Raw genomic sequence first — 55775 nt, 5'->3', positions numbered from 1 at the left:
GCCGAGGTCCGCCTCCGCCGCTGTACCGAAACCGCGCCAAGAGCCGTTGTCGACGGACAGGATGCTTGGCGCGAACAGTTGGACAAGATGAAAGACATCCCCGAGGCCAAGCCCGAAGATATGGAATGGGCCGATGGCTATTTCATCTCTGTCCCGACGCGCTTTGGCGTCGCCGCCAGCCAGTTCCGCGCCTTTATCGATACGCTGGGGCCGCAGTGGCAGTCAGGCGCGCTGGCCAATAAGGCAGTCACCGCGACCACCTCTGCGCAGAACCCACATGGGGGGCAGGAAACCACGATCCAGTCGATCTATGTCACCGCCATGCACTGGGGCGCGATCATCGTGCCGCCGGGCTATGCCGATGGGGTGAAGTTTGAAGACGGCGGCAACCCCTACGGCTATTCCTGCGAACCCGGCCCGCTGGATGAAACCGGCAAGAAATCCGTCGCCTTCCAAGCCAAACGTCTGGTCGAATTCGCAGGCAAGATCAGCGGCTAAGCGCGTCTTGCAATGCCGGGAGGAACCGCTGCTCATAGTCGCTGCCGACCAGCGGCCCGGCAAAGCGGAACAGCACCGTGCCGTCCCCGCCAACGATGAATGTCTCTGGCGGGGCGGTGACACCCCAATCAATCGCCACCCGCCCTTGGGGGTCGAACCCAACCCCGGCAAAGGGGCTTTTTTCGTCTTCCAGATAGGCGCTGGCGTTCTTCTCGGTATCTTTGAAGTTCACGCCGATGATGTTCATCCCCTCGGCCTGCAATTCCAGCAGCTTGGGGTGTTCGGCTCGGCAAGGCGGGCACCAGCTTGCCCAAAAGTTCACAAGGCTCACCTCCCCCCCGCGCAGCATGTTGTCGGTGGCCTGCGGATAGCCCGGCAGCGCGGCCTCGGGCATCGCGGGCGCTTGTTGCCCGACCAACGTAGAGGGCAACCCCTCGGGGTCAGCGCGGTACATGCCGACCGCCGCCAGCGCCACAAAGGCCGCGAAGATCAGCGGCGGGGCGATCATCATGGGAGAGAGTTTAGCCACGGCGTCCGGCCTCCGCTTCGACCTCTTCTAAAGCGCGGCGTGCCGCCCGGCCCCGCAGCAGGGTCAGCCCCACCAATGCGGCCAACAGCAGCAGCGACACACCATAGGCCGAGAGCACCTCGGCCGCATATTTTCCAAGTTCCGGCATCACGCCCCCCTGTTCATCCGCGCTCGCAGCGCCGCCGTACGGCGCAGGCGAATTTCGGTGCCCGTGCGGTAGACCACCAGTGCCAGAAACAGCAGGCCGAAGCCGATCATCGCCAGCAACAAAGGATAGAAAAACACATCCGCCACGCTGCGGTTGCCCGTGGCCACGGGGATCGACGTGCCTTGATGCAGCCCTTGGTTCCAAAACTGCACCGCATAGCGCGATAGCACCGCGAAGACCGAGCCAACGAGGCAGAGGACCGATGTCAGATCGGCAGCGGTGTCTGGGTCTTCGACCGCCTGCCACAGCGCGATATAGCCAAGGTAGAACAAAAACAGGATCAGAAACGACGTCAGCCGCGGATCCCACGCCCACCATGTGCCCCACATCGGCTGACCCCAGATCGCACCCGTCACCAGCGCGATTAACGTCATGACCAGCCCCACGGGGGCCGCGGCCTTGGCCGCCAAGGCGCTGACGTGGTGCCGACGGATCAGCCAAATCAGCGAGGCAACGAGCATCATAAACCATGCATTGATCGCCATCAGGGCGGCAGGCACATGCAGATAGATGATCTTGACCGTGCTGCCTTGGCGCGCGTCATCGGGCGTGCCGAAAAACCCCCAAAGCAGGCCGACGCTTACAAAGACTGCCGCCAGCGCCCAAAGCACAGGCTGCACACGCTCTGAAAGCGCAAGGAATTTGACCGGGTTTGCGTATTGCCAAAGGGACATGCGGACTACCTATCGCGCGGGTGGGTGGTGCTCAATGCACAAATACTTGGGGCACAATTTCTTGGGTCATCGCAACCCCATCCGAAGCACCGCCGCTGCGGCAAATGGCATCAAGGCCACCACAGCCAGCGTCAGCCCCGCCAGCATCAAAAGCGGCGTCGTGGCATCCAGCCCCGCGCTGCCACGCCGCGCAACCTCGGCCCCGAAAATCAGCGTCGGGATATAAAGCGGCAGTACAAGCAGCGACAGCAGCAGACCACCGCGTTTGATCCCAACCGTCAGCGCCGCGCCGAACATGCCGATCACCGACAGCGCGGGGGTGCCGAGTGCGAGCGACGCGAGCAGCCACAGATGACCGGGCGCCGCGAGTTGCAGCATCACCCCAAGGAAAGGCGCCGCCAGCACCAACGGCAGACCTGTGGTCAGCCAATGCGCCAAAACCTTGATCGCCAGCGCCCCTTCGAGGGGCAGAGGTGCGGTGAGCAGCAGTTCGAGAGAGCCATCTTCGAGGTCGAGCGCCAGCAGACGGTCGAGCGACAATAGGCAGGCCAACAGCGCTCCGAGCCAGAGCACACCGGGGGCAATCGCGCGCAGAAGCGCGGCCTCTGGCCCAACGCTAAAGGGCACCAGCATCGTCACGATCAGGAAAAACGCCAACCCAAGGCCAAAGCCTCCGCCCGCGCGCAGCGCTAGCCGCAGATCCCGTAGCAACAGCGCCTTCATAGAAACGCCGCGTCGCTGGCGCCGAGATCGGCATCGGGGACCGCGCGAAAGGTGCTGATATCAAGCACACGGGCATCGACCCCCAGATCAATATGCGTGGCCATTAGGGCCGATCCCCCCGCCGCGAGATGCCGGCGCAGAACGCTGCCGAAGAGCGCGACAGCATCCGCATCGAGCGAAACCGTCGGCTCATCCAACACCCAAATCGGCCGCCCGGTGACCAACAGCCGCGCCAGCCCCAGTCGCCGCTTTTGCCCGGCAGAGAGCGTACCTGCCAAACGATCTGCAAGCGGCCGCAGGGCATAACCATCAAGCGCCTCAGTAATATCTGTGTTACCAAAGACTTGCGCCCAAAAGCTCAGGTTTTCCCGGACCGTCAGCATGGATTTCAGCCCATCCGCATGGGCGGCATAGGCGACACGGTCCTCCGCCCCCTCGATCTGCCCCGTGAGCGGCGCTTGCAGCCCCGCAATGCAGCGCAGCAGCGTCGTCTTGCCCGCCCCGTTGGGGCCGCGCAGCACCAAGGCCTCCCCCGCCTCCAGAGCAAAGGATACGCCCGAAAGCACCGGCACCCCGCCCCGCGCCACACTGAGATCGCTCACTTTCACTGGCGATGCCGCTCCGCCCTTAGACCGGCAAAAGGGCCAGCGCGATGCGCCGCCCCTCACTCAGCAAGATGTTATAGGTCCGGCAAGCGGCGGGGGACGACATGACCTCGACCCCCAGCCCCGCCTCCTCCAGCGTTTCACGGAGGTCGTCGGGGATATGCGCCACGTCCGCCCCGGTGCCGAGGAAGACCACATCGACCTTGCCCGCCAGCGCCAGCACCGGCGCGGGATCAGCCAGACCGCCCCAGCCGATGATGCCTTCGGGGCCGATCACCTGCGGGCCTTGCACAACCTCTCCGCCAATGCGGAAAAAGCCGGGGCCATAGCCGTCGATCGGTTTGGCGTCGGTATAGGTGATCTCGTTCAATCGCATGTCATGTCCCTCTCAGGCTCAGGTATTCCACAGCGGCAGGCCAAGGATAGCCGATGCGGCGATAACGATATAGGCCACCGCGCGAAAAAGCCGCTCTCGGTCCGGATCAAATAGCCGCGCCCCGATGATATTGGCGATGACATTCGGCACCCCGGCCAAGAGGCCCAGCATCAGCACCGGCCAGACCACCTGCCCCGTCGCTGCCAGCATCCCAAAAAGCATCAGGTCAAGCCCCAGAAGATAGAGCAGGAAATTGGCACGGATCACCGCAGCGGGCCGCCGGCTGGCCATATAGAGCAGGATCACCGGCGGCCCGGCGATGCCCGCAAAACCGGTCATGAAGCCGCCCAAAGCACCAGTTGCCGTCACCAGCTTCGCGCTCAGCGGCCCATGATAGCGCCAGCCCGCCAGCAGCAGCGCCAAAAGCCCCAGAACCACACCGGAAACGATCCAGCCAAAGCCCTCGGGCGACATCAGCGACAGCCCCCAGAGCCCCAGCGGCATCCCGATCAGCACCCCCAGCAGTAGCCGCCCCACTTCACGGGGGGCACCTTCGCGCAGGGCATCGGGGAGGTTTGGCAGGGGGCCGATCAACTCGGCAGCGGTCATGAACAGGATCGCTTCGACCGGAGAGAGCACAGAGGCCGCCACCGGCATGATAATCATGGCAGAGCCAAATCCCGCAAAGCCGCGGACCAGCCCCGCCACGATCACGGCCAGCGCAAGCCACGCCACCCCTGGGGTGGCGATGGCCTGCGCCAGCAGGTCAGGCATCAATATTGGCGAATTGCGTGCCCGCGCCCGCGTCGGGCTTGGACCAGTCGCGTTTCACGCCAAGATAAAGCACCACGTTCTTGGCCACATAAACCGAGGAATAGGTGCCGACGATCACGCCCCATGTAATCGCAAAGACAAAGGCCCGGATCACATCGCCGCCCAAGATCAGCAGCGCGATCAGCGCCAGCAGCGTGGTGCCCGAGGTCATCAGTGTCCGGCTCAGCGTTTCATTGACGGATAGGTTCATCACCTCACGCAGAGGGCGCTTCTTGTACTTGCGCAGGTTCTCCCGCAGCCGGTCAAAGATCACCACGGTATCGTTGATCGAATAGCCAATAATGGTCAGGATTGCGGCCACCACCGGCAAGTCAAAGCGGATTTGCAAGATCGAGAACAGCCCGATGGTCAGCACCACATCGTGGAACAGGGCCACCACAGCGCCGACCGAGAACTGCCATTCGAACCGCAACCAGATGTAGATCAGGATCGCCGCCAGCGCCCCGCCCACGGCAAGGAACGCCGTCTGGATCAATTCGCCCGAGACCTTGGGCCCCACAGATTCGACAGAGGTGAATTTGATGTCCGGAGACACGCTTTGCAGCGCCGCTTCGATGGTTTCGATGGTGTCGGTGGTCGCCGCTTCTTGGCCCTCTTGGGCCTGCACGCGGATCATCGCCACATGGCGATCCGCGCCGAAACCGGGGTCAAAGACCTCGGAAATCGTCACGTCGCCCAGCTCCAAGGGGCCGAGGGCATCGCGGTAGGCGCCCACGTCGATGGCCTCAGAGCTTTCGGTCCGCAGGGTCGTGCCGCCGCGGAAGTCGATGCCAAAATTCAGCCCCATCACGCCCCAAGCGATCAGCGACAGGATCATCGCCACCACAGACGCGCCAAAGGTGATCTTGGCATAGCCGAAGAAATCGAAGTTCGTGTTGTCGGGTACCAGCTTCAGTCGCATGTCAAACCTCGATTGTCTTGGGACGGCGGCGTTCAAACCAGATCACCACCAGCAAGCGGGTGACGAAGAAGGCGGTGAAGACCGATGTCATGATGCCCAGTCCCAGCGTTACGGCGAAGCCGCGCACCGGACCAGAGCCTAGGGCAAAGAGGATGACCGCCACGATGAAGGTCGTGATGTTGGCATCCAGAATGGCGCTGAGTGCGCGCTCATAGCCCAGCGAGATCGCCCGCGCGGCTCCCTTGGCGTTGCGTTGCTCTTCACGGATACGCTCGAAAATCAGAACGTTGGCATCCACCGCCATGCCGACCGTCAGCACGATCCCGGCAATGCCCGGCAGGGTCAGCGTGGCCCCGATGAGGCTCAGCAGACCAAAGATCAGCCCGACGTTGATGATCAGCGCGATATTGGCGAAGAACCCGAAGAGCCCATAAGACGCCCACATGAAGAACAACACGGCGGCGAAGGCGACCATCGTGGCGATCTTGCCCGCGTCAATGCTGTCTTGGCCCAGTTCCGGCCCGATGGTGCGTTCTTCGACAAAACTCAGCCCTGCAGGCAGGGCACCGGCACGCAGCAACACCGCAAGGTTGGTGCTTTCCTCGACCGAGAAGCGCCCGGTGATGATGCCTGAGCCGCCGGGGATATGGCTTTGGATGGTCGGCGCACTGATGACTTCATCGTCAAGCACGATGGCAAAGGGCGAGCCGATGTTCTCGGCCGTATAATCACCGAACTTGCGCGCGCCGGAGGTGTCAAAGCGGAAGGATACGGCAGGTGCCCCGTTCTGGTCAAAGCTGGGCTGTGCGTCGACGAGTTGCTCGCCGGTGACGACGGGGGCGGTTTCGATCGTGTAGAACACGCCCTCTTCATCCGCCGCCGGCAGGATCGCGTTGCCAATGCCGGGGTTGTCGTTCTCATTGGAGCCACGGTTGACCACCGGGTTGAAGGTCAGCTGTGCCGTCGTGCCGATGATCGCTTTCAACTCGGCAGCGGAGCCAATGCCCGGCACTTGGATCAAGATGCGGTCTGCACCCTGACGCTGGATCGTCGGCTCACGGGTGCCGACCTCATCAATGCGGCGGCGCACGATTTCGAGGCTCTGCTGCATGGTGCGCTCATCGGTGGCCTGTTTTTCGGCATCCGACAGGGTGATGGTGATGGTGCCATTGGCCCCGCTCACGTCGATGTCGCTACCGCCCGCCCCGGTCACCGTGGTGACGGGACGCGCGAGATCACGGGTGATCTGCAGCGCTTCGGCCATTTTCGACGGATCGTTCAGACGGACCCGCAATTCCCCCGCTGGCGCTTCTTCGCGCCGGACCGGAGTCAGGCTGCGCAGAGCGTCACGAACCTCGGGCCATTGGGCTTCCATGCGCGAGGCATAGACATCGGCCAGTTGCACTTCGGCCAGCAGATGTGCACCGCCGCGCAGGTCAAGGCCAAGGTTCACCAGCCCCGAGGGCATCCATTCGGGCCAAAGCGCGCGCTGCGCTTCCAACTCAGGCGTACTGCCCTGCACGTCGATGGCCGCAACCGCGTCATTGTGCTTTTCGACAGGAGCGTAAAAGGCATTGGGAAGCGCGAGCCAAAGCCCTGCCAAACAGGTCAGGACAATGACAATCCGCTTCCACAGATCAATCTGTAGCATAGTTCCGCCTTTGGGTTGCGGCCTCGGGGTAGGGTTTATTTCGCCGGTTCGGTCTTGGAAACGACGGTCGCGATGGTGGCCTGCACCACGCGAATTTTCACGCCTTCGGCGATTTCCACCTCAAGCTCGCCGTCGTCTTTGACCTTGGAGACCTTGCCGATGATCCCGCCTTGGGTCACGACCTGATCGCCGCGGCGCAGGCCGGCCACCATGGCCTGATGTTCTTTGGCCTTCTTCTGCTGCGGGCGGATGAGCAGAAAATACATGATCGCGAAGATCAGGATCAGCGGCACAAATTGCTGGATGCCTTCCATGGGGGTCGTCCTTTTCAATGGGTATTGGGCCGCAGGATGGGCCCTGAGAATTTGGCCAGAACCTATGCGCGGCGGCAGCGGGGTGCAAGGTGGAAAGCCGCCGCCGCGTGGCCGTCTGCGCGGGGCCAATCGCCGCACGGTTGCGGCCCCTACCGCCGCGCAGCACATTGAGGCATAAGGCAGCAAAACCGACTCACCCGATTTTGAGGACAAACCCATGCACGACATCCGCGCCATCCGCGACAATCCCGAGGCTTTTGATGCCGCTCTTGCCCGCCGGGGCGAGGCTGCGATGTCGCAGGCGGTGCTGTCGCTCGATGCCGCGCGCCGCGCCAAGATCGCCGCCGCTGAGACTGCCAAGGCCGAGCAGAACAAGGCCAGCAAGGAAGTCGGCGCTGCCAAGGGTCGGGGCGATGAGGCCGAGTTCGAGCGCCTGCGGACGCTGGTCAGCGACAAAAAGGCAGAGGTCGCCGCGATGAACGTCGAGGCGCAGGAGTTGGATGCGAAGCTGACGGATATGCTCGCCCGGATCCCCAACAACCCCGCCGATGATGTGCCCCAAGGCGATGACGAAGGTGACAATGTCGAGGTGAAAAGCTGGGGCGAGAAGCCCAGCTTTGATTTCAAACCGGTCGAGCATTACGAGATTGCAGGCGTCAAACCCGGCATGGATTTCGAGACCGCGGCCAAGACTTCGGGCGCGCGCTTCGTCATGCTGAAAGGTGCCGTGGCGCGGGTTCACCGGGCGCTGGCGCAGTTCATGATCGACACCCATGTGGATGAGAATGGGCTGACTGAGGTAAACTCCCCCGTGCTGGTGCGCGACGAGGCAATGTATGGCACGGATAAGCTGCCGAAATTCGGCGACGACAGCTATCAAACCACCAATGGCTGGTGGCTGGTCCCGACCTCGGAAGTGCCGCTGACCTATTCGGTGGGCGGCGATACGTTAGAGGAAAGCGCCCTGCCGATCCGGCTGACCGCCCATACCCTCTGCTTCCGCTCCGAGGCCGGGAGTGCAGGCCGCGACACCGCTGGCATGCTGCGCCAACACCAGTTTGAGAAGGTCGAGATGGTCTCGGTCACCCACCCGGATGAAAGCGACGCCGAGCAGCAGCGCATGGTTGGCTGTGCCGAGGGCATTTTGGAAAAACTCGGTGTGCCCTATCGCACCGTAATCCTCTGCACCGGCGACATGGGCTTTGGCGCGCGGCGCACCTATGACATTGAGGCTTGGGTGCCGGGGCAGAATTGCTACCGCGAGATCTCCTCGGTCTCGACCACCGGGGATTTTCAGGCGCGCCGCATGAATGCGCGGTTCAAGCCCGAGGGCGGCGGCAAGCCGCAGTTTGTGCATACGCTGAATGGCTCGGGTCTGGCGGTTGGGCGCTGTCTGATCGCGGTGCTGGAGAATGGCCAGCAGGCGGATGGGTCGGTGAAACTGCCCGAGGTGCTAGCGCCGTATCTAGGGGGCAAGACGACGCTGACTGCGGCAGGTGTGCTAGCGTAAGGGTGAGGCACCCAGCCCGATCCGCGCCGCAGGCGCCGGGCCATCGCCTGCCCGTCCCGGCACGCCAAAGGCGTGCCTGTCTCTATGAGCGCACCTTTGGTGCGACGGGCCGGCGATTTCGTGAGGCTGAGTACTCCCTTGCAAACGCGCCTCACTACTGAGCCATAAAGCGGCAGGGTTCGCCACCCCACGGGAAGGCGCTGGCCCTTGGTTGCCGTAGCGAGCGCCCGCTCTAGGATTAGATGTACCGCAACAACTATTCCCGCGAGGCCCCCGCTTGCCCAAATCCTCCCGCACCCTGATCGCAGCGCTTGCACTGCTGCTCAGCATCGCCTTCGCGATTTCGCCCTTCTTCGTGCCCAGCTTTTCAGGCTTTGACCCAAACCAATTCCCGGTCCCGCAAGACAACCCGCCCGCGCAGCCTGCGGGCTATGCGTTTTCCATCTGGGGTGTGATCTATCTTTGGCTGATTATCGGATTGGCCTATGGGCTTTTGCGCGCGCCGCGTGATGGGCAGTGGCATGACATGCGCGTGCCGCTCTGCCTGTCGCTCGCCGTGGGGACAACATGGCTCGCGGTGGCCACCATGAGCCCGATCTGGGCGGCGGTGCTGATCTGGGTCATGCTGATCACCGCCCTGATCGCCCTGTTCCTCGCCCCGGTCGAAGACCCGCTCTGGGCCGCGGCCCCGGTGGGGCTCTACGCAGGCTGGCTCTCTGCCGCATCCTGTGTGTCACTGGCGCTGCTGGCGGCGGGCTATGGCTATCTGGAAGAGCAGACGGCAGCCGTGGTCTTTGTCGGGCTCGCAGGGGCGATTGGGGCCATCGTGCAGACCGCCCTTGGCCGGACCCCCACCTACGGTATCGCGGTGATCTGGGGGCTGGTGGGCGTGATCGTGACCAATTGGGGCGAAACGCCCTTGGTCGCCTATCTGGCCTTTGGGGGCAGCATCCTTGTGGCGCTGCCCACGCTCAGGGCGTTTCGGCGGGGCTGACCGAGGTTAGTCCCGGCGGCGACCGTCGGTGTGCTTGCGCAGCTTCGACGGCGCGGCCTTTTTGCGGTTTTTATAGGGGTTGGCATCCGACTGGCCGCGCATCCACAGACGGATCGGCGTGCCGGGCATGTCGAAATCCAACCGCAACCCGTTGACCAGATAGCGCGTGTAGCTGTCCGGCACCTTGTCGGGATGGCTGCACATCACAACGAAGCCCGGCGGACGGGTCTTGGCTTGGGTCATGTAACGCAGCTTGATGCGCTTGCCCTGCGGCGCGGGGGGCGGATGCGCCTCCATCATCCCCGAGAGCCAGCGGTTAAGCTGTGCGGTGGTGATCCGGCGGTTCCAGACCTCATAGGCGCGCATGATCGCGGCCTGAAGACGGTCAAGCCCCCTGCCCGTTTTGGCAGACACAGTGATCAGCGGCGCGCCACGCAGCTGCGGCAAGAGCCTCTCGAAGCTTTCCTTGAGATCGCGCAGCTTTTCCTGACGGTTCTCTTCGATGTCCCATTTGTTCACGGCCACAACGACCGCGCGGCCCTCACGTTCGGCCAGATCGGCGATGCGCAGGTCTTGCTGCTCAAACGGGATTTCGGCGTCGAGCAGGACGACAACGACCTCGGCAAATTTCACCGCGCGCAGACCATCGCTGACACTGAGCTTTTCAAGCTTCTCCTGCACCTTGGCCTTTTTACGCATCCCGGCGGTGTCAAAAATCCGCATCGGCACCGGATCGCCATCCGGCCCGGCCCATTCGGTCATGAGAGAGATCGCATCGCGGGTGATCCCCGCCTCCGGCCCGGTGAGCAAGCGGTCCTCGCCCAAGATCTGGTTAATCAACGTCGACTTGCCCGCATTGGGGCGGCCCACCACGGCAACCTGCAGAGGCTTGGCGCGCGTGGGCATCGGCACGGATTCGGCTTCGAGATCGGCGTCATCCTCAGGCAGGTCCACATCCGTCTCGGGCGCGTCCTGCGTGGCGCGGTCCTCATATTCATCGGCCAGCGGCATCAGCACGGAGTAAAGATCGGTCAGACCTTCGCCATGTTCGGCGGACATGCGAATGGGCTCACCCAGACCCAGCGAATAGGCCTCGATCATGCCAGCATCGGCGGCTTTGCCCTCGGCTTTGTTACCGGCGAGAATCACATGAGCGGATTTCTTGCGCAAGATCTCGGCAAAGACCATATCCGAGGGGGTCACGCCGACACGGGCGTCGATCATGAACAGACAGATATCGGCCATATCCACGGCACGCTCGGTCAGGCGGCGCATCCGGCCTTGAAGGCTGTCGTCGGTGACCTCTTCCAGACCGGCCGTGTCGATCACGGTAAAGCGCAGGTCGGCCAGTTTGGCCGCGCCTTCGCGCAAATCGCGTGTTACGCCGGGCTGGTCGTCGACCAGCGCAAGGCGTTTGCCGACAAGGCGGTTGAACAGCGTGGATTTCCCGACGTTCGGGCGGCCCACGATGGCAAGGGTAAAGGACATAATTCAGGCTCCGGGCCCCGGTTGGGCCAGTTCAGACACGCGCCTTAGCCTATTTGCGGCCTAACGGAAAGCGTGCAATTGCCCCTTGGTGGAGACGACATAAAGCGTGCCGCCTGCCACGACGGGGGCAGTGGTCGCCCCGCCGGGGATTTGGGTGGTGCCTGTCAGCCCGCCGCCCACGGGGTCAAAGCTGCGCAGCACCCCATCGTTGGACGCCACGATCGCGCGGCCTCCGGCGATGATCGGGCCGTAATGCGCCACGACTTCGGATTGCCTTCTGGGCCGGTCCTTGACGAAATTCGGCAGCGGCGTGCCCCAGATGCGGCGGCCCGTGCTGGCGTCGAGCCGCACAAGTTCATTGAGGTCGGTGACCGCGAAAACAGAATCGCCCGCAGGCCAGACCGGGCCGATCGCCCCGTCGCGCGCGACCCATTTACGGTCCCCGCTGTTCACGTCGAGCGCGGCCAGACGGCCCGAATGGTTGCCCACATAGACAGTCCCGCCCGAGACCACGGGCGCGCTTGTCACGTCACCAACAAAGCTCAGCGCGCGGCCCTGACGTTTGCCCAGAACAGAGGTCGCCCACCGCTCAAGCCCGCCTTGACGGAACAGCCCCTGCACCTCACCCGAGCCGAAGGCGAAGATCGCAAGATCATTGGTGATGGCGGGCGCCGGTGCGCCCAGCACATTGCTGAGGCTGGTGACAGCACCGGTCTGCCACTGGATGCGGCCTGTGGTTTTGTCGAGCGCAAAGCCGGTATCGTCACCCGCCGTGAGATAGACCAGATCGCCCGAGACGGTCGGTGTGCCGGAGCCCGTGGCGTCGAGGTCTTGCGTCCAACGCACTCCGCCCGTTGTTACGTCGAGCGCGGCCAGAACACCAAAGCCCACAGAGACGTAAAGCGTTTCGCCGTCCACGGCGAGCCCGCCACCGGTGGCTTGGCCTTCGCGGTCGGATGCGGGGGTGAGGTCGCGGGTCCAGAGCGTTTGGCCTGAGGTCGAGGTCGCAGTGACCTGCGCGCCGGCATCGAGCGTAAAGACGCGCCCGCCCGCGACCACCGGATCGGCAGTGATGCGCTTTTTGCGGCTGTCGCCCGCGCCGATCTTGGCGCTCCAGACCGGCTGCAATGTGCTGCGCAACGCGGGGTGGCCCACGCGGGTCGAGGGGGTGCCGACACTGTGGGTCCAGTTGGCGTTGTTTACCGCGCCGCCCAAAGCGATGGCGCGGCTGGTGTTTTCTGGCACCGGGCCGTCGATGGCGTCAAAGGCCGGGTCTTGCACACCGGGGTTTTGCAGCACCGCGCGCACGTCTTCGCGTTTGCCCGGCAGATAGGTCTGCTCATCCGCGCAGGCCGTCAGCAGCAGCGCGGCACCGATGGCCCCCGCCACGCCCAGCCCCCGCAGACCCGCATGGCCGGGTTCGGATTCGCGATGCTTCGTCATGGACCTGCTCACTTTCTGTCTTTCCTCAACCTTCACGCCCCCGCCGTTTTCGGCGGGTGGATATGTGTCAGTCACCCGTTGCTTCGGGGTTCTCCAGCTCAGCCGCTGCAGCAGCGTCTTCGACCCCCGGTTCTTCACCCAAGGCCACAATCACCTGAAGGGCGCGTTGTTGCAAGTCCGGGGTGGTTTCCGCATCGGAGAGAATGGATTGGTATCGCGCCACGGCCTTGTCGGTCTCACCCTCTTGGATGTCGATCAGGGCCAGTTGCTCTTCGGCCAGCAGGCGCAGCGGGGCACCGGGCTGGGCCAGCGCTTCGAGCGCCTGACGCCGCTCTGCCACGGGCACCGATTGGCCCTGAAGGGTCACGGCTTTGAACTGCGCCAGTTGGCGGTAAATCGGCGCAAGATCGCCGTCGAGCGCCACGGCGTCGAGCTGTTCAACGGCGGCGTCAATCTCACCGGCCTCGGCCAAGGCATCGGCACGCATGAAATTCAGCACGGCGCGGGCACCGGGGCCTTCGGCTTCAATCGGGGCAAGCGCTTCGGCGCGGGCATTGCTGGCATCCGCTTCAAGCGCTCCGAGCATGGCATCGCCCAAGGCTTCGGCCTGCGCGCGTTCTTGCGCTTTGCTATATTCGTTCCACGCGGCACCGCCGACGATGGCAACCACAGCGACCACAGCGATCCAACCATAGCGGCGCAGCAGGCCATAAAACCGGTCGCGGCGGACCTCTTCGTTCACTTCGTCAATAAAACTGTCGGTATCGCTCATCGCGCCCTGCCCCCGGCCTGATTTTGCCCCTCTTACCGCGCGTGGCCAGCCAAGCCAAGACCCAGCGAACCGCAGCACGGTGTTGCGCGCTTGGCACGGGCAAAGGTCACGCTAGATCAGGGGCAGGATGCAACAAAGGAGAAGATGATGAGAGCGATAGCAATGGCCGCAGGTCTGGTGATGGCAGCGGTGCCCGCCTTGGCCCAAGATTTGGTGGCCAAAGTGTCACCCCATGACGTGGTGACAACGATGGACCGGCTGGAAAGCGCCGTCGAAGAGGCCGGGGCCGAGGTTTTCGCCCGCGTCGATCACGCCGCCGGGGCCGAGAAGGTCGAGATGGAACTGCGCCCAACGCAGCTTTTGATCTTTGGCAACCCCAAGCTCGGCACGCCCGCGATGCAGGATGCGCAGACCGCCGGACTTGATCTGCCGATGCGGGTGCTGGTCTATGCCGATGGCGAAGGGGCCGTGCATGTGACCTATGCCGACCCTGAAACACTGGTTACGGCCCATGGCCTGCCCGAAGACGCGGAATATATCACTAAGATGACCGAGGCACTGGACAACCTCACCGCCAAGGCGATCGGCGAAGAGTAACGCTTCTCCCCGCCCGGACCTTAGCGTTTGGGCGGGGTGTTCTGCGCCTTGATGAGGTTTTCCAGATCGGTCAGCCGCGACATGACCTCATCGCGGTAGGTATTGGTCTGCTCGTTGCTTTCCTCATGATGCGCGTCTTGCATCGAGTTCACAATCAGACCGACCAGCAGGTTCACCACCGCGAAGGTCGTGACCATGATGAAGGGCACAAAGAACATCCACGCATAGGGATAGACCTCCATCACCGGGCGCACGATGCCCATGGACCACGACTCGAGCGTCATGATCTGAAACAGCGAATAGCCCGAGCGCCCCAGCGTGCCGAACCACTGCGGGAAATCCGCGCCAAAGAGTTTGGTGGCCATGACGGAGGCGATGTAAAAGATTACTCCCATCAGCAGGAAAACCGAGCCCATACCGGGCAGCGCGTTGACCAGCCCCTCAACCACGCGGCGCAGCGAGGGGGCGACGGAGACGACGCGCAGCAGACGCAAGATGCGCAGCGCCCGCAACACGCTGAGCCCTTGGGTGGCAGGGATCAAAGAGATGGCGACGATCACAAAGTCAAAAATGCTCCAGCCGCGTTTGAAGAAATCCATCCCCCGACCGTAGAGTTTAATCGCGATCTCAATGACAAAGATGCCGAGACAGATTTTGTCGAGCAGCAGGATCAACGGCCCTACCTGCGCCATCACCTCATCCGAGGTCTCCAGCCCCAGAATGACAGCGTTGAACAGAATCACGCCCAGAATGAAGTTCTGAAACGAAGCGCGGTCAGCCAGTCGTGCCGCGCGGGCGCGCAGCGACTGTGGCGAGGGAGGGGAGAGATCGGTCATGGCGGTAGATATCGTGTGCCGCTTGGCACAACGCAAGAGCAGATCAGCAACGTTTGCACCATCGGCGGCAATGCCCCGCCCGTCTGCCAAAACAGAAGGCGGGGCCTGCGCGGCGTTTACTCTTCTTCCGCCTGCTGGCGCTGCCAGAGTTGGGCATAACGCCCGCCTTGGGCCAAGAGCACCTCGTGGCTGCCCTGTTCAATAATCTCGCCCTTCTCCAGCACGACGATGCGATCCGCCTCTGCGATGGTGGAAAGACGGTGAGCGATGGTCAGCACCGTGCGCCCCTGCCCGGCCCGGCGCAGCGCGTCCTGAATTTCGTGCTCCGTCTCACTGTCAAGCGCGCTTGTCGCTTCGTCCAGCAGCAGGATGGGCGGGTCTTTCAGCAGCGTCCGGGCGATGCCCACGCGCTGTTTCTCGCCGCCCGAGAGTTTCAGCCCCCGCTCGCCCACCGTGGTCTTATACCCCTGCGGCAGCGCCATGATGAAATCGTGGATCTGTGCAGCGCGGGCGGCGGCTTCGACCTCTTCCTGCGTCGAACCATCGCGTCCGTAGGCGATGTTATAGCCGATGGTGTCGTTGAACAGCACCGTATCCTGCGGCACCACGCCGATGGCCATATGCAGCGAATGCTGGGTCACATCGCGCACGTCTTGCCCGTCGATTTTCAGCGCGCCTCCGGCGACATCGTAGAACCGGAACAACAGCCGCCCGATGGTGGATTTGCCCGAGCCCGTCGAGCCGACGATCGCCACCGTCTCTCCCGGTCGCGCCTCAAGCGAGATGCCTTTGAGGATTTCACGGTCGGTGTCATAGGCAAAGCGCACATTCTCCAGCGTCACATGGCCACCCGTTACCTTGAGGTCCGGCGCATTCGGCTTGTCGTCAATCTCTGCCGGTTGTTCGAGCAGGCCGAACATCTGGCCCATATCCACCAGCGCCTGACGGATTTCGCGGTAAACGGTGCCAAGGAAGTTCAGCGGCACGGTCAATTGGATCATGTAGGAGTTCACCATGACGAAGTCGCCGACGCTGAGTTCGCCGCTTTGCACGCCCATCGCCGCCATGACCATGACGCCCACCAGCCCCGCGGTAATGATCAACGCTTGGCCAAAGTTTAGGAAAGCGAGCGAATAGTTCGTCTTGATCGCCGCGTTTTCGTAGTCGGCCATTGCCAAGTCATAACGCGCGGCCTCGCGGCCCTCGGCGCCAAAGTATTTCACCGTCTCATAGTTCAACAGGCTGTCGATCGCGCGTTGGTTGGCCTCGGTGTCGCTGTCGTTCATCTGCCTGCGCAGACGCACGCGCCATTCGGTCACGGCAAAGGTGAACCAGACGTAGACCGCAATGGTCACGGTCACGACCGCCAGATACCAAATGTCGAACAAAACGGCGAGGATCACGCCGACGAGGATCAGCTCAAGGATCAGCGGCCCGATGGAGAACAGCAAAAAGCGCAGCAGAAAATCGACGCCTTTGACCCCACGCTCGATGATCCGGCTCAAGCCCCCCGTCTTGCGGGTAATGTGATAGCGCATCGACAGTTTGTGGATGTGCTGAAAGGTCTCAAGCGCCAACATCCGCAGGGCGCGCTGCCCGACGCGGGCAAAGACCGCATCGCGCACCTGTTGAAAGCCCACGCCCATCAGCCGCGCCATGCCGTAGGCCACGGTCAGGCCAATCGCCCCAAGCGCCAGCATCGGCGCGCCCTCGCCCGCCAGTGCATCCACCGCGTCGCGGTAGAAGAAGGGCGTGGCGACGATGATCAGCTTCGACACCAGCAGCGCCAGCATGGCCAAAACCACCCGGCGTTTCACCCAAGGCATGTCCTTGGGCCAAAGGTAGGGTGCCACCTTTCGCAGCACCAAAAAGCCCGACTGACGCTCGGCGGCGTCGATCATCTCGGCCTCTGTGGGGATGCGGTCAGGCTTGGGGGTTTTGCGGTCGCGCCGGCGCGCGGCGGGCGTTTGGTCTGTATCGGCTGGCATGGGAATTCCTGAAGTGATTACAGGCTACATAGGCCCCATGTGCCGAGGTTGCCAGTGTGGGGCGGCGCACAGCGGCTTTGCGCCCTGCGAATGCCGCCCCGCCTTGGGCCATCAGATCACTCTGATGCGGGTTCTTCGGGCAGATCGAAAACCTGTCCGGGGTAGATCAGATCGGGGTCGCGGATATTGCCGCTATTGGCCTCGAACACCTTCACGTAGAGCAATGGATCACCGTAGCGTTCGCGTGAGATCGCCCAGAGCGTGTCGCCTTTCTGGACCGTCACAGCGCTCAACGGGCCGCTCAGCCCTTCGGTGGCGGCGGCCAGCACCTCGGGGGATTCGCGTTTGAAGGGTGTCTCCACCCGGCTGGTCACATCGCCTGCGCGAGAAAGCTCATCCACCCGCAGGGTATAGACGCCCTCATCGATGTTCGGCAGATCGCCCCGCCAGCGGCCCTCCTGATCGACCGGCAGGCTGATCACCGCGTTGTTGTTGAGATAGACGCGCACTTCGCTGGTGTCCGGCTGCGCACGGCCTGCAAGCTGCACGTCACCCTGATCGGAATAGCCGATGGTGTCGAGCGCTACATTGGTCATCACCTGCGGCGGCGCGGTGTCGAGCCGCTCCACACCCTCGGCCGTGGATTTCAGCACCGGGGCTGGCGCAGATGGCTGAGCCGGGGCGGCGGTGGTGTGGGCTTCTTCCGTGGGCGTCGGGGATGTGGTCTCAGGGCTGGGCGCGGCGCGTTCCGCAAGGCTGGGGGCATCGGTTGTGGGATTTGGCGTCGTGGCCCCCTGCGCAGGGGAAGCGGTACCGTCGGCGGTGCCAGTGACGGGATCCGCCGTTCCCGTCTCCGCCAGCGGCGTGGCTTGGGCTGGGGTGTCGGAGGTCGCCTGCTGCCCTTGGTCTGGCGCACGCTCTGGCGCAGTGCTGTCGCCCGCGCCAGTGCCCGTTCCGGCCAACCCCGCGCCAGTGCCTGTTCCGGCCAACCCCGCGCCAGTGCCCGTTCCGGCCAATCCCGCGCCAGTGCCCGTTCCGGCCAATCCCGCGCCAGTGCCCGTTCCGGCCAACGGAGTCGCTTGAGAGGGCGCGGTGCCGGCGGCAAGGTCTTCCCCCGCCTCGGTGACTTGTTCCCGCTCCGGTGCGGAGCCCGCTCCCTCCGCGGTGCCGGTTTCGGAAAGCGGTGTGGCCTGAGTGGGGTCAGAGCCGGTGGCAATCTCTCCTTCACCCGCGGCAGGCTCTTGCTCTGGGGCGGCGTTCACGCCCTCCGCGGTGCCGGTTCCGGAAAGCGGTGTGGCCTGAGTGGGGGCGGAAATGTCGGCGATCTCTCCTTCGCCCGCAGTAGGCTCTTGCTCCGGGGCGGCGTTCACGCCCTCCCCGGTGCCAGTTCCGGAAAGCGGTGTGGCCTGAGTGAGGTCGGATACGTTTGCAATCGCTCCTTCACCCACGGCAGGCTCTTGCTCTGCTGCGCTGCCCTGGGCCCTGTCGGTTTCCAGAGAGTCCGATTGGCCTCCGCCCTCATTGGTCTCTTCCTCCGCTGTGGCCGTCTCGCTTGCAGCGGCGGGCGCTGCCGAACCGTTTTTAGGTGTTGGCTGGCTTTCGGCAGCCCCCTCAGCCTCGGCGGTCGCGGTCCCGGCCAGCGGGGTCGCCTGTTCCGGAGCGGTCGCGGCGGGCTCGACTGCGGCCTCGTCCCGGCCTTCAGCGGGAGCATTGGTTGAAGCCGTCTGATCCGCAGGCGCCTCTGGCGTCATCTCGACCTCGGCAAGCGAGGTCACGTCAGAGGCTTCAGCCTCCGCCTGCACGTCGCCCGGCGATGCGGGGTCAGGCTCGGCACCCTCGTCTGCTACCGCCTCGCCACCAGGGTCCGCGCCCTCCTCCGCAAGGGCAAGCGGGCTTTGTTCGGGCGTGGTGTCCGCCTCTGCCATCTGCAGAGGCGCTGCGGTCGGCGTGAGGATGATCTCTTCTTCCGAGGCGAGCTTGGTCTCACCGTCCTGCCCCAAAAGCGTCAGCACATGGCCCTTGCCGTCGGGGGGGATCATCGCGAGGGTCGCGAACTTTCCGGACCCATCGGCGGTGGCGGTGGCGATCTCTTCGCCGTCTTTCAACACGGCCACGCTGCTGCCGGGGACCGCGCGGCCTGCGATCACAGTCATCCCATCGCTTTCGCGGCGCACTTCGTCGAAAGCCAGGGCCTGCGGCTCTGAGACCTGCGGCTCTTTCGCTTGCTGCGCGGTGCTGGGCTCCGTCGCTGCCGCGTCTTCGGGGCCGATGGAAACGCCCTGTACGGCATTTGGCACAAGCGTGGCGTTCTCTGGGGTGGCATCGCGTTCGGGGAGCACGGCCACGGTGGTTTGCCCTGCCTCCTCCGGCCCGCTGCGCTTGCTGCCGATCCAAGCGCCAAGCGCCAGCACCGCCGCCGCAAAGGCGCCCGCCGCCATCGCCCCCATGCCGCCAAACCGGCCAAATCCCTTGAACATCTTCTACTTCCCCTGTGGTTGAGCCTTTTTAGCAAGCAGGCTAACAGGGGTCAAAAGCGCAGACCATCTGCGCCGATTTTTCCAAATAATCAGGACACTTTACCATGCAACATTCTGTCTGTGTCTATTGCGGCTCCCGCCCCGGCGATGACGATGCTTTTACCCGTGACGCCGAAACGCTGGGCCGTGGTCTGGCCGAAGCCGGGCTGCGGCTGGTCTATGGCGCGGGCGATGTCGGCCTAATGGGCAGCGTCGCTCGTGCCGCCCAAGCGGCTGGCGGAGACACCTTCGGCGTGATCCCCGCGCATCTTGTTGCATGGGAAGTCGGCAAGACCGATCTGACCCGCTACATCGTGACCGAGACGATGCACGAGCGGAAGAAAGTGATGTTCATGAACTGCGATGCCGTAGCCGTTTTGCCCGGCGGCGCGGGATCACTAGATGAGCTTTTCGAGGTGCTGACATGGCGCCAGTTGGGCCTACATGAAAAACCGATTTTCCTTGTGAACACAAATGGATACTGGGATCCCTTCATGTCACTTATGAACCATGTCGTGGCTCATGGTTTTGCCGATGCGACGCTATTAAATTACGTCACCGTAGTGGCGGATGCCGATGCCGCTCTCAGCGCCCTGCGCCGCGCCTTGTCCTGACGGAAGCTGCTGACGGAATAGACCGCCAACGCGCACCAGATCAGAACGAAAGCCTGCACATGCCAGCCGGTGAAAGGCTCGCGGAACAGGACCACGGCGCAGAAAAACTGCAAGGTCGGGTTGATGTAGCTCAGCAATCCGGCCGTCGCCATCGACAGGCGCCGCGCGGCGTAGCTGAACAGGATCAGCGGCGTGGCCGTGATCGGTCCTGACAGTATCAAAAGCGCTGTATCGCGAAACGACACGCCAAAGGCCCCGGCCCCATTGTCACCCGTTTGCCACAGCACGAGCACCGCGAGGGGCGACAAAAGCAGTACCTCCGCCGTGACGGAGACCACCGGCCCCACCGCCAACCGCTTTTTCGCCAGCCCATAAAGCCCGAAGGAGGCTGCCAGCGCCAAGGCGAGCCAGGGCGCGGTGCCCAGCCCATAGGTGAGAAATGAGACGGCCACGGTGACCAAACCGACCGAGAAGAGCTGCACAGGGCTCAGCCGCTCGCCAAAGACCAGCCGCCCCAGCAGGACGGAGACCAGCGGGAAGATGTAGTAGCCCAAAGCGGCCTCGGTTGCCTGCCCGCTTTGCACCGCTGAGATGAAAAGATACCAGTTCGTCGCAATCACCAAGGCCGCGACGACAAGCAGACCAAAGGCCCGCGGCCCCGCCATCGCGTCAAATACCGCGCGCAGACGCCGCTGCGCCGTCAGGACAATGATGAAAAACACCAGCGACCATAGGGTACGATGCGCGAGCACCTCGGCGGCGGGCACATGGGACAACAATTTATAGAAGATCGACGACAGCCCCCAGATGCAGCAGGCCGCGATCATGGCGGCGAAACCCTTGGTGGTGTCGGTCATTAAAAATCCTTGGCGCGGTAGACTGCTTCCTTGTGAAGGCAATCAATTCCCGCGCCAAGGGAAAAATCAGGCTTGGGCCAGTTCCCCGGCCACGATCTTTTCGATCTCATCAATGGGGTGGTTGGTCAGGGTCTTGGGGATTTCGCCCACGACCTTGTTCCGCACCTCTTTGTGAAGATCATCGCGGAGATCACCCAGCACGGCGGGTGGCGCCACCAGAACGATCCGCTCGAAACGTCCCTTGTGGGCAAGCTTGTAAAGAATGTCCGCCAAGTCTTTGGCAAAGCGCTCTTTTTCCAGCTCGTGCCAATCGGTATCGTCAAAGGCAGAGCGGTGCCCGCTGGGCCCATCGCTCATCCGACCGGGGCGGTTGGCGGCTTGCTCCCGCGCCGGGGGATTCTCCTGCTCTTCCTTGCGCACGACCTGAAGATAAGGGTCTTTGCCGTCCGTGTGGTTTTGCAGGAAAAGGGCTTTTTCGCCGTCCGCGATCAGCACCCATGTATCTTGGCTGAGTTTGGTCATGAAGGCTCTCCGTGGTTGCGTTTGTCTTCGCCGGTGACACGGGTCACGCCGTCTTCGCCCTTCTCGGCGCGGCGCATGGCGTCTTGGGTGCCAACGTCCTTTTGCAAATCGCCCCCGGCGCGGCCGCCTTGATCTGGCGTCTCAGTCTCGGAGAGGAATTTTTCCGTTTCCTTGGTACCGTCGTTGGATCGTTTCCGCTCGGCCATGTTGTCCTCCTTTTTTGACGTGAAGTCTCAGTGGAAAAACATCCGCGAAGGGGCTTGGGTTCCAACGAAAAAACCCCGCAGCAGGCTGCGGGGTTCGGTATGTCACTTGGGGCCAGCCCAAAAGCCGGAGGACCGCATCACAGACGCGAGGCGACGTTGTCCCAATTCACCAGATTGTCGAGGAAGTTCGACAGGTAGTCGGGGCGCGCGTTGCGGAAGTCGATGTAGTAGGAGTGTTCCCACACGTCGCAGCCCAGCAATGCCGTCTGGTCAAAGCAGAGCGGGTTCACGCCGTTCTCGGTCTTGGTGACCTTCAGGCTGCCGTCTTTATCTTTCACCAGCCATGCCCAGCCCGAGCCGAACTGGCCCGCGCCTGCGGCTTTGAACTCGTCCTTGAACTTGTCGACGGAACCAAAGCTCTCGGTGATCGCTTTTTCCAGCTCGCCGGGAAGCTTGTTGTCTTCGGGGCTCATCATTTCCCAGAACTGGTTGTGGTTCCACAGCTGGCTGATGTTGTTGAAAATGCCGCTTTGCGCCACGGCGTTCGGGTCATAGGTGCCCTTGATGATCTCTTCGAGGGACTTGCCCTCCCACTCGGTGCCTTCGATCGCCTTGTTGCCGTTGGTCACATAGGCGTTGTGGTGCTTGTCGTGGTGGTATTCCAGCGTTTCCTTGGACATGCCTTTGGATGCAAGCGCGTCGTGGGCATAGGGGAGATCGGGAAGTTCAAAAGCCATTTCTGGGCCTCCTCATTTGGGAATTTCGCTGCGGCCACTTGATGGGGATCAAGCGCCAACGTCAAGGTCAACGTCTGCAAATCGCATCCGTTCCAAGCGAAATAGTCAGTTTTTCTCCCGACTTATGCCGTTTGGAAATGGCCGACCTCGCTGGCAGGCTGGGCCGCGACACTGAGCAGGTCAAACATATACTGCGCAACCGATCGAAAGCAGATCACTTCAAAAGCACCGTCTTCGCGCAGCCAAAAGGCCGCTGGCACCTGCCCCATGCGGGTGCGGCGGAACATGCCGGGGGTGAACTGACCGGGGGCGAGGTCGACCGGCGCCAGCTTGGCCAGCACCTCCCGCGCATGGGGGCCGTCGACGCGAAACACCGCCCGCGCGCCGGAGACATCCACCGCCGTAGTGTAGGTATCCTCGAAGGCCGCATGCAGCCTCGCCAGCACCTCTGGGACCTGCGGATGCGGACAGAAAAGCAGCAGTTCGTCGGGCGACATCCAAGCCACGCCGGCTGCGCCTTCGAACTGGCACTGCCCGCGCTCCGGGCGGTCAACGCCGGTGAGTTTTTTGGTCACCTTGCGCACATAGGGGGCATCCAGATCGCCGCGAATGGTGATCATGCCCAAGGGGGCGACTTCGGAAATCGTAGCGATACCAGCGTCGTAGCGGGCGTTCTTCAACGCGGTGACGGGTTCAGACATTCTGTTTCTCCCCTTTGGGATCATAAAACACCGGGTCGACGATCATCGCCTCGTAGGTTTTGCCGTCGGTGCCGGGGAAGGTCAGCACTTCGCCCATCCGGTCCGGCCCGTTCAGCACCAGCCCCATGGCGATGCCGCGCTCGAGCGTCGGCGAATGATAGGTCGAGGTCACACGTCCCTGCATCACCTTTTGCCCGTTCTCATTCTCCCCTTCGCCAAGCGCATAGGCGCCATCCGGCAGGGTGCTGCCATCCGTGGTCTCTAGGCCCACCAGCGTCCAGCGTGTCGGATCCTGCATATGGCTGCGCTGCTGGGCGCGTTTGCCAAGGTAGTCGTCTTTCTTTTTCGAAATCGCCCAGTTCAGGCCAAGGTCTTGCGGGATCACCGTGCCATCGGTTTCATCCCCTATCATAATGAAGCCCTTTTCCGCGCGCAGAATATGCAGACATTCCGTGCCATAGGGCATTACGCCCAAATCATGTCCAGCGATCAGCAGGGCGTCCCAGAAGGCTTGCCCCTGCCCGGCCTCGACCGCGATCTCATAACTCAGCTCGCCCGAGAAGGAGATGCGGAAGACGCGCACCTTGAAACCGCCGAGCTCCCCGTCGGTCCATTCCATGAAGCCAAGCGCCTCACGGCTAAGGTCCATCCCGCCGAGTTTCTCTAAACACTTCCGTGCATTCGGCCCGACCACGGCCACCTGCGCGTAATGTTCGGTTGCGTTGACCACATGCACTTTCCAGTCCCACCACTCAGTCTGGAGCCATTCCTCCATATGGGCGTGGATGCTGTCGGCCCCGCCCGTGGTGGTGTGGCAAAGGAAGGTCTGCTCATCCAGCCGCGCGACCACGCCGTCGTCGATCAGAAACCCGTTTTCGTTGCACATCAACCCATAGCGGCATTTGCCGGGCTTCAGCGTCGACATCATATTGGTGTACATCATGTCGAGGAACCGCGCCGCATCCGGGCCACGCACGATCAGCTTGCCCAGTGTCGAGGCATCCAGCAGGCCGAGGTTTTGCCGCGTATTCGTCACCTCGCGCATCACCGCGTCATGGGTGCTTTCGCCGCTCTGCACATAGGCATAGGGCCGCCGCCATTGGCCGACCGGTTCCCAGACCGCGCCATTGCTTTCGTGCCAATCATGCAGCGGCGTGCGGCGGATCGGCTGAAAAGTATCGCCCCGCGCCGCGCCCGCAATCGCGCCCATCGAAATTGGGTGATAAGGCGGGCGGAAGGTGGTGGTGCCAACACTGGGAATCTCGGCGTCCAGCGCCCCGGCGAGCGTGGCCAGCCCGTTGATATTGCTCAGCTTCCCTTGATCCGTCGCCATGCCGAGCGTGGTATAGCGTTTGGCATGTTCGACCGAGACGAAACCCTCCTGCGCGGCAAGACGCACGTCCGAGACTTTGACGTCGTTCTGGTAATCCAGAAAGGTCTTCTCGCGCAGTTTGACGCTGGCGCCCTGCGGCATTTGCCAGACCGGCATCATCGGCGCTTCCTCGCGGTGCACGGCCTCGGGCGAGGTGAAATCGCGCGGCATCTTGAACCCGAGCGAGGTGGCCACCCCATCGGCGGCGGCATGGGCGTCGTGCAACACGTCGTCGAGCGCGAAGACCCCCGCCGCAGCCCCCGCGGGCGTGACGAAACCGTGGCCATCCGCCCCGGTGGGCGGATGATCCTGATCGGGGCGGAAACAGGCATGCGTCTTGTCCCATGTCAGCTTGCCGCCGCAGTGGGACCACAGATGCACCACGGGCGACCAGCCGCCCGACATGGCGACGGCGTCGCAGGCGATCTCTTCCAGCACCGCGCCTTCGCCCGCCTGCGAACAGACCGCCACGCCTGTCACGCGCTTGCCCCCCTGAACCGAGGAAACCGCATGGCCCATGACCACCCGAATGCCGAGCGCTTTGGCCTTGGCGACCAATTCGCTATCTTGCGGCAATACCCGGGCATCTAGCACGGCAGGCACATCCAGCCCCGCCTGTTTCAGCGCAATGGCGGTAAGATAGGCGTTGTCGTTATTGGTGACCAGAACAGTGCGGTCCCCCGGCGAGACACCGTAATTCGCCACATAGTCGCGCATGGCCGAGGCCAGCATCACGCCGGGCACGTCATTGCCAGCAAAGCTGAGCGGGCGCTCAATCGCCCCGGTTGCGGTAATCACGTGGCCAGCGCGGACACGCCAGAGCCGGTGGCGTGGTCCGGCATCCTCCGGCGCATGATCCCGCAGCCGCTCATAGCCCAGCACATAGCCGTGATCGTAGACACCCGCGCCCATGGTCCGGTCGCGCAGGTCGACATTCTCCATGCCGCGCAGACGGTCAAGCGTTTGGGCAATCCAGTTCTCTACCGGCGCATCGTCGACCGTGCCCCCATCGACCGGCGCACGCCCGCCCCAATGGGCCGACTGCTCCATCACGATGACACGCGCACCGCTCAAACCTGCAGCCAAGGCGGCCTGAAGCCCCGCGACACCGCCGCCGATGACCAGCACATCGCAAAAGGCGTGGAAGTGTTCATAGGTATCCGCATCCGCCGCCTTTGGCGCTTTGCCCAAGCCTGCGGAATGGCGGATGATCGGCTCGTAGAGGTGCTTCCACAGCGGGCGCGGATGCATGAACATCTTGTAGTAGAACCCCGCGGGCAGAAAGCGGCTGAGGTGTTTGTTAAGGGCGCCGACATCGAACTCAAGGCTCGGCCAATGGTTCTGGCTCGCCGCTTCCAACCCCTCATGCAGTTCGGTCGTCGTGACCCGGGCGTTAGGCTCGAACTGCCCCTCTTGGCCCAGCCCCACCAAACCGTTGGGTTCTTCGGGGCCGGAGGTCACGATGCCGCGCGGGCGGTGGTATTTGAACGAACGCCCGACCAGCACCTGATCATTGGCCAAAAGCGCCGAGGCCAGTGTGTCGCCCTCATAGCCGCGCATTTGCTTGCCGTTGAAGGTGAAACTCAGCGGTTTGCTTTTGTTCAGCAGGCGGCCGCCTGTGGCCAGTCTTGTGCTCATCGTGGAAAACCTTGGGGACTGAGGATGGGGTTAATGCCGGGGCGGGAAGATCGGGTGCTGGACTAGCTGGCGCGTTGCCATTGCCAATCAGGATGGCGATTGCGGATCGCCTCAAGGATGTGTTCCGGCGGAGCGAGGGTCTGGGCCGCATAGCTGCCAAAGACCTCAAGCGTGGCGGTATCACGGGCCATGTGGAACCACTTGCCACAGCCATAGACATGGCGCCACCGCTCCAGATGCACTCCCTTCGGGTTCTCGCGCATGAACAGATAGCTCTCGAAATCGTCGTCCGCGCCGCCGGGGCCGACACGTTTCAGATGCGCTTCACCGCCGCCGTGAAACTCTGTCTCCTCGGCGGTGACATGACAGCAAGGACAGGTGAGGATCAGCATGGGCAGGCTCCTTGTCGTATGGAGAACGGCAAAACGCCGCCCCGGCGCAAAAGCGCGGAACGGCGTCGGTCGTGAAAGGGCAGCGCCGCGCGGGACGCTGCCAAAGTCGGTTTACTCAGTCGGTGTGGCTGTCTCTTCGACGGCGTCCGCTGTGCTTTCGGCTGCGCCTTCAATGGCTTCGCCTGTGCTTTCGGTTGCGCCTTCGACGTTGACGTTAACGTCATTCGCACCGTCGATGTCGCCACCTGCAAAGAGGAAGTAGGCCAGCAGGGCCACGACAACGACAACCGCGCCAACGATAAAGGCAAGGCCGCTGCTGCCGCCACGATCAGTCGTGGTTGTGGTCGTGGTGGTGTTAGTGTGATCGACGTGGTCTGTGCGGTTGTTTTCCGGGGTTGCCATTGTTCAGCTCCGTTATATTCAATGTCTGAACAGGCAACTCCAGCGCGGGCGAAATCGTTCCGCGCAATACAACGCTTCAGCGATTTGTGGCCGATCCGCAACATCAATGGGCCACCCCGGCGGCCACGGATTCGTCGATAAAGCGGCCTTCGGCGAACCGCTCTAGCCCAAAGGCGTCGGTCAGCGGTGAATGCCCCTTGGCCATCAACTCGGCAAAACCCCAGCCCGACCCGGGGATCGCCTTGAACCCGCCCGTGCCCCAGCCGCCGTTGATAAAGACCCCCTCCACCGGGGTCTTGCTGAGGATCGGAGAGCGGTCGCCGGTTACATCCACGATCCCGCCCCACTGCCGCAACATCTTGAGCCGTGAGATCATCGGGAAGGTCTCAACCAGCGCGCGCACCGTCTCTTCGATATGATGGAAGCTGCCGCGTTGGGTGTAGTTATTGTAGCCATCGGTGCCGCCACCGATGACCATCTCGCCCTTGTCGGACTGGCTCATGTAGCCGTGCACCGTATTGGCCATCACAACGACATCCATACAGGGTTTGATCGGCTCGCTGACCAGCGCTTGCAGGGCGACGCTTTCAATCGGCAGACGGAAGCCCGCCATATTTGCCAGTTGTCCGGAGTGTCCGGCCACCACCATGCCCAGCTTATCGCATTCAATATCGCCGCGTGTGGTGCTGACACCGGTGACCTTGCCGCCCGTCTGGCGCACGCCGGTGACCTCACATTTCTGGATGATGTCCATGCCCATATCCGAGCAGGCCCGCGCATAGCCCCAAGCCACCGCATCATGCCGCGCCGTGCCGCCGCGCGCTTGCCACAACCCGCCGAGCACCGGATAACGCGGCCCGTCGATGTTGATGATCGGCACAAGTTGTTTGACGCGATCCGGGCCGATGAATTCGGTGGTGACGCCCTGCAAGGCGTTAGCATGGGCCGTGCGCTTGTAACCGCGCACCTCATGTTCGGTCTGCGCCAGCATGATGACACCACGAGGGCTGAACATGACGTTGTAGTTCAAATCCTGACTCATCGTCTCGTAAAGGCTGCGCGCCTTTTCATAGATCGCGGCCGAGGGGTCTTGGAGGTAGTTCGAGCGGATGATCGTCGTGTTGCGCCCGGTGTTGCCGCCGCCCAGCCATCCCTTTTCAAGCACCGCGACATTGGTGATGCCGAAATTCTTGCCCAGATAATAGGCCGTGGCCAGCCCATGCCCGCCTGCGCCGACAATGATCACATCATAGCGTTTTTTCGGCTGAGCATCGCGCCACGCGCGGGTCCAGCCCGTATGATGGCGCATGGCCTCTCGGGCCACTGCGAAAACGGAGTATTTCTTCATCACGTCACTTCCCGGCAAGGATTCGGGCCGCGCGGGCGGCTGAGGTCTTTTCTGAGCCTAGGAGCAGATATTCGAAATGACCACCACGGCATTTGGACGCGGTTTTGCGACATGTGGTGCAATTGGTGAAAAATGCCGCAGGGGGCGCAGCAATTGCGGTCTTTTGTCGGCGCCGGGCAAAGGTTAGGTAGAGGGCATGATATTTTGGTTTCTCTCTGGCGCGATGGCGCTTGTCGTAGGCGGTTTTCTAGCGCGAGCCGCGTGGCGCGGTGCGGATACGCCCCTCCCCGCACAGGCGGATTATGATCTCAAGGTCTACCGCGACCAATTGGACGAGGTGGAGCGTGACCTCGCCCGCGGTGTGGTGTCTGAGACCGATGCCGTCCGGATCCGAACCGAGATCTCGCGCCGGATCCTCGCCGCCGATGCTGGGCGCGACACGCGTGTGCAAAGCACGTCGCGGCCCGCGCCGCTCGTGCTGATCGGGGGGATTATCGCTTTGGGTGCCGGGTCACTGGCGCTGTACTGGCATCTGGGCCAACCCGGCTATGGTGATCTGGCGCTTGCTGACCGCATCGCCTTTGCCGAAGATATGCGCCGCAACCGCCCCAGCCAGCAAAGCGCGGTGGAAAGCCTGCCCGCCAGCCCCAGCACCGAAGGGCTGAGCGCCGACTACCTCGCGCTGATCCAACAGCTCCGCGCCACGGTCAAAGAGCGCCCGGAAGATCTGCAAGGTCAGACCCTGCTTGCCCAGAACGAAGCCCGTATCGGCAATTTCGCCGCCGCTGCCGAGGCGCAGGGCAATGTGCTCCGTCTTAAGGGCGCGGATCGTACCGCCAAGGACATCGCAGATTACGCCGAACTTTTGGTGCTCGCCGCGGGGGGCTATGTCTCTCCCGAGGCGGAAACCGCCCTGCGCGAAGTGCTGAACCGCGATGAGCAGGATGGCCGCGCACGCTATTACCTTGGCCTGATGATGGTGCAGACCGGGCGGCCGGATGTCGGTTTCCGCATTTGGGACGCGCTGTTGCGGCGCGGGCCTGCGGAGGCGGCATGGATCGAGCCGATCCGCGCGCAGATTTCGCAGGTCGCCAGCCTTGCCGGGGTGAATTACGAGATGCCGCAGATCGGCACCGGCGCCCCTGCGCGGGGGCCATCCGCCGAAGACATCGAAGCCGCCTCGGAGATGAGCGCAGACGACCGGATGGAGATGATCGGCGGGATGGTGGCCGGGCTTTCGGATCGTCTTGCCAGCGAAGGAGGCCCGCCGCAGGACTGGGCGCGGCTGATCACATCGCTTGGCGTTTTGGGGGACACCGATCAGGCCCGCGCGGTCTATGACAACGCGCTTGAGGTCTTTTCAGGCGATAATGCGGCGCTGGACATGATCCGCAGCGCCGGAGAACGTGCAGGAGTGGCAGGATGATTTACGACGACACGGCAGATTTCATCGCCGCCCTGCCCCCGATGCAGGCGCTGATCGGGCTTGATCTGGGCGAAAAGACCATCGGCGTCGCGGTCAGCGACAGCTTCCAATCCGTCGCCACCCCGCTGGAAACCGTGCGGCGCAAGAAATTTGGGCTGGACGCCGCGCGTCTGGCCGAGATCATCGCCGAGCGCCGTATCGGCGGCCTGGTCTTGGGATTGCCGCGTAATATGGACGGCTCAGAAGGGCCGCGCTGCCAATCGACCCGCGCTTTTGCCCGTAACTTTGACCGGCTCGCGCCGCTGCCCATCACCTATTGGGACGAGCGCCTGTCGACCGTGGCCGCCGAACGCGCATTGCTAGAGGCCGACACCACCCGCAAACGCCGCGCCGAGGTGATCGACCATGTGGCCGCGGGCTATATCCTTCAGGGGCTGCTGGACCGTTTGCAGGTGATGCGCCGTGACTAAAAAGCTCTGGCAGCGCAATGAGGTCGAAAGCCCCTGCATCAACATCTGCGTGGTGCATCCCGAAAGCCGGCTCTGCACGGGCTGTCTGCGGTCGATTGATGAGATTGGCCGCTGGTCGGCGATGAGCGCGGAGGAGCGCCGCGCCATCATGGCGGAATTGCCCCAACGTGAAAGCGTCCACGCAAAACGGCGCGGGGGCCGCGCGGCAAAACTGGCGCGGCGGCGCGACTAGCGCCGCCTTAGGCGCCGCGGCGCTGGACGATCTGGTTCAGGAAAATAAGAGCCGCTTCGCCATCCGTGGCGTCGTGGAGGCCCATCGGGGTCGCGTTGTAATTGGCCGCAGGCACCGAGGCACGGGCAAATGTCAGGCTGGTTTCGCGAGTGAACATTCCGTCAAAGCGAAACGCCCGACGGCCCCGGCGCGCAGGTTTCCAATAGGCGAGGTCACTGCCCTGCCCTTTAAGAATGATCGCTTTGGTCCCGCTTCGGCGCATCTCGTCACGTCCCTTGGTTCGGATGATTCTGCGTTTGTTAAGGCAGTAAGCCAGTTGTTTGTGTCGAGATTGCGGCAATTTGATGAACATTGTCCGAAATTGGGCAGAAACCATCACATTCCGGCAGGTTTAAGGTCAAAAACGGGTAGCCTCAGCCCCAAAGTGCTTTTCTCAACATATTTAGCGCCACCAGCACCAGAAACACGGCAAAGACCCGTCTGAGCGGCTTGGGGTCCATCGCATGGGCCAACCGCACGCCCCAAGGCGCGGTGATGAGCGTCATTGTCACGACAATCCCGAAGGCACCTAGATTAACCGCGCCGATGGTCAAGGGCGGGCGGCTTTGCGCGATATCTACAAACAGAAAGGCAATCACCGAGGGCACGGCGATCAAAAGCCCAAAGCCCGCCGCCGTGGCCACGGCCCGGTGAATGGGCCGACCATGGAGCGTCATCAGCGGCACGCCAAAGCTGCCGCCTCCGATCCCCATCAGCACCGACAGAAACCCGACCATCGGCGACAGGGTCGCACGTTTGATGCCACGCGGCATGGTCTCTCCCAAGCGCCAATCGCTGCGCCCGAACCCTAGGTAGAGCCCCACAATCAGCGCCAGCCCGCCAAAGATCGCCTGAAGCGTCTGGGTGCGCAATTGCGCCACCAGCAGCACGCCCAAGATGGCCCCCACCATGATCCCCGGCGCCCACGTGCGCAGGATTTCCCAATCGACCGCGCCCTTTTTATTATGTGCATGGACCGAACGCGCAGAGGTGACGATGATCGTCGCCAGTGATGTCGCAAGGCAAATCTGCATCAGCTGTGGACCGTCATAGCCCAGCGACTGCAGCGCGTAGAAAAACGCCGGGACCAAGACGATCCCCCCGCCCACACCCAGCAGCCCTGCCAGAACACCGGCAAACCCTCCAATCAGGGCGATAAGCACCAGCATTGGCAGAAGATCGTTCAACTCAGGCATGGGGCCCCTCCGGCTGTCGTTGCGCTCTATCAAGCCGTTTCGCGCCGGGGGTTCAAGGCGATAACGCGGGGGTTGCACTTCCTCCCGCTCAGGTTAGGTTGCGCGCGAAAGTTGGCCCCAAGCGTCGGTCTATGCTTGCCGCCTCCCCCCTTTGGCCCTGGCCATCCCATCCGAAAGGACATCACGTGCTACGTTCAGCGCTCATTCTCGGGTTGCTGGGGCTGGTCGGCCCCTTCGCCATCGACATGTATCTGCCCGCCATGCCTGCCATCGCCGCCAGCTATGGCGCGTCAGAGACGGCGGTTCAGGCGACCATCACGGCCTATTTCATCGCCTTCGGGCTGGGTCAGCTTTTCTATGGCCCATGGGCCGATCAGGCGGGGCGCAAGCTGCCGATCATGGTGGGGCTGGTGCTGTTCCTCATCGCGTCATTCGGGGCCGCCTTCGCGCCGACGATGGCGGCGCTGACGGGCTGGCGCGCGCTGCAAGGGCTTGGCGGTGCGGTGCTGATGGTGGTGCCGCGTGCGATCATCCGCGACCAATATACCGGCACGCAGGCCACGCGGTTGATGGCGATGTTGATGCTGGTGATCTCGATCTCGCCGATGCTGGCCCTTCTGGCTGGCAGCGCAGTGATGGCGCTGGCCGATTGGCGCGCGATTTTCATGACCTTGGCTGTCTTGGCCATTGCCGCTCTGGCACTCACCGCCTTCGCTCAGCCCGAGACGCTGCCCGTCAAACGCCGCGTGCGGATCAACCCGCGCAACCTTTGGCGTGGGGCGAAAGTGCTGCTGAGCGATCCGATCTTCATGGGGCTGACCTTTATCGGCGGCTTTGCCATGGGGTCATTCTTTGTCTTCATCGCCTTTGCGCCCTTTGTCTATACCGGGCAATACGGGCTGGGGCCGACGGGGTTCTCGCTGGCCTTTGCAGTGAATGGGATCGGCTTCTTCTCGGCCTCGCAACTGGCGGGGTGGCTCGGTGAACGCTGGGGCATGCGCAGCCTCGTGCGGCGCGGGGTGGCGGGCTTTGTCTTCTTTTCCGCCGCGATCTTTGTCACCGCGTTGGTCACCGATCCGGGCCTCTATCTGGTGATGGCGGGGCTGTTTTGCGCCAATGCCTGCCTTGGCGTCGTGGTGCCGACAGTGATGGTCGTGGCGCTGGACGATCACGGCGATATCGCGGGGCTTGCGTCGTCACTGGGCGGCACCTTGCAGATGGTGGCGGGTGGCCTCTCCATCGCGCTGGCCGGGCCGTTCTTTGACGGTTCTGCCACACCGATGCTGGGGGCGATCGCGGCCTGCGGACTGGTGGCCGCCCTGCTCACGCTGGCGCTGCTGCGGCCCCGCCCGATGGCAGAGCCCACGGTTTAAACCTACCCCGCCGCGGCGATTTCCTGAGCCGCGGCGACTTCGGCCAAGGCGGCTTCGACCAGTTCCGGCCCCGCGCCGGGCTTATGCGCCCCTTCCGATAGGATACGCCGCCACTGCCGCGCGCCGGGCCGCCCGGCAAAAAGCCCCAGCATATGCCGGGTGATCTGCCCCAGACGTCCGCCGCTGGCCAGATGCGCCTCGATATAGGGCAACATCCCTTCCACCGCGGCCTCTGCACTGCTGTCAGCACCCCGCCCGTAGATGCGCCGATCAGCGCTGGCGAGGATGTCGGTCGGCGCATGATAGGCGCTGCGCCCCACCATGACGCCGTCCAAGCCTGCATCCAGAAAAGCTTCGGCCTGATCGATCGATGTGACCCCACCATTGACCGAAATATGCAGGTTCGGAAACAGCCCCTTCATCTGATGCGCGAGATCATAGTCCAACGGTGGAATATCGCGGTTTTCCTTGGGGCTCAGCCCCTGCAACCACGCCTTGCGCGCATGGATCGTGACACGGGTGCAGCCCGCCGCCACGATACGCGCGAGGAACTCAGGCAAGATTTCCTCAGGGTTCTGATCGTCCACGCCGATACGGCATTTCACGGTCACCTCGACATCGCAGGCCGCGCGCATGGCATCCACACAGTCCGCCACCAGCCCCGGCTGCTGCATCAAGACCGCGCCAAAGGCGCCCGATTGCACCCGGTCAGACGGGCAGCCGCAATTGAGGTTAATCTCATCATAGCCAGCGTCAGCCCCCAACCGTGCCGCCTGTGCCAGCTCTGCGGGGTCCGACCCGCCAAGTTGTAGCGCCACGGGATGTTCCGAAGGATCGTGATGCAGCAGATGCAACGCCCCGCCCCGCACCAGCGCAGGGGCGGTGACCATCTCGGTATAGAGGAGCGTCTCACGGCTCAGCAGCCGGTGGAGGTAGCGGCAGTGGCGGTCGGTCCAGTCCATCATGGGTGCCACGCTCAGGCGGGCTGATTTTTTAACACTATTTTTCAATCGCTTAACCTCAGCTCCGAATGAACTTCATGTAGCACGCTATGCGTGGATTTCCGGGGGTTTTCCCCGATTTTCCGGGGTTTTCGATTCTGCATTGCTACCGTGTAGCAGATCCGCATTGCCAGAACACCGCCACTTCATCCGGCCTGGTTCGCCCCGCGGTCCGCCCCTTCGCGCTGTCCCTCAAGCAAGGAAGTCGGGAATCAAACCGAGAACACTTTTTCCGCGGAAGCGCCGACTTCCTTCTCACAACAGCACAGAAGGAACTTTCTTTATGACCACCATCGACGACAGCACCAAGAACGTTTTGGCTATGATCACCGCGGAGCGAGCCGCCTGCCGTAACAATGCCCCTGCTTGGGAACAGGTTTCGAGCCCAGCAATCACCCCCTTGCCGACGCAGAACGTTGCCTCCGCAGAGTCTGCAAGCAAAAAGAAAGCTAAGGCCAAGAAGTCAAAGAAAGCTGACGACTTCAAAGAACTGAACATCACTCGCATTCATACTACTGGCGGCCGTGTTACATATCGGGTCCAAATCCGACGCACGGTGAATGGGAAGTCCCGCAGTCTCTGCGAAACCTTCCAGCACTTGGCAAACGCAAAGAAGTGGCGGAACAAGAAGCTCGCCGAGATCGAGTTGCACGGTTTCCCCCTGCAGATCGTCACGGACACCACGATCGCGGATGTAATTGCCGATCGGCTGAAGCGCGGAAAAAAACTTGGCAAGTCTGCTCTGCAGAACGTCAAGTATATACGAGATCACGAGTTCGGGAAGACCAAGGTCTCATTGCTTACGCAGAAGCAGCTCTATGACTTTGCCGAGATGCTCTTGGATGGCGATAGAACTCCGCAAACTGTGGCGGGATACATGACGCATTTGGCCGCAACCTTGAAATGGGCTTACAGGCGCGGAACTTTGCTCCCGATCGAGGCTGTGTCCTTGGCCATGGAAACCCTTTGGGAAGACGAAATTCTGGCTCGATCCGAGGAGCGGAACCGGCGCCCCCAAATGGCGGAACTCGATTTGATCCTTACCGCCCTCGCGAACAACCCTCGCCAAAAGCTTCCCGTCGCGGTTCTCATGCTTTTCGCTATCTACTCGGGTCGCAGACTGGGCGAGATTTGCCAGCTTCGCTGGGACGACCTGCAAGAAGAAAAGAGCCAAATCTTGGTTCGCGACATGAAGCACCCGCGCAAGAAGAGGGGCAACAATGTTTGGTGCAAACTGCCGTCGGAGGCGCTGGCCATCATTCAAGCGATGCCCCGAACTTCCGAGTATATCTTTCCGTATTCCGAAAGGTCCATCGGCACAGCCTATCGCCGTCATCGAGACAAGGTCGGAATCGCGGATCTGCGCTTCCATGATTTTCGGCATGAGGCGGTCAGCCGCCAGTTTGAGATGGGCATGCTCGCCTCGTTCGTCGCCAAGATCTCGGGACACAAGAACGGTGGCTGTCTTTACCGATACGAGCACGTTGAGGAAGTTGGTGACAAGTTTGCTGACTGGCCGTGGTTCGACCGTGTGCTGGAGATGTGCCAAGCGCTTCACATATAGGTGATCGATACATGGCGCGCCTCTCGAGGGCGCCAATCAAACCAGCTTCGAAAAAGTTGCCGCAAACCCAGGTCCTCTTCACACATAAAGAGAAAGTGAAGAAACTCATGAAGACGATCGACCTCCTTCTTGCCCGTTTCGGCGGAGAGCCGGTAATCCCCCTCGAGATCGCAGCCAACTACTGGAACTTCAAGCCGGATACACTGAAGCAGAAAATTGATGATGGCGAGATCCGGATCCCATACTTCAGTTTGGACGAAAGCAGCCAGAAAGCCCGTAAGTTCATCCTACTTGTGGATCTCGCCACTTTGATTGAAAATAAATATGCCGCCGCGACGGCAAAGTTTCAGGATCAGTGGGCCGAACTTGATGCTGTCTAAGTGAACGGGAGGCCGCGGCGGATATCTACCTGCGCTTCCACCATCGACGGCATTCTGAGCGGGTCATCCTAAGTGTCTTGCAGGCCGCTCTTCGATCACGACTCACACTTCTGTGGTCAAGGCAATGGCCGCACAGCTAAGCACTACATCTTGGAGGGGCGAAAGAAGCAATCAGCCCGTCGAGGACGCGCAAAGCTTCAGGCACTGCGTCACGGGCTCGAGAGGATGTGACAACGCTTGTTACGAGAAAGGTCGATCTTGTTCTCCTGCTGCTCCTCTCGCTGAGAGCAGCGGGATGACAAGCTGCCCTTATTAACACCAACCCGGAGGCCACTGGGTTTTGGCAATAACGGGCCCGAAAGGAGGAACGGCACGTCTTGGATCTGAGGCAATCCTGCCCAGGCACAACAGGGAGAACAATATGTTCGAAGTTCCCAAAGCCAGCCACTGCGCTGCACCGAAGACCATCACCAAGCGAGAAACACAGAAGGATGATGTGGTGACCCAATCGAGTTGCCTTTCGTTCTCGGTAAACGAAGCCGTCGTAGGAGCCCGCCATGTCGCGGACGCTTTCAGGCGAATTGACAATAGCGCCAACCTTTATAAGGAGTTGCATCAGCCGATCGGTGACATTTTGTGCGGAGAGTTGTCCGCCGACAGCTTCACCGGGCAGAAGATCGATTGTTTACAAGCGTTCGTTGAAACTCTGGAGGCCGATATAGCCGCTGAGACGCAGACATCGATCCACTTCGACGAATGCTGCATGTCAGGTGCTTGGGAGGAGACCCACGTTAGCAATCGTGGTCACTCACTTTACCGGCTCCAATGCGCTTTGGCTAATCTGGCAAACAGCATTTCGGACGTCGTAAACCTTAGAAATGCTGAGATATTGCGCGGCGAATTACTTAAGTAACTGGTTCGGCCGGGGTTCTCCTGGCCGAACCACTTTGCAGCAAGAGGTCTGGCAAGTAGCACACCGCTGAGACACCGAGTGGTTTCTCCAAGGGGAAATGCGCTGCATGGTCCGCGTTTTTCAGTTGTATGACGGCACAAGCGCGCTCATCACGAATATCCACCCTACCCCACCACCCGGTCAATCCATTCAGGTCTATAAATCCGCAACGCCAACATTTTAGCGATCATGTTGGCGTTGCAACCATGGCGTCTTATGGTGCGCACGAAAACGAAGTCGGCAAACAGCCAAGTATGATGACGAAAACAATATCGGATGAACTGTTTACTCCCGGCATTACCCACATCGAGATCCGATGTTGGGATTGCGGACATACGGTGACCCGCAGGCCCAGCGAGGTGCCTGAGGGCATTACCCAGCACGAATTCGAGCGCCGGTCTGTCTGCAAGTGCGGCACAGGCTGGCCGCAGGTGGCGCGGTTTCCTCGAAAGAAATCGACATCGATGTGATAGTCTCGCACGATGGAGACAACATGAAACCCAAGGTGCCCAGATATTCATTCCAAGAACGCGCAGCTGAGAAAGCCGCCGCGCGCGAACGCGATGAAGAACTACTTCGCTCTGGTCAGGTTTCACACGCTGATATGGCGCGCGCTAACGGCGGTTCCGTCCGAGGGGTGCGTTACAAAGGCCCAGCAAAGCGCATTTAGGCACTCGCTGCGTCTCAGCCGTCAGAGGACGACAGCGCCTGACCTGTGGTGTCATGACGATGAAGAGGAAGATGCCGAGCTTAATACGCTCTGCCATGCGCGGCAGGGCGAAATGCCGATCGAGGTCGATATCGATAATATCTGAAGGATCACCGGCACGAGGATTGTCAATTCACTACTGCGCCAACTTGGGCCAGCCCTTTTGCATTTCGTGGTGCAACTCGTGGCCGGCCTCGTGGACTTGACGCTATGTCTAACCAAGGCTGGAGGTCGGCTTGGCGGACTTTCCTGCCGTTCGCTGCGGCCGCTCAGTTTGCGCTGCGATTGCGAGGCCTTTGGAATGAAGGGGCGGATAACGGCCATTCGCTGCGCTATGTAGAAGCGCTAAATGGGTATCACTTCCATCGTCGACAGCATTTGGAAGACACGGACTACGAGGTTTTCAGCGGCTTGTGAGACCTTTGGTTGAAAGACATCTGCGTAACTGATCTGAGCGGCAGCACCGTTTGACATGTCTCCCGAGAGAATATCGTGTTTGTAGGCGGCCCTTCGGCACGCGAAGTTCCGCATGGAGACGGCCAAAGACGAACAGCGAACGAAAGATTTGTTGTTTTGCGCCAGTCTGCATTTCCAGTTTCCCGCGGCTCGCGCCTTTATCGGACAGTGGAAGATTCGAAAAAAGTGCTTCTCGACCGCTGACTGCCGGGAAGCACCATTAGTTTAGGTGGTGATGGTGGCCTGCGCAGCGTCAGTCAGAACTTGCGGTCTGCGGCTTTCCATCGGAGCCATAGTAGACGATCTCAACGTCCTTACGGAGATCCTCTTCCACGTCGGCGAACGCTTCTTGGCGCAGCTGCTGCTCAATCTGAGCTCGCACGGCCTCAAGTGGCGGAATTTCTTGGTCGCTGTTGGCTTTGATTTCTTCATACTTCGCCTCGATAGTTTCGCCTGAGACGCGGTTGCCCAGCTCGCGCTGAAGCCAGACCTGAATCATCGCATCTTTCTCGTTTGCCGAGCGCGCTTCTTCCATCAGCGCAACGACTTCTGAGTCTTCGTTTAGCTTGTCGGCCAATGCGGCCTTATAAATCAGCTCTTTTGCGATCAGTTGGTTTACCGCCATGGGCACCAGCAACTCTGGCGGTTGCTGTCGCAGTTGAGGTGGAAGCGCCGAGATTGCTCCGGAAACGTCCGAGCGGTTAATGTCCTCGTCTCCCACACGAACAACCAGCAATCCACCTTCAGCTTCTGCAGAATTCGATTTATCGGCTGCGGCGTTTTCGCCTGAGGTCTTGCTGGTTTCCTCAGCCTCATCTTGGGTGGTTTGGGCTTGAGTGTTTGACGTGTCGCTATTCGGATCCTGGGCATAAAGCGGTGCCGCGACCAGGGACACTACGAGCGCAGTGGTAGTGGTCAGTTGTGTCGTCAATGGCATGTCGTTTGCTCCTTTCGCTGCAACAAGTGCTGACAAAACGGCTAACGTTTCTTGTTGTTCCATTTTTGCGCAAGGAACACCTGGATAACGCACGATCTCTTCCCTGGGCGCGTGGACGGGGCAGTGAGCACGACCGGTTAGGTGATGCGCAATACCTAATATGACGCGCCAGCCGTTCCCTGGGGGCACATCTGACCCACGGGTTGGACTCTGGCGACTCGAAGAAGGCTGCCGCTGCGAGATGGGTAATACTTTTGCGCGGCATGTTGTCTTGGTCGGCGCGCCGCAGACCGATCATGCTTTTCCTGATCCTCAGGATGATTTCGAATTTGATACTGTCTCGCGAATACCGTTCTGTGTCAGGACAAGCCCGGTAGCGGCCGCAAGCGCAGCTGTGCCCAAGAGCATTGGTTCCGGACCCAAGGCGGATGAAGCCGCCCCGGCGATCGCTGGCCCAGCTATGTTGCCCGCACCAGTGATCAGCAGCGCCGTAGTGAAGCTGAGCGCAGAAAGCTCGGGAAAGAGCCGTTCTGACCAGAATGAGAGAACCGCGCTGATCATCATTACGAAGATGCCATGCAGGCCCGCTGATAAAACTACGTTGCCCCAAGACGTGGGCGCCCATGCTATCATCGCAATCGAAAGCGCCGCGCCGAAGTTAAGCACTCGCAGAAGCCATGTCAGCCCAATGGCGGATTTTACCCTTGCGGTCAGCAGGCCGAGCAACCCAAAAGCCCCGTAAGCGACAAAAATGACTCCGCCACTGGCCTGCGAGGGCAATCCAGCAAGCCCGCCCTGCTCGCTCACCCGGTCTGCCGCAAAGGTAACGTAAATGCCGTTGGTCACTCCGAAGGAGAAAGCAACGAGGTAGAGCGGCATAGCCGCGCGATTGGCGAGCTCTTTCCATTTACCGGGAGAGGCCCTGCCTGCAGGTTCTACCGCGTCGCCTAAAGCCGCATAGTTGATCAGCGCCGCGCCGGCGGCGCCGGCGGCGAAGACGGCCCAAACAAGGCGCCAGCCATACCCGAAGAAAAAAAGCGATAAGGCAAGAAGGCCCGCGAGCAGCACGCCACCAGCAGTTCCGGAACTGATGCCCGAAAGCGCCCCGGGGCGGTCATTCTCGTAGAGAATGCGGTGAGCCGCGTTGTTGAAAGGGGTCCACGAGAACCCTGCACTGGCGCTGGCAAGGCAGACGCCAATGGCAAGCACGATAGCATTCGGTGCAGTGGCGGCGACTGCAAGACCTAAGGTCGCCGCGATCATGCCGCACACGATCGGCACCCGCGGGCCCGCCTGTGCGATCAGCTTGTAGGAACAGCACAAGGCGAGGAAGAAAGCGGCAAATCCGAGACTCGAGATTATGCCTGCGGTTGCGGTCGTGATAGAGAAAGTCTCTCGGAACTGTGGTAAGAAGAGGCCGAACCCGACGCGCGCCGGTCCGAAGGCGATTGCTGTGGCGGCCGCCCCCGCGAAACTGATGCGTGTGAATGTTTGCAAGCGTGGCCTCCTGTCATGCCAGGAGAACGGAACAAGCCGCAAGAATGTTCCCCCCGCCGCATCAGGTGCGTCGTGAGCGCATACGCACTACAGGTTTCACATCGGTTCCGTTTAATGCGATCCTTCGGGGCATCCTCTGGAGCATAGGACTATATTGTTCGGCAGCGAGAGCAGTCATTCTGGCCTCCAAAATAGCCTGCAGTGCTTCCAAGCCGAAATAAATGTGCGCGTCCTTCTGCGCCACACGGCTAATATGAGCGTGGTGCCAACCTAAATTTTGTTCTGATAGTCGCTAACAATACGCAGAAAAGCGTTTAATGTCTTTGCGCTCAATTGCGAGATTTAGCTCAGACAAATGAAATTTCCCGTGACCGAGGCCACCAGTAGCGGAATGTATGCTCTCCCTGGCTTTGCCTACCAACGATAGAGCTTTCCAAATTATATATGAGGAAAATTGAACTTATATATGAGACCTTCAGGTCGGAAGTCGATTTCCGTAACGCCGTGCAATTCGGCACCAACGACCTTTTCCAGTAGACGTGATCCGAAGCCTCGGTGAGCCGGCGCTTCAACCAAAGGTCCGTCGATTTCCTTCCACACCATGCACAACATCGGCTCGTCACTACTTGTTAAGTGCCATTCTAATCGGGCTTGCCCGTCGGGAACCGAGAGCGCCCCATACTTCGCAGCATTGGTCGCGAGCTCATGAAGCGCAAGACCGAGCATACGTCCTGCCCGCGCTTTTAGTTCAATTGATGGCCCAGCAATGTATATTGCTTCTGGTCGCTCCCCGCGATAGGGCGCGAGAATATCCTCAGAGAGCTCTTGCAAGTCAGCTGTGGCGCCATGCTTTTCGAGTGCAGCACCTTCTGCCTTCGCCAAAGCCTGCAAGCGGCCCCTAAACTCGTCGCGGAATTCACGTGCCGTCCGGCCGTCCACCGCAGTCTGTGATGCAAGTGCCTGCACCAGCCCCAATACATTCGCTACACGATGTCCAAGTTCGCGCGCGAGAATAGACTGCTCTCGGACGCTACGTTCGAGTTCTTTGAGCCGCCGCACACGTGCAATCGCTGTGGCGAGAAGATTGGCGTAGGTTCGCATAAAAGCGATATCGTCGTCGTTGAAGTCGTGGGATTCCCGTGCGTCGACCTCAAGCACGCCAAACGGCGTGTCTTCACCGACGATAATCACATTGATCATGCTCTTTACGCCATGTCGAACGAGAACCTCTGGGATTTCAAACCGGTCTTCTGTGGCCACGTCGTGAGAGACCACTGGCTCATGAGTCAGCAAGGCGTATCCGGCCGGGGATTGCTCATGATCTGCAAATGTAACGTTTCCGATGACACCAGGCTCCCAGTTAACGCCCGCACGCATGAGAAGGTCCCCCTGTTCAGGTCGATGCTCCAGCACTTTGACCAGATCCACCCCGAGCGCGTCAGACACCAGCTCAGAAGCCCGCATTAGCAGCACGTCAAGATCACGGCAGTTGAACGCCAATAGGCCGAAGTCCGCAAATGCCTCGCGTTGATTTTTCAGGTTGTCGTCGGCCATTACTAATTGATCCTATGATGCACAGCTTTGGATGCTCGACGCAGACTGTAATAGCATCTATTAGGAACAGCCAACATATTTGCCACCATCACAACCCCAGTGTGTTCCAGGACGGCTTGCGCGGTTAGTTTATGCACACTTCGAATGTCGGGCCCCTCATAGGCCGAGTATGAGGGGCAGGCTATTCCCCACTCCTTGTAGGTGGGGTCACGCGGTAGACTATCGCGGGCAAGCTGGTTTACTTGCGGTCTCTAAAGGCGTGCCGCATTGCCCTGTAAGCTGGACTCGTTAGTTCAAAATCTTCTGGCAAGCCCCATTTAGTGCGATAAGCTTCCGGCGTCATGTCGTGCTTCTGGCTTATATGGCGACGCAGAATGTTCAGCTTCTCACCACATTCAAGACAGGTGACATGGCGGTGGTCACTCTGCTCGTCGTCTTCCATTGGCTCGCTATCTGTTAAGCTACGGGCTGTTGGCAAATAAATGGTAAAGCTGGTTCCTTCACCAAGTCCACTGGACAGAGATATGGTGCCCCCTAACAATTCGATTTCGCGTTTGAGTATGTTCATTCCAAGCCCGGTCCCGCCGCCCTCCCGGGCTGTTCTCGGATCATGACCTTCAAACTCATCAAAAAGTTTGCTTTGCAGATTAGGAGCTATACCGGCTCCGGTATCGTTTACACAAATTATGACAGCGTCATCCTGTGGAGTCGCTTCCACTGTCACTTGGACTTCACCAGCGGTCGTGAATTTGATCGCATTTGATACGAGTTGATCCACTACGTTTGTAAGAATGGCGACATCGAACAAGAAGATCATATTGTCTAACGTCTGACTATTCGAAGTCAGAACTATCCCCTTGGCGCGCGCGGCTTTGATGTTACGGGCGACGACATCATCGATCACTTTGATAAGGTCAAAAGATTCTGCCGTAATGGAAGCGGTAGCCGTGTCCAACTCTGCGATGCGAACCATATCCTCCGTGAGCGCGCGCAGGCGCGACGTATTTCGTTCAATCACCTCGACCAAGCTTTTCGTCTTATTATCCGTCGCAATAGCACCAAGAAGGCGCGCGGCTCCAGAAATTGCGCCCAAAGGCGTCCGGACCTCATGGTTCGCATGCGACAGGAAGCTCGCTCGGGTCAACGCCGCCTTTTCAGCGAGAAGCTTAGCCCTTGCACGATCCCTTACCGCACAGGCCAAATAAAACTGGTCGTCCGCGATCGAAGCCAACTGCATCAAAAGCTCCACTTCCTGCTCAGTCCAGGTTCGCGGACGTTGGTCCATGCAGCAAAGGGCACCCAGCGGCTGGCCACGCTCGCCGTGAAATGGGACGCCAAGATAGCTTATAACGCCAAACGCATCTATTGCCGGATTGTGCATATGCAGTGGATGTTCTCGAGCATCCGCCAGATACAAAAGGGCGCCGCTATCTCGCACATGCTTGCAAAAGGAGTGGCTTAGCGGCGTTGAGCGGGTCTGATTCAACTCGTCGGGAACACCAACGGCAGATTTCAGCAGTTGTCGTTCTCCCAGATCGTCAATGACCGTGAGCAGTGATACAGGTGCCCCAAGAAGCCTTGAAGCCAAATGGGTGATTTTGTCGAAGCGGGTATCCGATTCAGCAAAAGATAAGCCGAGCCCCGAAAAGGCCAGTGCGTCGTAATTCATGGAAGGAAGAACTCTCAGGTAGATTTGGCAAACGACAACTGCGCATATCAATGCGTGCGAATGCATGAATTCGCCAAATGGGGATGCTGGTCGGCTTATGCAATACCCGTTTCACGGGATATGAAAGAGATTGCTGCAGTGCAGCAAAAAAGCGCTCAGAGCCAAATTTGGTTTCAGCGGAATCCGGCCTGCATAGTCTTCTACCGAAAAAAATGGGCGCGTCTTTAGGGTCGTTGGATCTGATGCAAATGCACGAAACCTTGACCCCGCCCATTCGTCGTCGAGCGGGTGAAAACGCTACAGTGGGTCTCTCCACCACTGCAAGAGGCTTATATAAAGATACCGGCAGACAGATCATGACGATAATGTTTCAGCTTCCCGGCGGCGAGTTCTAAGTGCGCGGCGCCGTGCAGGCGGCCACCCGTATTGGCGTCTCGTCACTGGTCATAGGGCTGACGCCGATCGGCTTCAGCACCTTCAGGTCGGAACCCGTGACCTCAGTGCAAGCTGCGCTCAGCGGGTCTCCTGGTATCGCGTATGGCATCATCGTAGGCTCTAACATCGCCAACATTCTTCTGATCCTGGGGATAGCGGCTTTGCTGGCGCCGATCGCTATGTCGTCTAACGCGTTGACGCGCGACAGCGCAATTATGGTCACCGTGTCAGTGGCTTATCGCGGCATTGACGCCGATGGGTTTTGTCGCAGGGGCTATTTTCGTGCCGGCGCTGTTGGTCTATGTGCCTGCCGCCTTCCGGAGGAGCGCGCTGCGGCGCCCGACGGTGCACATGGGGTTGCCTTTGACAAATCGCTGGCTTTGCAAGAGGCGGACCCAGCTCTCGCCCCACGCCTGAGGTTGGCAGATCCGCTGTCATCTCGTTCATGACCGCGGTCGCGGGATTGGGTCTGGTCGTGCTCGGTGGCTACTTCCTTGTTAATGACGCCGTCGGACTGGCGCGGTCTTTTGGCATATCCGAAACCATCATCGGGCTGACGATCGTTGCCGTTGGAGCTTCGATGCCCCTGATCATGGCGGCGATCCGCCAGCAAACCGAAGTCGCCTTTAGCAATATCGTGGGGTCGAACATCTATAATATTCTGGGCATCGGCGGCTTCACTGCCCTCATTGCCCCGACCGAGGTCCCTAAGCAGATTGTGGGCTTTGACAATCTGGTAATGATCGGCGCCTCGCTTCTGCTCGTGCTGTTCGCATACCCTGGGCGACGGATCAGCCGTGTCGAGGGTGCCATCCTCGTCGCCGCCTAAGCGGCCTACGTGGCGCTAATATGGCCATGATCGAGGCGGACAGTGCTTGTAAACGAGCCTACTATAACCAAATATGCTTTCAAACAGCTATGGAGGACCGCATCTTGAAATGCCCGCTCGACGGAACCGAACTCGTGATGACAGATCGCTCCGGCGTCGAAATCGACTATTGCCCCCAATGCCGCGGTGTGTGGCTCGACCGAGGCGAACTTGATAAGATCATCGAGCGCTCTGCTGTGCGGTCACAGCCTTCCGATGGACCACAGCAGGCCACTCGGCGCACCGAAACACGCTATGACCACGATCGCCAAAGTGATGATGACAAGCGTCGGTATCAGGGCGCACATGGTAACGAAAAGAAGCGAAAAAGTTTTCTTGGGGAACTGTTCGACTTTTAAGCGTCGGTGTCGCCCTTTTTCTGTGCTGACCGCATCACATGTCCGAACTGGCTCTGCTGTAATCTTCTTGCGGAGCGCTCCGATCCTGATGCTTGCCTAAACTTCCCATGAACGATCATCTGTTACACTCCCTCGATGCCAAGGGCGGGAGGGATTGAGGCCCACGCGAATGGTGTGATCAACAGTCTTAGTCGGCGAGTTCGACGCAACCGGTTCTTTCTGCCTTGGCTCAACTTCAAGCAGTCCAAGGAGACACCGTTATTTCGGACTGGCACCAACGTTCGGACTGGCACCAACAAATGCACAAGCAGAGTCGGAGGCTTCGACGATGGAAATATGGGCTCTTAGCCGAACTTTGCCGTTGGCTGCCCGATGGTCGGCTGTGGGCCAATCGCGTTGCCCAGGCCAAGGGCAGTCAGATGCGAGAAGAATCCTGTTATAATCCGAAAAGTTAGAGCAACCGCAACGCAGTAGCGCAGCTGGGGGTGGACCGCGACCGAACGCTTGGCTTCGACTACACGGGTGGAGTTTGTGCTGCCTGAACTAAGCTTTTCTCCTAAGGCCTAAATTGATTGCCCTGACGTTTTAAAGGACCTGTCGCGTAGATTTTTGGCAATCAGGCCAACTTCGTTCTGGCCAATTTCGATACCAAGTTCACTATAGCTTGCGAAAAACCTCAATGTGGATCGCTGGTCTTGGGCCGTGCAGAGATGCGTGCAGTAACGCAATTTTTGCCTGCATCTTGAAATATTTTTCGGAACAATTTCCCTGGTCCTGTTTGTTAAGGCACTACATTGAGGGGAGCGTGGATATGTGTGGTGGCTGCATCTTTACCCGGCGCCGATTTCTCGCCTTATCGGCAGTGGGTGCCGCTACAGGCTTAGCATCATGCGACGAGTTTTCGTTGGTCAGTGACGACGAAGTTCGCGCAATGGGCCTTCAAGCTTGGCGAGAGATCAGCGATAGAACACCTGTCTCTACCGATCCGGAGGCGACACGTATTGTTGGCGAAGTGGCGGCGCGGGTTCTTGCCGCAGTTGATGAGCCTCGGGCTGTGTGGCAGATCACGCTATTTTCAGGCTCTGAGGCAAACGCCTTCGCTCTGCCCGGCAACAGAATTGGCGTCTTTGAAGGTTTGCTACAGATCACCGAAAATCGGGCCCAGCTTGCAGCGATTATCGGTCATGAGATTGGTCACGTTAAAGCGGATCACAGCCAAGAACGAATTAGCGCCGCGTTGGCCAAAGAACACGGCATCAATATCGTCTCTCGCCTTATGCAACTGGGCGAGGTGGAATTTGCTGAAGAGATGGCGGCTGCGCTCGGATTGGGCTTGGAGTTCGGAGTGCTTCTTCCCTATTCACGCCGCCACGAACTCGAGGCTGACGCGTATGGCGTGGATGCTATGCGGGCCGCGGGCTATGATCCAAAAGAAGCCGTTAAGCTCTGGCGCAATATGGATTCTGCGCTTTCCAACAGAACACCAGAAATACTCGCCACGCATCCAGCACCTGCATCCCGGATCGAACAGATCGAACAGATGATCGCTGAGATCTAACGGCCGCAGGTAAAGCATTTTGATGCCAATAGATAAGTTTGAAAGGCCTCCCATCCCCCTCCGAACTCCAGATAAACTGCGAACCACTTCCTGTCTGATCAGAAACGTTCGGCCCTGAGAACTGAGGCATCAGTGACCGAAATGACGCCAATATGACGCTCGATCAAAGTGAAGGCAGACTCCAAAAGTCCATCCAATCGCTCTGGTTTGATCAAACAAATCACCATGACCATCCCCGCACGGCCAATCTGCCCTTCGCGCGTCCATTGACCAGATCTGCCCGACCCCCCGCGGACGGGGATCACCGTATAGCCTGTCACGCCAGCTTTGGTGAGCGCTTCGGTCAGGCGGCCTTCAAGGGGTTTTTCGATAACGATTTCGACACGCTTTGCGGGTATCATCTTCATGTCAGCCTCCGGTTACTTGGGTGGCAATCGCCACATAAAGAGGAATGCCCAAGGTAAGATTGAAGGGAAAGGTCACGCCCAGCGATAGTGTTAAGTAAAGCGCTGGATTTGCCTCTGGTAGAGCCACCCGCATTGCAGCGGGCACGGCGATATATGAGGCCGACGCGGCAAGCACCATCAAGAGCACTATGCCTCCCAACGAGAGCCCGATCATCAGGGCAAAAACAAGTCCAATCATTGATCCAGCAAGCGGCATAACAACGCCAAAAAGAACGGCGCCCAATCCAAGAACCCCTCTCGATTGCCGCAACCCGCGCCCCGCGATCAAGCCCATGTCCAGCAAGAAGAGACATAGCACCCCCTTGAAGGGCGCGACGATAAACGGCGAGATCTCTGTCAGACCTTTTGTCCCAGTCATGAGGCCGATTACAAAGCTGCCAACCAGCAAGACGATAGAACCGTTGAGCATGATCTCTCGCATCAGTCCCGGCTCCATGCGCCCACCCGATCCATCTCGAGATACCAACCAAAGGGCCGACAAGATCGCCGGGGCTTCCATCGCGGCCGCGACCGCAACCATGTAGCCTTCTGATGCAATTGCGCGTCCCTCAAGAACCGAGGTCGCAGCAACGAATGTAACAATACTGATCGATCCGTAGTGCGCTGCCACGGCCGCAGCGTCCAGACGCGAAAACTTTGTCATCACCTTCAACAACGCAAAGGCAAGCAGGGGAAGGCCGAAGGACATGACAATCCCCGCGGCCACTGACATCAGCAAACCGCCATCCACACCATGATCGGAAACCGCTGCCCCACCCTTGAAGCCGATCGCAAATAGCAAATAGATCGACATCCCCTTGGCAATGGCTTCGGGGATTGAGAGATCTGAGCGCAGCAGCGCCGCGACAAGACCAAGAACAAAGGACAAGATGATCGGTGACAAAAGGTTCGAACTGGCAAGCGCCAAGATTTCGGGCATATCAATCTCCAGTTTTTTTCACATTATTTGTCGGTTTGGAGATTGCCAATGCGTAGGCTCTGCTCACCAATAATATTTAGGAACCGAAAAGATAGATCGGGAGTTTGACGCTTGATGACTGAAACTTGGTTTCCACTCTTGGTTGGGCTTGTCCTACTGGTAGGCGGCGGTGAACTGCTTGTCCGCGGTGCTGTGCAAGCAGCGGAAAAGATCGGCATTACACCTCTTGTTATCGGCTTAACCCTCGTCGGCTTTGGCACTTCAATGCCTGAGCTGGTGACTTCGGTCCAAGCGGGGTTGGGTGGTTTCCCGGGCATCGCCTTCGGAAACGTCGTAGGATCTAATATCGCGAATATTCTTTTGATCGCTGGGGTTTCCGCACTGATCTTTCCGATTGTCATCACTCGATCGGCCCTCCGCAGAGATGCTGTCGTGATGCTATTGGTCGCAGTGGCATTCGCGGTGCTGGCGCTACTGCTCCCGATGGGGCGCGTGGTAGGCGCCAGCCTGGTCGCTCTGCTCATCGGCTACATTTGGTTCGTGATTCATCAGGAAAGGGCTGGGCCGGGCGGCGGAGCAATCCATGACAAGAGCGCCGCCTTGGCGGGAGCCGATCCCGGAATTGCCTCTACACACCGCCGGAACGGTCTGATGGTGTCCCTACTCATTGCTCTGGCTGGCCTGGTCCTCGTGGTGATCGGCGGTTCCTTCTTGGTTAGCGGGGCCGTTGCTATCGCGCGCAACCTCGGCGTTTCAGAGACAGTTATCGGTTTGACGATCGTCGCAGTCGGGACTTCCATGCCGGAGCTTGTCACCTCCGTAATCGCCGCGCTGAAGCGGCAGGGGGACATGGCGTTCGGGAACATTGTGGGCTCGAACATTTACAACATCCTCGGGATAGGCGGAACCACCGCACTTATTGCACCGTCTCACGTGCCCGAACAGATCGTGCTTTTCGATGCGCCTGTGATGGTCGCCGTCTCCTTGTTGCTTGTTGTCTTCGCTGCGACTGGTCTTCGAATTGGTCGTCGGGAGGGTGCCATTCTGGTCGCGGGATACGTTGCCTATGGCTGGCTGCTCTGGCCCTGATCCACTTGGAAAAGAGAAGTAGGCAGAAGCTCGCAGTTTGCTATTCAACCTTTGTATCGATTGGTTTTCGCCTCGGTCAGCCTTCCAAGTTTGGTGTGAAGAAAAGCGAACAAGCCAGCAGAATGAATTGCCCAAAGCCGCCATTCGCAGCACATTCCACAGATGTCTGCTGTGGGCCGTCCTTTCTCGCGCGTTTTTGCTGCGGACGCAAAATGCTGCATCTGCTCGCGTGGTAAAGTGGGCTCGTTCCTGCCGTTCGTCGCGGCCGCCCACCCAAACGGCGCTGAGTTGCAGGTGAAGGTCGCATGTGCGGGACATTCCTGCCGTTCGCTGCCGTAGAGTGGTTTCTGCTGCAGCTGCGAAGACCCTCGTGAAAAGGACGGTTAGATGTCCTTCGCTCAGGTTGCACCAATGCCCGTTATGAGGGGTTGCTTTGGATACAGGGACCCCGTCGCGCCCGCTCATATAAAGATAAGCTATGCCCATTGCCTCTCCGCTGGCGCTGCCTGCATACTTGTCTCGCGGCGGCCAGGGCCGGTTCCGCCAGCGCGGTATCAACTACTGAGCTATATCTTGACGGCAGGCTGACACAAAATACATAAGGCGCTCTGGCGTTGGCCTCGATGGGTAAGGAACTTTTATGACCAGAAGGCCCGAGAGTTATCCGCTGCCGGAATTCGCAGAGTTATTCAATCATTCGCCCGCGTGTTTGGCTGTGTTTGAGGCGAAGGAGCCCTTTCGAGTTCTGTTTCACAATGACGCCTACCAAAAAATTCTCGATGAACCCTTTCGCGAAGAGGGTGTGGTGGGGAAGGCTATCCCGGATTTTGCTCCAAACTCAGAGCGTGTCGTAGAGATTTTCCGGAAAGTAGTAGCGACTGGCGAGCCCTTCGCGACAGAGAGCTATCATTATGACGGCTTAGAGAGGGGGCCTACCTGGTGGAACTGGAGCCTTACACCCGTTGATAAGGGGGGCTCCATCACCTCACTCGTGTTGACCTCTTTTGAGGTTACCGAGACGGTAATAGCGCAGGAAAAACTCCAAGCCGAGATCGATGCGAGGAATGATGCTGAAGCGCTTTTGGCAGGGGAGCAAGAGCTGTTCCAGCGCATCGTCGATATTATCCCGGTAATGATCACAATGTATGATGCAGACAAGAACCTGCTTCTGGTCAATAAAGAGTTTGAACGTCTGGCAGGCTGGGCAACAACTGAAGCGCGTGCTGAGCCAGTCTTCGATATCTGCTACCCTGACCCAGCTTACCGAGAGGAAGTGGCCCAATTCATGTCGCGTTGTGAAGGGTGGAAAGATATCCGCATGAATACGCGCGATGGGCTTACACTGGAGACAAGCTGGTCGAATGTGAGATTATCCGATGATCGTCAGGTAGGGATCGGTATTGATCTCACCCAACGCAAGACAGCTGAAGCTGAACTGCGGAGCAGTCGTAAAGAGCTTGCCTTAGAACGGGCGTTCCTCGAAGCAGTCATTGAAGCAGCTCCTGTAGGTATCAGCGTGGCGCGAGATCCCCAAGGCAAGCCTCCAATAATCAACAGAGAAGCGCGCCACATGATGGGCATAAACAGGCTTGAAGGGGGGCTGGAGCGCTATCTCGATCTGCCGCTGCATGACGCGGAAGGCCATCGTTATAAATACGATGACCTTGCTATCATACAGGCCCTAAAGGACGGCAAGGAGACCACCAACCGCGAGGTCATTTTTGAGACCAAGAATGGCTATAGACGCTGGCTTGTGAACGGCCGCCCGCTTCGTGACGACACAGGCAATATCAGAGCTGCGATTGCGTCCTTTGTTGATATTGAAGACCGCCGGCGCGCTGAGGAGGCGCGTGGACTATTGGTGGATGAACTGAACCACCGGGTGAAGAATACATTGGCGATTGTCCAGAGCATCGCAGCGCAATCGTTTCGGGATCTCTCCGACCCAAAGCAAGCTCAAACAAAATTTAGAGCGCGGCTAAGAGCGCTTGCAGCGGCGCACGATCTATTGACTGAAACGAACTGGTCCGACGCGACGCTCTCCGAAACCATTACTACGTCCCTTTTCGCCTGCGGCATCACAATCGAGAAGTCCGACCGCTTGGATATATCTATCGAGACCGATCAGAAGCTGGGCTCCAAAGCAGCTGTGTCGCTATCTATGGCGCTTCATGAGCTGGCCACCAATGCGATCAAGCATGGCGCTCTATCCAATGAAACGGGCCACCTTCGCGTCCGCTGCGCGCCAAATGCCGTGCGCGATGACTATATCCAAATCGACTGGATCGAAACGGGTCGTGTGCTTGACGGCACAAACAGGCGAGAGGGGTTTGGCATCAGGCTTATCAAGAGCACTGTGGAGAGAGAAATGAAGGGTAGGTCGCACATGCTGTTTTCGCCAGAGGGTTTCGAATGCATGATAGAGTTGCCCCGGGCTTCAATTGAAGGGAGAAGCTAATGGGTGTCCTGAAAGGTAAGCGCGTATTACTTCTCGAAGATGAGATATTTATTGCCTTTGATGCTGAAGAAATCCTGCTCAGCCTTGGAGCCGATCACGTGGTCTTGGCTCACACACTTAGCGAGGCACATGCCTGTTTAGAGAGCCAAAGCATGGACTGCGCCATGCTCGATCGCAATCTGAATGGAGAGTATTCTGATGAACTCGCACGCGACCTCACAGACAAAGGGATGCCCCTTATCGTAGCCACAGGTTACGGCGCGTTAGAAGCCAACTCAGAAATTGTGACCGTCTCTAAGCCTTACGATGAGAACATGATTGAGGCGGCCTTCCGCAGAAGTGGCCTTGGCGGACCGGCAGAATGACGAACCATTTGGGGGCAGGTTAGCTATCCTGCGCGGCATTGGGGTAAAGGCATCGCTGAGGACCTCCGCAGCATAAGTTAGAAAAAACGTGCAGCTGAACCGGATGTAGACGAAACCAGGACTCCTTTGTAGACTGCCAACTTAGGGCTAAGGGGGGGCGGGTTGTGAGCACGCAGGATATAAAGGTTCTCGAAAGCATCATAGATCGGACACCTATCTCGATCATAATCAGTGACGCGCAGCTCGAAGATCACCCGATCACGTTTGTTAACAACGCTTTTCAGCAACTCACGCTCTACAGTCGCGACTATGCGCTGGGGCGCAACTGTCGCTTCCTACAAGGCGAGCAGACCAGACCCGAGGACGTAGCGGCGATCCGCAAGGGATTGAGTGAAGGTAGAGATTTCCAAGCCGTCGTGACGAACTACAAAGCCGATGGAACTCCTTTCCGAAATCAACTTATGATCGCTCCTATTTTTGGCAAAGACAATGAGATCAAGGCTTTTTTCGGCGTGCAACGGGAGATCGGTAAGGACGAAGAAGGCCCTGGTAAAGAAGCGATAGATTTGCTGCGAGAGCTGCAACATCGGGTAAAGAACCACCTCTCGATGGTCGTTAGCATGATACGGATGCAGGCAAAACGGAAGGTGACTGCAGCCTCCCTCCGAGCCATGAGCCGTCGGGTAGAAGCGATCGCTCTACTATACGAGGAACTCTTCGATTTGACCCTTGGCGGAGATAAAACCGAAGCAGTTAGGGCTGGAGCCTACCTTAGTAGGATTACATCTGCGATCTCGGGGATCGAAGGGCGAAGCGCGGTCCGCGTAAACGTCAACTGCGAGGAGATCGATCTGCCTGTTGACCAGGCCGCCCGTCTTGGCCTCCTCCTCTCAGAACTTCTGACGAATTCGTTGGAGCATGCTTTCGAGGGACGAGATAAGGGCTTGGTATCGGTGGCCTTCAAAAAGCTTAGCAGTGGAGGCGTTCGATTGACTGTTGAAGACGATGGCATTGGTTTGCCCGATGGCAGCGATTGGCCCTATGAGGCATCGAGCGTAGAAGACCAGCATGCGCGTGCGAAGGCCGTGGCAGGCAAACTCGATACAACCGGTCATGATGGCAACTCTGGCGTCGGTGGCAGTATCGTCGTGGCGCTGACCAAGACGTTAAGTGCAAAGCTCATCGTTAATAGCTCGCTTTCTGGGACAATCGTGACGGTTGAGTTTGAGAACGCTTGAATCGTCACTGATATCGCCAATTTAGCTGAGAGCTGCAGAAGTCGGTTAAATTCGGCGACGTCAGAGCAGACCTTGCTAACGGATGTAGCGAACGGCCATCCACAGTGACGGGCATCTCGCTGCATGCGCAAAGCCGATGAGGGACGCCGCGGTCAATTAGGGCTCGGAGGAGACATTCTCCGCGTCTCAGCACAAAATTGGGGAGCAGATGGCTGCTAAGCGGGACGTAGCGGCCGTCCAGTATTCTCTACTGCATCGACAAAAACGGGAATTTGGGATATCGCCGCACTATGAGGAGTTATATCGTAGACACAGCCGGGACAGTTTTATTCTTCACTGCGATCGCAGCTCTTAGCGAACTTCTTATCGCTGGTATGGACCCCATACAGGTTTTGACCGCGCGGATGATTATGATACCGGTCATGATGATTACGGCGCGGCCCTTTGGACTTTGGCGGGATTGGTTTTTTCTGAAGTTTCGACCGCTACGTAGGATGTCCAATGTCTTCTGTGACATCATCGCTTTCACCACATTTCAAGTGCCAGTCTATATGGCGACCCTTGTGGTGGCAGGCGCGTCCATTTCTGAGATCGGCGCGGCCGTCAGTTCATCTATCGTATTTATGATCCTCCTTAGCCGACCTTTTGGAATTTATCTCGATACCCTGAGAAACCTGGCTGGAACTTCCGTAAAGTAGGGCTCGGACTCGACCTTCGCTGCGGTTTCGGTCATGGGCAGCAATGCGGACAAAGCCGCCATTCGTGCTCAGTCCTGCGGCGCGCTTACGTTCAATTTAGATCGGCGGGACAGTGGCCGCGGTAAGCGAAAAAAGCCGTCGTCAGGGCCACGGACAGAACCAGCAACGGGGCGATGGCATGGCTGAACTCGCCGTGCGACAGAACCGTGCCCGCGGCTCCGAGCATCACCAGGCTGGCGAGGCCTGCGCCCCAGAGCCGGGTCGGGCGCCAAGCGATCAGCGCCGCCGCAGTCAGTTCCAGCACGCCGGTGACGTAGTGGAACCAGCCGGGATAGCCCCACCTTGCGTAATCGGCGAGGATGGTTCCGGAGGCGAAGATATTGCTGATCCCGCCCACGACAAAGAACGCGGCCAGCAGCCAAGAGAGGAGGGATTTCCAGGGAAGATTACGCATGTTGGTTATTGTCTCCGCGCAAGGCGCCATGAAGGAAGGTCGATATCGTCTCACGCACATGATGCGCGCGTTCGTCAGGTGAAACCGGGGCAGTGTGCCCGGTCAGCGCGCGCAGTTGCGGGCCGGCCGTCAGCAGCAAGACGAACTGTTCGGCGCGCGTTTCGGGCGAAGGGCCGTGGCGTAATCCGGGCCGCCCACGAAGCCATTCAGCGAGGATTGCCGTGCCGGTCTCATGTCCCGACCGCAGGATCGACTGCGCCAGGTCAGGGAAACGCTGACCTTCGGAGATCATCAGGCGGTGCAGGGCCAGCGTGCGTGGCTGTAAGACGATCTCAAGCATCCTTTTGCCGAATATCGTCAGGGTCGGGCCGATCTCCCCTTCACCTATATCAAGATCTCGCAAGGGCTGGGTTTGGTCATCACACAGCCGAGTGACGACGTCGATGAACAGCCCCTGCTTTCCACCGAAACGACCGTAGACATTGCGCCGAGAGCCACCCACCCGGCCGATGAGTTCGTCGATTGACACGCCTTCGTAGCCGCGTTCGAGGAACAGCTCTGCGGCCGTATCGGTCAGCGCCTGAATGCGTGCCGCGCCATGTGCAGTTCGGTGAGTAACGGATTGCATGCCTTGCCTGTCTGTTGAAGAAATATGGTAACATACCATACCATATGATTTAAGCAACCTTTATCAAATCATGCCGCATATGGGCAGACCGAACGGCGGTTTTCGGGCCGCGCCTTCCGCGGCACTCGCGAGCAACTACCTTCCAGTTGCCTGCCTGAATGTCTCGGATGGGCTGATTCTGTGGAAAAACAGCGTGTTGCTTTCGCAGAAAGCTGCGCTTTGAAGAGCGCGCGAGCGCCTTTCCTATCAGGCTTTGCGCGTTTGCTGCGGTGCAGGAAAAATCTTAGCCAGTTTGCGGAGGTTTTGGGCGGTGGCGGCGAGGAGGAATTCGTCATTTGCACCGCATGGGCCGCGTAATCGCAGTCGTCCCAGCCCGAGAATGCGTTTGAGGTGGGCAAAGAGCATTTCGACCTTTTTCCTGAGCTTCATCGCAATCTGATATTCTTCAGTTTTGGCCAAATCTCTGGCAACCTGACGCGCGTCTTCGTGCTCCTCGCGGGTGATCTTGCGCGCCTCAGCGTTGGGGCAGCAGTTTTGC

59 protein-coding genes (1 of these 59 running past the window's edge) are annotated in these 55775 nt (G+C 60.0%); 22 read left to right on the top strand and 37 right to left on the bottom strand.

The genetic code is table 11. From position 1 onward, the window contains the following. A protein-coding gene (locus tag A3722_RS07480) for an NAD(P)H-dependent oxidoreductase (protein WP_067627940.1) crosses the window boundary here: on the top strand, nucleotides 1-498 show its 3' portion. Its footprint begins 93 nt before the window's first position; only the last 498 of its 591 coding nucleotides appear in the window; its start codon lies off the left edge, out of view; the stop codon is at nucleotides 496-498. On the opposite strand, the gene A3722_RS07475 is transcribed toward A3722_RS07480, so the two are convergent. From A3722_RS07475 to yajC, 10 genes are all read right to left on the bottom strand, one after another. Further along, complete coding sequence (locus A3722_RS07475; protein ID WP_067627950.1) at nucleotides 488-1006, bottom strand: DsbE family thiol:disulfide interchange protein; 519 nt, start codon at nucleotides 1004-1006, stop codon at nucleotides 488-490. The genes A3722_RS07480 and A3722_RS07475 overlap by 11 nt on opposite strands. Nucleotides 1007-1019: 13 nt before the next feature. Next, on the bottom strand, nucleotides 1020-1175 hold the full coding sequence (gene ccmD / locus A3722_RS07470; RefSeq protein WP_067627937.1) for a heme exporter protein CcmD: 156 nt from the start codon (nucleotides 1173-1175) through the stop codon (nucleotides 1020-1022). Next, nucleotides 1175-1909, bottom strand: coding sequence for a heme ABC transporter permease (locus tag A3722_RS07465; RefSeq protein ID WP_067627933.1), 735 nt, complete (start codon nucleotides 1907-1909; stop codon nucleotides 1175-1177). Before A3722_RS07465 ends, ccmD begins: the two co-directional genes overlap by 1 nt. Before the next feature lie 66 nt (nucleotides 1910-1975). Then, entirely contained in the window at nucleotides 1976-2632 is a 657-nt protein-coding gene (gene ccmB, locus A3722_RS07460) for a heme exporter protein CcmB (RefSeq protein WP_067627930.1), read from the bottom strand. Further along, entirely contained in the window at nucleotides 2629-3240 is a 612-nt protein-coding gene (gene ccmA / locus A3722_RS07455; protein WP_067916036.1) for a heme ABC exporter ATP-binding protein CcmA, read from the bottom strand. The genes ccmB and ccmA overlap by 4 nt, the downstream gene beginning before the upstream one ends. 19 nt (nucleotides 3241-3259) lie before the next feature. Beyond that, on the bottom strand, nucleotides 3260-3613 hold the full coding sequence (locus tag A3722_RS07450; protein WP_067627617.1) for an Mth938-like domain-containing protein: 354 nt from the start codon (nucleotides 3611-3613) through the stop codon (nucleotides 3260-3262). 18 nt (nucleotides 3614-3631) lie between these two features. Then, nucleotides 3632-4387 carry a sulfite exporter TauE/SafE family protein gene (locus A3722_RS07445; protein WP_067916034.1) on the bottom strand — a complete coding sequence of 252 codons (756 nt, stop codon included), beginning with the start codon at nucleotides 4385-4387 and terminating at the stop codon, nucleotides 3632-3634. Further along, nucleotides 4380-5348 (bottom strand): protein translocase subunit SecF, encoded by a 969-nt coding sequence (secF, locus tag A3722_RS07440; RefSeq protein ID WP_067627537.1) that lies wholly within the window; start codon nucleotides 5346-5348, stop codon nucleotides 4380-4382. Before secF ends, A3722_RS07445 begins: the two co-directional genes overlap by 8 nt. Nucleotide 5349: 1 nt before the next feature. Further along, nucleotides 5350-6999, bottom strand: coding sequence for a protein translocase subunit SecD (gene secD / locus A3722_RS07435; RefSeq protein WP_067916031.1), 1650 nt, complete (start codon nucleotides 6997-6999; stop codon nucleotides 5350-5352). Nucleotides 7000-7034: 35 nt separating this feature from the next. Next, on the bottom strand, nucleotides 7035-7313 hold the full coding sequence (yajC, locus tag A3722_RS07430; RefSeq protein ID WP_067627241.1) for a preprotein translocase subunit YajC: 279 nt from the start codon (nucleotides 7311-7313) through the stop codon (nucleotides 7035-7037). Between the two features lie 217 nt (nucleotides 7314-7530). Between yajC and serS the strand changes: the two genes are divergently transcribed. Next, nucleotides 7531-8823, top strand: a complete 1293-nt coding sequence (gene serS / locus A3722_RS07425; protein ID WP_067916029.1) for a serine--tRNA ligase — start codon at nucleotides 7531-7533, stop codon at nucleotides 8821-8823. Between the two features lie 277 nt (nucleotides 8824-9100). Beyond that, the gene (locus A3722_RS07420) at nucleotides 9101-9817 is read left to right on the top strand and encodes a tryptophan-rich sensory protein (RefSeq protein WP_067630708.1); all 717 of its coding nucleotides are present in this window, start codon (nucleotides 9101-9103) and stop codon (nucleotides 9815-9817) included. A 6-nt stretch (nucleotides 9818-9823) separates the two neighbouring features. On the opposite strand, the gene der is transcribed toward A3722_RS07420, so the two are convergent. From der to A3722_RS07405, 3 genes are all read right to left on the bottom strand, one after another. Further along, nucleotides 9824-11305, bottom strand: coding sequence for a ribosome biogenesis GTPase Der (gene der, locus A3722_RS07415; protein ID WP_067630706.1), 1482 nt, complete (start codon nucleotides 11303-11305; stop codon nucleotides 9824-9826). A 60-nt stretch (nucleotides 11306-11365) separates the two neighbouring features. Next, nucleotides 11366-12748, bottom strand: a complete 1383-nt coding sequence (locus A3722_RS07410) for a PQQ-like beta-propeller repeat protein (protein WP_067630704.1) — start codon at nucleotides 12746-12748, stop codon at nucleotides 11366-11368. Nucleotides 12749-12815: 67 nt separating this feature from the next. Further along, the gene (locus tag A3722_RS07405) at nucleotides 12816-13520 is read right to left on the bottom strand and encodes a tetratricopeptide repeat protein (protein ID WP_067630702.1); all 705 of its coding nucleotides are present in this window, start codon (nucleotides 13518-13520) and stop codon (nucleotides 12816-12818) included. Between the two features lie 147 nt (nucleotides 13521-13667). Here A3722_RS07405 and A3722_RS07400 point away from each other — a divergent pair, with 147 nt between their 5' ends. Then, a complete protein-coding gene (locus A3722_RS07400; RefSeq protein WP_443068636.1) occupies nucleotides 13668-14117 on the top strand; it encodes a DUF302 domain-containing protein in 450 nt (149 codons plus the stop codon). Between the two features lie 20 nt (nucleotides 14118-14137). On the opposite strand, the gene A3722_RS07395 is transcribed toward A3722_RS07400, so the two are convergent. The 3 genes from A3722_RS07395 to A3722_RS24530 form a co-directional block, all read right to left on the bottom strand. Next, on the bottom strand, nucleotides 14138-14953 hold the full coding sequence (locus tag A3722_RS07395; protein WP_067630712.1) for an ion transporter: 816 nt from the start codon (nucleotides 14951-14953) through the stop codon (nucleotides 14138-14140). A gap of 116 nt (nucleotides 14954-15069) precedes the next feature. Further along, nucleotides 15070-16854: an ABCB family ABC transporter ATP-binding protein/permease gene (locus A3722_RS07390; protein WP_132443744.1), complete on the bottom strand. Its 1785-nt coding sequence runs from the start codon at nucleotides 16852-16854 to the stop codon at nucleotides 15070-15072. 203 nt (nucleotides 16855-17057) lie between these two features. Then, entirely contained in the window at nucleotides 17058-19418 is a 2361-nt protein-coding gene (locus A3722_RS24530) for a LysM peptidoglycan-binding domain-containing protein (RefSeq protein WP_067630695.1), read from the bottom strand. Between the two features lie 104 nt (nucleotides 19419-19522). Between A3722_RS24530 and A3722_RS07380 the strand changes: the two genes are divergently transcribed. Continuing rightward, nucleotides 19523-20071 carry a TIGR00730 family Rossman fold protein gene (locus tag A3722_RS07380; protein ID WP_067630692.1) on the top strand — a complete coding sequence of 183 codons (549 nt, stop codon included), beginning with the start codon at nucleotides 19523-19525 and terminating at the stop codon, nucleotides 20069-20071. Here the strand turns inward: A3722_RS07380 and rarD are convergent. The 9 genes from rarD to A3722_RS07335 all read right to left on the bottom strand — a co-directional run bounded on the left by rarD (nucleotide 20008) and on the right by A3722_RS07335 (nucleotide 28246). Continuing rightward, complete coding sequence (rarD, locus tag A3722_RS07375) at nucleotides 20008-20928, bottom strand: EamA family transporter RarD (protein WP_067630689.1); 921 nt, start codon at nucleotides 20926-20928, stop codon at nucleotides 20008-20010. The genes A3722_RS07380 and rarD overlap by 64 nt on opposite strands. 66 nt (nucleotides 20929-20994) lie before the next feature. Then, nucleotides 20995-21450 (bottom strand): host attachment family protein, encoded by a 456-nt coding sequence (locus A3722_RS07370; protein WP_067630686.1) that lies wholly within the window; start codon nucleotides 21448-21450, stop codon nucleotides 20995-20997. After that, a complete protein-coding gene (locus A3722_RS07365; protein WP_067630683.1) occupies nucleotides 21447-21656 on the bottom strand; it encodes a hypothetical protein in 210 nt (69 codons plus the stop codon). The genes A3722_RS07370 and A3722_RS07365 overlap by 4 nt, the downstream gene beginning before the upstream one ends. A 137-nt stretch (nucleotides 21657-21793) precedes the next feature. Further along, complete coding sequence (locus A3722_RS07360) at nucleotides 21794-22393, bottom strand: superoxide dismutase (RefSeq protein WP_067630680.1); 600 nt, start codon at nucleotides 22391-22393, stop codon at nucleotides 21794-21796. Between the two features lie 122 nt (nucleotides 22394-22515). Further along, nucleotides 22516-23094, bottom strand: coding sequence for a sarcosine oxidase subunit gamma (locus A3722_RS07355; RefSeq protein ID WP_067630677.1), 579 nt, complete (start codon nucleotides 23092-23094; stop codon nucleotides 22516-22518). Beyond that, nucleotides 23087-26104: a sarcosine oxidase subunit alpha family protein gene (locus tag A3722_RS07350; RefSeq protein WP_067630674.1), complete on the bottom strand. Its 3018-nt coding sequence runs from the start codon at nucleotides 26102-26104 to the stop codon at nucleotides 23087-23089. The genes A3722_RS07355 and A3722_RS07350 overlap by 8 nt, the downstream gene beginning before the upstream one ends. 62 nt (nucleotides 26105-26166) lie before the next feature. Further along, nucleotides 26167-26496, bottom strand: a complete 330-nt coding sequence (locus tag A3722_RS07345; RefSeq protein ID WP_067630671.1) for a sarcosine oxidase subunit delta — start codon at nucleotides 26494-26496, stop codon at nucleotides 26167-26169. Nucleotides 26497-26607: 111 nt separating this feature from the next. Further along, a complete protein-coding gene (locus tag A3722_RS07340; protein ID WP_067630669.1) occupies nucleotides 26608-26898 on the bottom strand; it encodes a hypothetical protein in 291 nt (96 codons plus the stop codon). A gap of 103 nt (nucleotides 26899-27001) precedes the next feature. Next, nucleotides 27002-28246 (bottom strand): sarcosine oxidase subunit beta family protein, encoded by a 1245-nt coding sequence (locus A3722_RS07335; protein WP_067630665.1) that lies wholly within the window; start codon nucleotides 28244-28246, stop codon nucleotides 27002-27004. Nucleotides 28247-28442: 196 nt separating this feature from the next. On the opposite strand from A3722_RS07335, the gene ccmI reads away from it, so the two are divergent. The 3 genes from ccmI to A3722_RS07320 are packed head-to-tail and all read left to right on the top strand — an operon-like array spanning nucleotide 28443 to nucleotide 30374. After that, complete coding sequence (gene ccmI / locus A3722_RS07330; RefSeq protein ID WP_067621830.1) at nucleotides 28443-29672, top strand: c-type cytochrome biogenesis protein CcmI; 1230 nt, start codon at nucleotides 28443-28445, stop codon at nucleotides 29670-29672. Then, nucleotides 29669-30142, top strand: a complete 474-nt coding sequence (gene ruvX, locus A3722_RS07325; protein WP_067621834.1) for a Holliday junction resolvase RuvX — start codon at nucleotides 29669-29671, stop codon at nucleotides 30140-30142. The genes ccmI and ruvX overlap by 4 nt, the downstream gene beginning before the upstream one ends. Beyond that, entirely contained in the window at nucleotides 30135-30374 is a 240-nt protein-coding gene (locus A3722_RS07320) for a DUF1289 domain-containing protein (RefSeq protein WP_067621839.1), read from the top strand. Before ruvX ends, A3722_RS07320 begins: the two co-directional genes overlap by 8 nt. Before the next feature lie 7 nt (nucleotides 30375-30381). Here the strand turns inward: A3722_RS07320 and A3722_RS07315 are convergent, their stop codons facing one another. Next, a complete protein-coding gene (locus A3722_RS07315) occupies nucleotides 30382-30636 on the bottom strand; it encodes a hypothetical protein (protein ID WP_067621842.1) in 255 nt (84 codons plus the stop codon). A gap of 151 nt (nucleotides 30637-30787) precedes the next feature. Continuing rightward, nucleotides 30788-31609, bottom strand: coding sequence for a sulfite exporter TauE/SafE family protein (locus A3722_RS07310; RefSeq protein ID WP_067621845.1), 822 nt, complete (start codon nucleotides 31607-31609; stop codon nucleotides 30788-30790). A 185-nt stretch (nucleotides 31610-31794) separates the two neighbouring features. Between A3722_RS07310 and A3722_RS07305 the strand changes: the two genes are divergently transcribed. After that, entirely contained in the window at nucleotides 31795-32982 is a 1188-nt protein-coding gene (locus A3722_RS07305) for a multidrug effflux MFS transporter (RefSeq protein WP_067621849.1), read from the top strand. A 2-nt stretch (nucleotides 32983-32984) separates the two neighbouring features. Here A3722_RS07305 and dusA read toward each other — a convergent pair whose 3' ends face one another. Next, nucleotides 32985-33992: a tRNA dihydrouridine(20/20a) synthase DusA gene (gene dusA / locus A3722_RS07300; RefSeq protein ID WP_082849382.1), complete on the bottom strand. Its 1008-nt coding sequence runs from the start codon at nucleotides 33990-33992 to the stop codon at nucleotides 32985-32987. 274 nt (nucleotides 33993-34266) lie between these two features. Between dusA and A3722_RS07295 the strand changes: the two genes are divergently transcribed. From A3722_RS07295 to A3722_RS07285, 3 genes are all read left to right on the top strand, one after another. After that, nucleotides 34267-35547, top strand: coding sequence for a tyrosine-type recombinase/integrase (locus A3722_RS07295; RefSeq protein WP_236627364.1), 1281 nt, complete (start codon nucleotides 34267-34269; stop codon nucleotides 35545-35547). Between the two features lie 107 nt (nucleotides 35548-35654). Further along, entirely contained in the window at nucleotides 35655-35927 is a 273-nt protein-coding gene (locus tag A3722_RS07290) for a pyocin activator PrtN family protein (RefSeq protein WP_067621874.1), read from the top strand. Nucleotides 35928-36348: 421 nt separating this feature from the next. Further along, nucleotides 36349-36840, top strand: coding sequence for a hypothetical protein (locus A3722_RS07285; RefSeq protein ID WP_067621855.1), 492 nt, complete (start codon nucleotides 36349-36351; stop codon nucleotides 36838-36840). A gap of 1457 nt (nucleotides 36841-38297) precedes the next feature. Here A3722_RS07285 and A3722_RS07275 read toward each other — a convergent pair. The 4 genes from A3722_RS07275 to A3722_RS07260 all read right to left on the bottom strand — a co-directional run bounded on the left by A3722_RS07275 (nucleotide 38298) and on the right by A3722_RS07260 (nucleotide 43701). Then, a complete protein-coding gene (locus A3722_RS07275; protein ID WP_150121013.1) occupies nucleotides 38298-39044 on the bottom strand; it encodes a hypothetical protein in 747 nt (248 codons plus the stop codon). A 249-nt stretch (nucleotides 39045-39293) separates the two neighbouring features. Beyond that, on the bottom strand, nucleotides 39294-40478 hold the full coding sequence (locus A3722_RS07270) for an MFS transporter (protein WP_082849380.1): 1185 nt from the start codon (nucleotides 40476-40478) through the stop codon (nucleotides 39294-39296). A gap of 438 nt (nucleotides 40479-40916) precedes the next feature. Continuing rightward, nucleotides 40917-42032 carry an HWE histidine kinase domain-containing protein gene (locus tag A3722_RS07265; RefSeq protein WP_067621865.1) on the bottom strand — a complete coding sequence of 372 codons (1116 nt, stop codon included), beginning with the start codon at nucleotides 42030-42032 and terminating at the stop codon, nucleotides 40917-40919. Between the two features lie 238 nt (nucleotides 42033-42270). After that, nucleotides 42271-43701 carry an ATP-binding protein gene (locus A3722_RS07260; protein ID WP_161487385.1) on the bottom strand — a complete coding sequence of 477 codons (1431 nt, stop codon included), beginning with the start codon at nucleotides 43699-43701 and terminating at the stop codon, nucleotides 42271-42273. Between the two features lie 77 nt (nucleotides 43702-43778). Between A3722_RS07260 and A3722_RS24740 the strand changes: the two genes are divergently transcribed. The 5 genes from A3722_RS24740 (at nucleotide 43779) to A3722_RS23190 (ending at nucleotide 46921) form a co-directional block, all read left to right on the top strand. After that, nucleotides 43779-44096 carry a hypothetical protein gene (locus tag A3722_RS24740; RefSeq protein ID WP_236627363.1) on the top strand — a complete coding sequence of 106 codons (318 nt, stop codon included), beginning with the start codon at nucleotides 43779-43781 and terminating at the stop codon, nucleotides 44094-44096. Beyond that, nucleotides 44097-44585, top strand: coding sequence for a hypothetical protein (locus A3722_RS24735; protein ID WP_236629246.1), 489 nt, complete (start codon nucleotides 44097-44099; stop codon nucleotides 44583-44585). Then, nucleotides 44582-44965: a sodium:calcium antiporter gene (locus A3722_RS24730; protein WP_236627362.1), complete on the top strand. Its 384-nt coding sequence runs from the start codon at nucleotides 44582-44584 to the stop codon at nucleotides 44963-44965. Before A3722_RS24735 ends, A3722_RS24730 begins: the two co-directional genes overlap by 4 nt. A 104-nt stretch (nucleotides 44966-45069) precedes the next feature. Continuing rightward, the gene (locus A3722_RS07245) at nucleotides 45070-45363 is read left to right on the top strand and encodes a TFIIB-type zinc ribbon-containing protein (protein ID WP_067629382.1); all 294 of its coding nucleotides are present in this window, start codon (nucleotides 45070-45072) and stop codon (nucleotides 45361-45363) included. Between the two features lie 904 nt (nucleotides 45364-46267). Next, a complete protein-coding gene (locus tag A3722_RS23190) occupies nucleotides 46268-46921 on the top strand; it encodes a M48 family metallopeptidase (protein WP_161487668.1) in 654 nt (217 codons plus the stop codon). Nucleotides 46922-47019: 98 nt separating this feature from the next. Here A3722_RS23190 and A3722_RS07235 read toward each other — a convergent pair whose 3' ends face one another. Together A3722_RS07235 and A3722_RS07230 are read right to left on the bottom strand one after the other, a co-directional pair. Beyond that, entirely contained in the window at nucleotides 47020-47328 is a 309-nt protein-coding gene (locus tag A3722_RS07235) for a P-II family nitrogen regulator (RefSeq protein WP_067625255.1), read from the bottom strand. A gap of 1 nt (nucleotide 47329) precedes the next feature. Beyond that, on the bottom strand, nucleotides 47330-48307 hold the full coding sequence (locus tag A3722_RS07230; protein WP_067625251.1) for a sodium-dependent bicarbonate transport family permease: 978 nt from the start codon (nucleotides 48305-48307) through the stop codon (nucleotides 47330-47332). A 114-nt stretch (nucleotides 48308-48421) separates the two neighbouring features. Between A3722_RS07230 and A3722_RS07225 the strand changes: the two genes are divergently transcribed. From A3722_RS07225 to alaE, 5 genes are all read left to right on the top strand, one after another. Beyond that, nucleotides 48422-49396 (top strand): calcium/sodium antiporter, encoded by a 975-nt coding sequence (locus tag A3722_RS07225; protein ID WP_067625248.1) that lies wholly within the window; start codon nucleotides 48422-48424, stop codon nucleotides 49394-49396. Nucleotides 49397-50036: 640 nt separating this feature from the next. Beyond that, nucleotides 50037-51854, top strand: coding sequence for a PAS domain S-box protein (locus A3722_RS07220; protein ID WP_067625245.1), 1818 nt, complete (start codon nucleotides 50037-50039; stop codon nucleotides 51852-51854). Further along, on the top strand, nucleotides 51854-52219 hold the full coding sequence (locus A3722_RS07215) for a response regulator (RefSeq protein WP_067625241.1): 366 nt from the start codon (nucleotides 51854-51856) through the stop codon (nucleotides 52217-52219). Before A3722_RS07220 ends, A3722_RS07215 begins: the two co-directional genes overlap by 1 nt. A 164-nt stretch (nucleotides 52220-52383) precedes the next feature. Next, complete coding sequence (locus tag A3722_RS07210; protein ID WP_067625238.1) at nucleotides 52384-53457, top strand: PAS domain-containing protein; 1074 nt, start codon at nucleotides 52384-52386, stop codon at nucleotides 53455-53457. A gap of 290 nt (nucleotides 53458-53747) precedes the next feature. Next, nucleotides 53748-54155 (top strand): L-alanine exporter AlaE, encoded by a 408-nt coding sequence (gene alaE, locus A3722_RS07205; RefSeq protein ID WP_067625235.1) that lies wholly within the window; start codon nucleotides 53748-53750, stop codon nucleotides 54153-54155. A gap of 91 nt (nucleotides 54156-54246) precedes the next feature. Here alaE and A3722_RS07200 read toward each other — a convergent pair whose 3' ends face one another. The 3 genes from A3722_RS07200 to A3722_RS07190 all read right to left on the bottom strand — a co-directional run. Continuing rightward, nucleotides 54247-54609: a DoxX family protein gene (locus A3722_RS07200; RefSeq protein WP_067625232.1), complete on the bottom strand. Its 363-nt coding sequence runs from the start codon at nucleotides 54607-54609 to the stop codon at nucleotides 54247-54249. Continuing rightward, a complete protein-coding gene (locus tag A3722_RS07195; RefSeq protein ID WP_067625230.1) occupies nucleotides 54602-55237 on the bottom strand; it encodes a TetR/AcrR family transcriptional regulator in 636 nt (211 codons plus the stop codon). Before A3722_RS07195 ends, A3722_RS07200 begins: the two co-directional genes overlap by 8 nt. A 246-nt stretch (nucleotides 55238-55483) precedes the next feature. Next, nucleotides 55484-55775 (bottom strand): transposase (locus A3722_RS07190; protein WP_150120452.1); only part of this gene is annotated, 292 nt, incomplete at its 5' end.

This window comes from Sulfitobacter sp. HI0027, assembly GCF_001634775.1.
Taxonomy (GTDB): Bacteria; Pseudomonadota; Alphaproteobacteria; order Rhodobacterales; family Rhodobacteraceae; genus Sulfitobacter.
This window is presented reverse-complemented; position numbering and strand designations above follow the sequence as displayed.

What these genes read in the sequence shown, in the direction of transcription:
- A3722_RS07475 (WP_067627950.1), bottom strand. Translation starts at nt 1,006, where the DNA reads ATGATCGCCCCGCCGCTGATCTTCGCGGCCTTTGTGGCGCTGGCGGCG.
- ccmD (WP_067627937.1), bottom strand. Translation starts at nt 1,175, where the DNA reads ATGCCGGAACTTGGAAAATATGCGGCCGAGGTGCTCTCGGCCTATGGT.
- A3722_RS07465 (WP_067627933.1), bottom strand. Translation starts at nt 1,909, where the DNA reads ATGTCCCTTTGGCAATACGCAAACCCGGTCAAATTCCTTGCGCTTTCA.
- ccmB (WP_067627930.1), bottom strand. Translation starts at nt 2,632, where the DNA reads ATGAAGGCGCTGTTGCTACGGGATCTGCGGCTAGCGCTGCGCGCGGGC.
- A3722_RS07450 (WP_067627617.1), bottom strand. Translation starts at nt 3,613, where the DNA reads ATGCGATTGAACGAGATCACCTATACCGACGCCAAACCGATCGACGGC.
- A3722_RS07445 (WP_067916034.1), bottom strand. Translation starts at nt 4,387, where the DNA reads ATGCCTGACCTGCTGGCGCAGGCCATCGCCACCCCAGGGGTGGCGTGG.
- secF (WP_067627537.1), bottom strand. Translation starts at nt 5,348, where the DNA reads ATGCGACTGAAGCTGGTACCCGACAACACGAACTTCGATTTCTTCGGC.
- secD (WP_067916031.1), bottom strand. Translation starts at nt 6,999, where the DNA reads ATGCTACAGATTGATCTGTGGAAGCGGATTGTCATTGTCCTGACCTGT.
- yajC (WP_067627241.1), bottom strand. Translation starts at nt 7,313, where the DNA reads ATGGAAGGCATCCAGCAATTTGTGCCGCTGATCCTGATCTTCGCGATC.
- serS (WP_067916029.1), top strand. Translation starts at nt 7,531, where the DNA reads ATGCACGACATCCGCGCCATCCGCGACAATCCCGAGGCTTTTGATGCC.
- der (WP_067630706.1), bottom strand. Translation starts at nt 11,305, where the DNA reads ATGTCCTTTACCCTTGCCATCGTGGGCCGCCCGAACGTCGGGAAATCC.
- A3722_RS07410 (WP_067630704.1), bottom strand. Translation starts at nt 12,748, where the DNA reads ATGACGAAGCATCGCGAATCCGAACCCGGCCATGCGGGTCTGCGGGGG.
- A3722_RS07405 (WP_067630702.1), bottom strand. Translation starts at nt 13,520, where the DNA reads ATGAGCGATACCGACAGTTTTATTGACGAAGTGAACGAAGAGGTCCGC.
- A3722_RS07400 (WP_443068636.1), top strand. Translation starts at nt 13,668, where the DNA reads ATGAGAGCGATAGCAATGGCCGCAGGTCTGGTGATGGCAGCGGTGCCC.
- A3722_RS07395 (WP_067630712.1), bottom strand. Translation starts at nt 14,953, where the DNA reads ATGACCGATCTCTCCCCTCCCTCGCCACAGTCGCTGCGCGCCCGCGCG.
- A3722_RS07390 (WP_132443744.1), bottom strand. Translation starts at nt 16,854, where the DNA reads ATGATCGACGCCGCCGAGCGTCAGTCGGGCTTTTTGGTGCTGCGAAAG.
- A3722_RS24530 (WP_067630695.1), bottom strand. Translation starts at nt 19,418, where the DNA reads ATGTTCAAGGGATTTGGCCGGTTTGGCGGCATGGGGGCGATGGCGGCG.
- A3722_RS07380 (WP_067630692.1), top strand. Translation starts at nt 19,523, where the DNA reads ATGCAACATTCTGTCTGTGTCTATTGCGGCTCCCGCCCCGGCGATGAC.
- rarD (WP_067630689.1), bottom strand. Translation starts at nt 20,928, where the DNA reads ATGACCGACACCACCAAGGGTTTCGCCGCCATGATCGCGGCCTGCTGC.
- A3722_RS07370 (WP_067630686.1), bottom strand. Translation starts at nt 21,450, where the DNA reads ATGACCAAACTCAGCCAAGATACATGGGTGCTGATCGCGGACGGCGAA.
- A3722_RS07365 (WP_067630683.1), bottom strand. Translation starts at nt 21,656, where the DNA reads ATGGCCGAGCGGAAACGATCCAACGACGGTACCAAGGAAACGGAAAAA.
- A3722_RS07360 (WP_067630680.1), bottom strand. Translation starts at nt 22,393, where the DNA reads ATGGCTTTTGAACTTCCCGATCTCCCCTATGCCCACGACGCGCTTGCA.
- A3722_RS07355 (WP_067630677.1), bottom strand. Translation starts at nt 23,094, where the DNA reads ATGTCTGAACCCGTCACCGCGTTGAAGAACGCCCGCTACGACGCTGGT.
- A3722_RS07350 (WP_067630674.1), bottom strand. Translation starts at nt 26,104, where the DNA reads ATGAGCACAAGACTGGCCACAGGCGGCCGCCTGCTGAACAAAAGCAAA.
- A3722_RS07345 (WP_067630671.1), bottom strand. Translation starts at nt 26,496, where the DNA reads ATGCTGATCCTCACCTGTCCTTGCTGTCATGTCACCGCCGAGGAGACA.
- A3722_RS07340 (WP_067630669.1), bottom strand. Translation starts at nt 26,898, where the DNA reads ATGGCAACCCCGGAAAACAACCGCACAGACCACGTCGATCACACTAAC.
- A3722_RS07335 (WP_067630665.1), bottom strand. Translation starts at nt 28,246, where the DNA reads ATGAAGAAATACTCCGTTTTCGCAGTGGCCCGAGAGGCCATGCGCCAT.
- ccmI (WP_067621830.1), top strand. Translation starts at nt 28,443, where the DNA reads ATGATATTTTGGTTTCTCTCTGGCGCGATGGCGCTTGTCGTAGGCGGT.
- ruvX (WP_067621834.1), top strand. Translation starts at nt 29,669, where the DNA reads ATGATTTACGACGACACGGCAGATTTCATCGCCGCCCTGCCCCCGATG.
- A3722_RS07315 (WP_067621842.1), bottom strand. Translation starts at nt 30,636, where the DNA reads ATGCGCCGAAGCGGGACCAAAGCGATCATTCTTAAAGGGCAGGGCAGT.
- A3722_RS07310 (WP_067621845.1), bottom strand. Translation starts at nt 31,609, where the DNA reads ATGCCTGAGTTGAACGATCTTCTGCCAATGCTGGTGCTTATCGCCCTG.
- A3722_RS07295 (WP_236627364.1), top strand. Translation starts at nt 34,267, where the DNA reads ATGACCACCATCGACGACAGCACCAAGAACGTTTTGGCTATGATCACC.
- A3722_RS07290 (WP_067621874.1), top strand. Translation starts at nt 35,655, where the DNA reads ATGAAGACGATCGACCTCCTTCTTGCCCGTTTCGGCGGAGAGCCGGTA.
- A3722_RS07285 (WP_067621855.1), top strand. Translation starts at nt 36,349, where the DNA reads ATGTTCGAAGTTCCCAAAGCCAGCCACTGCGCTGCACCGAAGACCATC.
- A3722_RS07275 (WP_150121013.1), bottom strand. Translation starts at nt 39,044, where the DNA reads ATGGAACAACAAGAAACGTTAGCCGTTTTGTCAGCACTTGTTGCAGCG.
- A3722_RS07265 (WP_067621865.1), bottom strand. Translation starts at nt 42,032, where the DNA reads ATGGCCGACGACAACCTGAAAAATCAACGCGAGGCATTTGCGGACTTC.
- A3722_RS07260 (WP_161487385.1), bottom strand. Translation starts at nt 43,701, where the DNA reads ATGAATTACGACGCACTGGCCTTTTCGGGGCTCGGCTTATCTTTTGCT.
- A3722_RS24740 (WP_236627363.1), top strand. Translation starts at nt 43,779, where the DNA reads ATGGGGATGCTGGTCGGCTTATGCAATACCCGTTTCACGGGATATGAA.
- A3722_RS24730 (WP_236627362.1), top strand. Translation starts at nt 44,582, where the DNA reads ATGACCGCGGTCGCGGGATTGGGTCTGGTCGTGCTCGGTGGCTACTTC.
- A3722_RS07235 (WP_067625255.1), bottom strand. Translation starts at nt 47,328, where the DNA reads ATGAAGATGATACCCGCAAAGCGTGTCGAAATCGTTATCGAAAAACCC.
- A3722_RS07230 (WP_067625251.1), bottom strand. Translation starts at nt 48,307, where the DNA reads ATGCCCGAAATCTTGGCGCTTGCCAGTTCGAACCTTTTGTCACCGATC.
- A3722_RS07225 (WP_067625248.1), top strand. Translation starts at nt 48,422, where the DNA reads ATGACTGAAACTTGGTTTCCACTCTTGGTTGGGCTTGTCCTACTGGTA.
- A3722_RS07220 (WP_067625245.1), top strand. Translation starts at nt 50,037, where the DNA reads ATGACCAGAAGGCCCGAGAGTTATCCGCTGCCGGAATTCGCAGAGTTA.
- A3722_RS07215 (WP_067625241.1), top strand. Translation starts at nt 51,854, where the DNA reads ATGGGTGTCCTGAAAGGTAAGCGCGTATTACTTCTCGAAGATGAGATA.
- alaE (WP_067625235.1), top strand. Translation starts at nt 53,748, where the DNA reads ATGAGGAGTTATATCGTAGACACAGCCGGGACAGTTTTATTCTTCACT.
- A3722_RS07200 (WP_067625232.1), bottom strand. Translation starts at nt 54,609, where the DNA reads ATGCGTAATCTTCCCTGGAAATCCCTCCTCTCTTGGCTGCTGGCCGCG.
- A3722_RS07195 (WP_067625230.1), bottom strand. Translation starts at nt 55,237, where the DNA reads ATGCAATCCGTTACTCACCGAACTGCACATGGCGCGGCACGCATTCAG.